The sequence below is a fragment of the Vibrio penaeicida genome (assembly GCF_030689305.1).
GTDB classification, from domain to species: Bacteria; Pseudomonadota; Gammaproteobacteria; order Enterobacterales; family Vibrionaceae; genus Vibrio; species Vibrio penaeicida_B.
The window spans coordinates 57,672-115,342 of the sequence record NZ_JAUYVM010000017.1; the positions used below are offsets into that span (position 1 = coordinate 57,672).

The 57,671-nt window shown below is 44.9% G+C and carries 51 protein-coding genes (2 of these 51 cut by a window edge); 21 read left to right on the top strand and 30 right to left on the bottom strand.

The features are described from left to right. Positions 1–908: the 5' portion of a DNA recombination protein RmuC gene (gene rmuC / locus Q8W40_RS22075; protein ID WP_126607814.1), read on the bottom strand. It extends 595 nt beyond the left edge of the window; the window shows 908 of its 1,503 coding nt (coding positions 1–908); it begins with the start codon at positions 906–908; its stop codon lies off the left edge, out of view. 117 nt (positions 909–1,025) lie between these two features. Between rmuC and Q8W40_RS22080 the strand changes: the two genes are divergently transcribed. Beyond that, complete coding sequence (locus Q8W40_RS22080; protein WP_305400288.1) at positions 1,026–1,928, top strand: DMT family transporter; 903 nt, start codon at positions 1,026–1,028, stop codon at positions 1,926–1,928. Positions 1,929–1,987: 59 nt separating this feature from the next. Here Q8W40_RS22080 and Q8W40_RS22085 read toward each other — a convergent pair whose 3' ends face one another. After that, on the bottom strand, positions 1,988–2,338 hold the full coding sequence (locus Q8W40_RS22085; protein ID WP_305400290.1) for a DUF413 domain-containing protein: 351 nt from the start codon (positions 2,336–2,338) through the stop codon (positions 1,988–1,990). A gap of 213 nt (positions 2,339–2,551) precedes the next feature. On the opposite strand from Q8W40_RS22085, the gene Q8W40_RS22090 reads away from it, so the two are divergent. After that, a complete protein-coding gene (locus Q8W40_RS22090) occupies positions 2,552–3,439 on the top strand; it encodes a LysR family transcriptional regulator (protein ID WP_101114563.1) in 888 nt (295 codons plus the stop codon). 118 nt (positions 3,440–3,557) lie between these two features. Here Q8W40_RS22090 and Q8W40_RS22095 read toward each other — a convergent pair whose 3' ends face one another. The 17 genes from Q8W40_RS22095 to Q8W40_RS22175 all read right to left on the bottom strand — a co-directional run bounded on the left by Q8W40_RS22095 (position 3,558) and on the right by Q8W40_RS22175 (position 19,034). Further along, entirely contained in the window at positions 3,558–4,787 is a 1,230-nt protein-coding gene (locus Q8W40_RS22095; protein WP_305400292.1) for a DegT/DnrJ/EryC1/StrS family aminotransferase, read from the bottom strand. Between the two features lie 9 nt (positions 4,788–4,796). Then, positions 4,797–6,167: an FAD-dependent oxidoreductase gene (locus tag Q8W40_RS22100; protein WP_305400294.1), complete on the bottom strand. Its 1,371-nt coding sequence runs from the start codon at positions 6,165–6,167 to the stop codon at positions 4,797–4,799. 20 nt (positions 6,168–6,187) lie between these two features. Then, complete coding sequence (locus Q8W40_RS22105) at positions 6,188–7,387, bottom strand: hypothetical protein (protein WP_305400295.1); 1,200 nt, start codon at positions 7,385–7,387, stop codon at positions 6,188–6,190. Positions 7,388–7,845: 458 nt separating this feature from the next. Then, the gene (locus tag Q8W40_RS22110; RefSeq protein WP_370693423.1) at positions 7,846–8,091 is read right to left on the bottom strand and encodes a substrate-binding domain-containing protein; all 246 of its coding nucleotides are present in this window, start codon (positions 8,089–8,091) and stop codon (positions 7,846–7,848) included. Between the two features lie 29 nt (positions 8,092–8,120). Continuing rightward, positions 8,121–9,509 (bottom strand): VWA domain-containing protein, encoded by a 1,389-nt coding sequence (locus Q8W40_RS22115; RefSeq protein ID WP_305400297.1) that lies wholly within the window; start codon positions 9,507–9,509, stop codon positions 8,121–8,123. A gap of 1 nt (position 9,510) precedes the next feature. Next, a complete protein-coding gene (locus Q8W40_RS22120) occupies positions 9,511–9,936 on the bottom strand; it encodes a hypothetical protein (protein ID WP_305400299.1) in 426 nt (141 codons plus the stop codon). A gap of 74 nt (positions 9,937–10,010) precedes the next feature. Beyond that, a complete protein-coding gene (locus Q8W40_RS22125; protein WP_305400300.1) occupies positions 10,011–10,481 on the bottom strand; it encodes a TadE/TadG family type IV pilus assembly protein in 471 nt (156 codons plus the stop codon). Then, the gene (locus Q8W40_RS22130; protein WP_305400302.1) at positions 10,478–11,248 is read right to left on the bottom strand and encodes a tetratricopeptide repeat protein; all 771 of its coding nucleotides are present in this window, start codon (positions 11,246–11,248) and stop codon (positions 10,478–10,480) included. Before Q8W40_RS22130 ends, Q8W40_RS22125 begins: the two co-directional genes overlap by 4 nt. Then, positions 11,245–12,165, bottom strand: coding sequence for a type II secretion system F family protein (locus tag Q8W40_RS22135; protein ID WP_305400303.1), 921 nt, complete (start codon positions 12,163–12,165; stop codon positions 11,245–11,247). The genes Q8W40_RS22130 and Q8W40_RS22135 overlap by 4 nt, the downstream gene beginning before the upstream one ends. 5 nt (positions 12,166–12,170) lie before the next feature. Beyond that, positions 12,171–13,070: a type II secretion system F family protein gene (locus Q8W40_RS22140; protein WP_305400304.1), complete on the bottom strand. Its 900-nt coding sequence runs from the start codon at positions 13,068–13,070 to the stop codon at positions 12,171–12,173. Further along, the gene (locus tag Q8W40_RS22145; RefSeq protein WP_305400306.1) at positions 13,070–14,368 is read right to left on the bottom strand and encodes a CpaF family protein; all 1,299 of its coding nucleotides are present in this window, start codon (positions 14,366–14,368) and stop codon (positions 13,070–13,072) included. Before Q8W40_RS22145 ends, Q8W40_RS22140 begins: the two co-directional genes overlap by 1 nt. 6 nt (positions 14,369–14,374) lie before the next feature. Then, positions 14,375–15,502: an AAA family ATPase gene (locus tag Q8W40_RS22150; RefSeq protein WP_305400308.1), complete on the bottom strand. Its 1,128-nt coding sequence runs from the start codon at positions 15,500–15,502 to the stop codon at positions 14,375–14,377. A 3-nt stretch (positions 15,503–15,505) separates the two neighbouring features. Continuing rightward, positions 15,506–16,066 carry a hypothetical protein gene (locus tag Q8W40_RS22155; protein ID WP_305400310.1) on the bottom strand — a complete coding sequence of 187 codons (561 nt, stop codon included), beginning with the start codon at positions 16,064–16,066 and terminating at the stop codon, positions 15,506–15,508. 8 nt (positions 16,067–16,074) lie between these two features. After that, positions 16,075–17,493, bottom strand: a complete 1,419-nt coding sequence (locus tag Q8W40_RS22160; protein WP_305400312.1) for a type II and III secretion system protein family protein — start codon at positions 17,491–17,493, stop codon at positions 16,075–16,077. 3 nt (positions 17,494–17,496) lie between these two features. Next, the gene (cpaB, locus tag Q8W40_RS22165; RefSeq protein ID WP_305400313.1) at positions 17,497–18,390 is read right to left on the bottom strand and encodes a Flp pilus assembly protein CpaB; all 894 of its coding nucleotides are present in this window, start codon (positions 18,388–18,390) and stop codon (positions 17,497–17,499) included. Between the two features lie 13 nt (positions 18,391–18,403). Continuing rightward, positions 18,404–18,850: an A24 family peptidase gene (locus Q8W40_RS22170; protein WP_370693420.1), complete on the bottom strand. Its 447-nt coding sequence runs from the start codon at positions 18,848–18,850 to the stop codon at positions 18,404–18,406. Beyond that, positions 18,834–19,034, bottom strand: a complete 201-nt coding sequence (locus Q8W40_RS22175; protein WP_022551875.1) for a Flp family type IVb pilin — start codon at positions 19,032–19,034, stop codon at positions 18,834–18,836. Before Q8W40_RS22175 ends, Q8W40_RS22170 begins: the two co-directional genes overlap by 17 nt. Positions 19,035–19,264: 230 nt before the next feature. Here Q8W40_RS22175 and Q8W40_RS22180 point away from each other — a divergent pair, with 230 nt between their 5' ends. Beyond that, entirely contained in the window at positions 19,265–22,852 is a 3,588-nt protein-coding gene (locus tag Q8W40_RS22180; protein WP_305400320.1) for a DUF1566 domain-containing protein, read from the top strand. Positions 22,853–22,865: 13 nt separating this feature from the next. Beyond that, positions 22,866–23,558, top strand: coding sequence for a hypothetical protein (locus Q8W40_RS22185; RefSeq protein WP_305400322.1), 693 nt, complete (start codon positions 22,866–22,868; stop codon positions 23,556–23,558). Positions 23,559–23,659: 101 nt separating this feature from the next. Here the strand turns inward: Q8W40_RS22185 and Q8W40_RS22190 are convergent, their stop codons facing one another. The 3 genes from Q8W40_RS22190 to ftnA form a co-directional block, all read right to left on the bottom strand. Beyond that, positions 23,660–24,847: an NAD(P)/FAD-dependent oxidoreductase gene (locus Q8W40_RS22190; protein ID WP_305400323.1), complete on the bottom strand. Its 1,188-nt coding sequence runs from the start codon at positions 24,845–24,847 to the stop codon at positions 23,660–23,662. Between the two features lie 150 nt (positions 24,848–24,997). Then, positions 24,998–25,321 (bottom strand): universal stress protein UspB, encoded by a 324-nt coding sequence (uspB, locus tag Q8W40_RS22195; protein WP_101114581.1) that lies wholly within the window; start codon positions 25,319–25,321, stop codon positions 24,998–25,000. 67 nt (positions 25,322–25,388) lie between these two features. After that, entirely contained in the window at positions 25,389–25,919 is a 531-nt protein-coding gene (ftnA, locus tag Q8W40_RS22200; RefSeq protein ID WP_101114582.1) for a non-heme ferritin, read from the bottom strand. A 264-nt stretch (positions 25,920–26,183) separates the two neighbouring features. Between ftnA and Q8W40_RS22205 the strand changes: the two genes are divergently transcribed. Beyond that, positions 26,184–26,612: a universal stress protein gene (locus tag Q8W40_RS22205; protein WP_126606721.1), complete on the top strand. Its 429-nt coding sequence runs from the start codon at positions 26,184–26,186 to the stop codon at positions 26,610–26,612. A 14-nt stretch (positions 26,613–26,626) separates the two neighbouring features. On the opposite strand, the gene Q8W40_RS22210 is transcribed toward Q8W40_RS22205, so the two are convergent. The 4 genes from Q8W40_RS22210 to Q8W40_RS22225 form a co-directional block, all read right to left on the bottom strand. Further along, positions 26,627–28,204 carry an amidase gene (locus tag Q8W40_RS22210; protein WP_305400324.1) on the bottom strand — a complete coding sequence of 526 codons (1,578 nt, stop codon included), beginning with the start codon at positions 28,202–28,204 and terminating at the stop codon, positions 26,627–26,629. A 688-nt stretch (positions 28,205–28,892) separates the two neighbouring features. Next, positions 28,893–29,411, bottom strand: coding sequence for a hypothetical protein (locus tag Q8W40_RS22215; RefSeq protein WP_305400325.1), 519 nt, complete (start codon positions 29,409–29,411; stop codon positions 28,893–28,895). 113 nt (positions 29,412–29,524) lie between these two features. Next, positions 29,525–30,304 (bottom strand): class I SAM-dependent methyltransferase, encoded by a 780-nt coding sequence (locus Q8W40_RS22220; RefSeq protein WP_305400326.1) that lies wholly within the window; start codon positions 30,302–30,304, stop codon positions 29,525–29,527. 100 nt (positions 30,305–30,404) lie between these two features. Beyond that, entirely contained in the window at positions 30,405–33,587 is a 3,183-nt protein-coding gene (locus Q8W40_RS22225; RefSeq protein ID WP_305400327.1) for an ABC transporter substrate binding protein, read from the bottom strand. A gap of 131 nt (positions 33,588–33,718) precedes the next feature. Here Q8W40_RS22225 and asnC point away from each other — a divergent pair, with 131 nt between their 5' ends. Further along, complete coding sequence (gene asnC, locus Q8W40_RS22230) at positions 33,719–34,183, top strand: transcriptional regulator AsnC (RefSeq protein ID WP_101114587.1); 465 nt, start codon at positions 33,719–33,721, stop codon at positions 34,181–34,183. Positions 34,184–34,231: 48 nt separating this feature from the next. Here asnC and prlC read toward each other — a convergent pair whose 3' ends face one another. Next, a complete protein-coding gene (prlC, locus tag Q8W40_RS22235) occupies positions 34,232–36,274 on the bottom strand; it encodes an oligopeptidase A (RefSeq protein ID WP_305400329.1) in 2,043 nt (680 codons plus the stop codon). A gap of 151 nt (positions 36,275–36,425) precedes the next feature. On the opposite strand from prlC, the gene Q8W40_RS22240 reads away from it, so the two are divergent. From Q8W40_RS22240 to Q8W40_RS22300, 13 genes are all read left to right on the top strand, one after another. Then, entirely contained in the window at positions 36,426–37,265 is an 840-nt protein-coding gene (locus Q8W40_RS22240) for a 23S rRNA (adenine(2030)-N(6))-methyltransferase RlmJ (RefSeq protein ID WP_305400331.1), read from the top strand. A 61-nt stretch (positions 37,266–37,326) separates the two neighbouring features. Continuing rightward, positions 37,327–38,682 carry a glutathione-disulfide reductase gene (gorA, locus tag Q8W40_RS22245; protein WP_126606716.1) on the top strand — a complete coding sequence of 452 codons (1,356 nt, stop codon included), beginning with the start codon at positions 37,327–37,329 and terminating at the stop codon, positions 38,680–38,682. A 241-nt stretch (positions 38,683–38,923) separates the two neighbouring features. After that, complete coding sequence (locus Q8W40_RS22250) at positions 38,924–39,958, top strand: FHA domain-containing protein (protein ID WP_305400332.1); 1,035 nt, start codon at positions 38,924–38,926, stop codon at positions 39,956–39,958. A gap of 42 nt (positions 39,959–40,000) precedes the next feature. Beyond that, positions 40,001–44,017 (top strand): TOMM system kinase/cyclase fusion protein, encoded by a 4,017-nt coding sequence (locus Q8W40_RS22255; protein ID WP_305400333.1) that lies wholly within the window; start codon positions 40,001–40,003, stop codon positions 44,015–44,017. An 18-nt stretch (positions 44,018–44,035) separates the two neighbouring features. Then, complete coding sequence (locus Q8W40_RS22260; protein ID WP_305400334.1) at positions 44,036–44,764, top strand: hypothetical protein; 729 nt, start codon at positions 44,036–44,038, stop codon at positions 44,762–44,764. Positions 44,765–44,779: 15 nt separating this feature from the next. Beyond that, complete coding sequence (locus Q8W40_RS22265) at positions 44,780–46,003, top strand: YcaO-like family protein (RefSeq protein ID WP_305400335.1); 1,224 nt, start codon at positions 44,780–44,782, stop codon at positions 46,001–46,003. Continuing rightward, on the top strand, positions 46,000–47,094 hold the full coding sequence (locus Q8W40_RS22270; RefSeq protein ID WP_305400337.1) for a TfuA-like protein: 1,095 nt from the start codon (positions 46,000–46,002) through the stop codon (positions 47,092–47,094). The genes Q8W40_RS22265 and Q8W40_RS22270 overlap by 4 nt, the downstream gene beginning before the upstream one ends. A gap of 187 nt (positions 47,095–47,281) precedes the next feature. After that, positions 47,282–47,581 (top strand): hypothetical protein, encoded by a 300-nt coding sequence (locus tag Q8W40_RS22275; protein WP_305400338.1) that lies wholly within the window; start codon positions 47,282–47,284, stop codon positions 47,579–47,581. A gap of 63 nt (positions 47,582–47,644) precedes the next feature. After that, positions 47,645–47,977, top strand: a complete 333-nt coding sequence (locus tag Q8W40_RS22280) for a protease inhibitor I42 family protein (RefSeq protein WP_305400340.1) — start codon at positions 47,645–47,647, stop codon at positions 47,975–47,977. Positions 47,978–48,132: 155 nt separating this feature from the next. Beyond that, positions 48,133–49,290 carry a linear amide C-N hydrolase gene (locus Q8W40_RS22285; protein WP_305400341.1) on the top strand — a complete coding sequence of 386 codons (1,158 nt, stop codon included), beginning with the start codon at positions 48,133–48,135 and terminating at the stop codon, positions 49,288–49,290. A 540-nt stretch (positions 49,291–49,830) separates the two neighbouring features. After that, positions 49,831–50,739 (top strand): glycosyltransferase, encoded by a 909-nt coding sequence (locus Q8W40_RS22290; RefSeq protein ID WP_305400342.1) that lies wholly within the window; start codon positions 49,831–49,833, stop codon positions 50,737–50,739. 151 nt (positions 50,740–50,890) lie between these two features. After that, complete coding sequence (locus Q8W40_RS22295; protein WP_305400343.1) at positions 50,891–51,598, top strand: acyltransferase; 708 nt, start codon at positions 50,891–50,893, stop codon at positions 51,596–51,598. Continuing rightward, entirely contained in the window at positions 51,561–52,901 is a 1,341-nt protein-coding gene (locus Q8W40_RS22300) for an MATE family efflux transporter (protein ID WP_305400344.1), read from the top strand. The genes Q8W40_RS22295 and Q8W40_RS22300 overlap by 38 nt, the downstream gene beginning before the upstream one ends. Positions 52,902–53,093: 192 nt before the next feature. On the opposite strand, the gene Q8W40_RS22305 is transcribed toward Q8W40_RS22300, so the two are convergent. After that, positions 53,094–53,945: an AraC family transcriptional regulator gene (locus Q8W40_RS22305; protein ID WP_104400255.1), complete on the bottom strand. Its 852-nt coding sequence runs from the start codon at positions 53,943–53,945 to the stop codon at positions 53,094–53,096. 142 nt (positions 53,946–54,087) lie between these two features. On the opposite strand from Q8W40_RS22305, the gene grxC reads away from it, so the two are divergent. Both grxC and Q8W40_RS22315 read left to right on the top strand, forming a co-directional pair. Further along, positions 54,088–54,366 (top strand): glutaredoxin 3, encoded by a 279-nt coding sequence (gene grxC, locus Q8W40_RS22310; protein WP_022561263.1) that lies wholly within the window; start codon positions 54,088–54,090, stop codon positions 54,364–54,366. A 27-nt stretch (positions 54,367–54,393) separates the two neighbouring features. After that, positions 54,394–54,879 carry a YkgB family protein gene (locus Q8W40_RS22315; RefSeq protein WP_305400345.1) on the top strand — a complete coding sequence of 162 codons (486 nt, stop codon included), beginning with the start codon at positions 54,394–54,396 and terminating at the stop codon, positions 54,877–54,879. Positions 54,880–55,215: 336 nt separating this feature from the next. Here the strand turns inward: Q8W40_RS22315 and Q8W40_RS22320 are convergent, their stop codons facing one another. Next, positions 55,216–56,427, bottom strand: a complete 1,212-nt coding sequence (locus Q8W40_RS22320; RefSeq protein ID WP_126608755.1) for a M20/M25/M40 family metallo-hydrolase — start codon at positions 56,425–56,427, stop codon at positions 55,216–55,218. Positions 56,428–56,757: 330 nt separating this feature from the next. Beyond that, positions 56,758–57,671 carry the final stretch of a M4 family metallopeptidase gene (locus Q8W40_RS22325; RefSeq protein WP_305400348.1) on the bottom strand. 997 nt of this gene lie beyond the right edge of the window, so the window shows 914 of its 1,911 coding nt (coding positions 998–1,911); its start codon lies beyond the right edge, outside the window; its stop codon occupies positions 56,758–56,760.

Here is a 57,671-nt window from a genome sequence, read left to right on the forward strand (position 1 = left end):
ACTAACGCCATTTTGGAATCCACAACCACTTGCTTGTCGTGGGGTAAGTGAACAATCACATCGGGCTGATAACGCTTGCCGGCTTCGTCTTGCAAACTGACTTGAGTTTGGTATTCGTGCCCTTCACGAAGACCAGATTCCGCCAACACACGAGCCAGCACAACTTCGCCCCAATTCCCTTGCTGCTTGTTGTCCCCTTTCAGCGCTTGGGTCAAATTCAGGGCTTCTTGTGCCATTTGCTCATTGAGCTTTTGTAAGTTACGAAGTTCGTGTACCAAAGTATGGCGCTCTTTAGCTTCATGCCCAAAGCTGTCCGACACTTGTTTTTTAAACCCTTCAATCTGATCTTTGAGTGGGTTGAGCAACCCTTCTAAACTTTGGCGATTTTGTTGGTCAACTTTAGCAGTTTTATTTTCAAACAGTTGATTGGCTAAGTGTTCAAATTGTTGTTTGAGGCGCTGCTCTGCGTTCTCCAGCAACGCTAACTTTTCCTCACTGGCTTGCTGGGCTTGATGATGGCGTGCATCCTGTTCACGCTGGCTGGCTTGCGCTTCTGCCAGTTCACGTCGGAGTTGGTCGACGGTTGTAGCCAGTGCTTGTTTCTCTTGGCGAAGTGAATCTAGTTGCCTCAGTTTTTCCATCGCGACCAACATTTTTCCATGAGTCTGTTTTAACTCAAAGGCAGATTGGTCTCGGGCATTATCAAGCTCATCAAGATCTTGCTGTGCAGAAGCAAGTTGCTCGGCGGTTTTTTGGTGGAGTTGTTTCTCTGTCTCCAGTTCTTGCTCTTGGCGCTGGAGTTCCAAGCGCATTTTTTGTTTCACCCACCAGCCTGAAATGATCATTCCAGTGACAAAAATGCCAAAAGCGCTTAAAAGAAGCTGCTGATTCTCCACTATCCACTGCATAATGTTTGCCTAAGTTTTTGACTTAACTCTTTGATAGTATTTTTACACTGGATAAATGTCCAGTTTTTGGCTTCAGTCCAATCCATTTTCGCGCCCAGAAGTAAGGAAAAATGAAGAATGAAAAATGAGCGACAGGCGTTGATTTATGGCATAAGTGCCGTGCTTTTATGGTCTACGGTTGCCACCGCATTCAAATTGACGCTGGCGGAATTTACCCCAATCCAGATGCTTACTGTGGCCAGTTTGGTTTCTGCGATGGCGTTGTTTGTGATTTGCGGTGTTCAGGGGAAACTCAGCCAATTAAAAAGTACATTTGCCGCTAACCCTTGGTTTTATTTGTTGCTTGGGCTCATCAACCCACTCTTCTACTATTTGATTCTTTTCAAAGCTTACGACTTGTTACCGGCTTCACAGGCTCAGCCCCTCAATTACAGCTGGGCAATCACACTGACATTAATGGCGGCGGTGTTTTTAGGGCAAAAGATTCGTAAGCAAGACTGGGCGGCATGCCTACTTGGTTATGCTGGCGTTGTCGTCATTGCAACCAAAGGTAATGTGCTAGCGCTGGAATTTGAAAACCCATTGGGCGTTGGATTAGCTCTGATTTCCACTGTTTTATGGGCAGGGTATTGGATATTAAACACCAAAAACAAAGCCGATCCTGTTTTAGGTGTATTACTTGGTTTTCTCGTCGCGTTGCCGTTTGCTTTTGCCATCAGTTTTTATGAAGGAGCCAGTTGGGAGCACATTAGCCTGAAAGGCTGGGTGGCCGTAACGTATGTCGGGCTCTTTGAGATGGGTGTAACATTTGTTTTATGGCTGAGCGCACTTAAGGCAACGGAAAATACCGCACGAATCAGCAACCTCATTTTCACGTCACCGTTTATTTCGCTTATGTTGCTCGCAACCATTATTGGCGAAGAGATTCACCCTTCTACCTTCATTGGATTGGTGATGATCGTCGTTGGCTTACTCATTCAGCAAATCAAGCGTAAACCTAAAGCGAGCACAGAAGCCTAAATATAAAACGGCACCTCATCGGTGCCGTCAGTTTTGGAATTAAACCTGCTTAACTCACTTTATTCGTCGTCGATTGCGATCAACTCTTCCGATTCTTCTTCACTCTGTTTACCTATCGTATGAAGCGTATGGAAAGTACGTCGACCATAAGAAATTTTGTGATATTTTAACCACACATTTTCAAGCTTTGTCTTGGCTTTGCCGGGGTTTTCCAGCACTTTAAGAAAGTGTTTTTCTTCGCTGTTTTCAGGTTCTAACTCACCATGTTGTAACGCATTTAGCGTATCACCGTAGGTGGTGAGAAGATCGCACTCCATAAGAGTGAAGTCGCCGGATTTTCCAAATCCACGTGGAAACTTCTTATTATCGAAAAAACGTTTTTGTCCAACACGAACTTCGATGTCTGACATAGTTGCCTCAAATATTGATACAAATAAAAAGGTGTCGTATGAGGTGAAAATTAGGACGTAAACTGAAAAAAGAAAAACAAATTATTTTTATCGTAAACACAAAAATCTATTATTGATTTGTGAGTCCCATAGATCTAAAAATGCATAAACAAAACGGCGATTCCAATGAGCGTTAATTGGGTATCAAAACGGCTAAGCCACTCTGGATAAATTATGGATGTAAAAGTATTCCGTACGTTTCTCGAAGTTGCCCGAGTTCGTCACTTTGGACGAGCTTCAGAAAACCTCTATATCACGCAAGCTGCAGTCAGTGCTCGGATCAAGCAGTTAGAAAGCTATTTCGATACCAGCTTATTCATTCGCGATCGGAACAGCATTAAGCTTACCAGTGCCGGAGAGAAGTTGATTTCCTACGCGGAAATCATGGTAAACACGCTTCAGCAGGCCAAAACAGAACTCTCTTTAGCAGAAGATAAATCAATCCAATTAACTTTGGCTGGCACGCCCAACATCTGGGATGCGTATTTGCAGAACTGTTTGAGTGTTATCGCAGACACGTTTAGCGGCTATGCCTTTCAAGCAGAAGCATTAGCAAGAGAAAACCTTAACCGGCGCTTATTGGAAAAAACGCTTGATATGGCGTTTGCCTTTGACCCCCTCAAATCAGACGAACTGGCTTGTAAGAAAGTGGCTGACTTGGTTCTGCTTTTGGTTTCGACGGAAAAAACCGATGCTCATGGCGCTTTAAACAACCGCTACGTGTACGTCGACTGGGGGACTCGATTTGCTTCGGAACACGCCGATCGGCACCGTAAGCTTGCTCCACCATTACTTAGAACGTCCACTGCTCGTATTGCTCTGGATTTTATCTTGGATAAAGGTGGCGCTGCCTATTTGCCTGCTTCGATTGTTGAACCCTTCGTAGCTTCTGGTCAGCTTCATCAAATCAAAGACATAGAGCCGTGGTATAGACCTATTTACCTGAGTTATCGCAAGGACACGTCGGCCATTGAAGCGGTGCAGCGTATCGAAGGCATGGTAAAAGACATCGACCCACTCACCGCATTCAGCCTGCAACAAGCAGGGGAAATGGGCGTTTAGCTTTTAGCTTTTAGCTTCCAGTCGTCCAGCAACCTTCAGCAATATGCCCTATCTAACATAAAAAAGGAGCGCCTCATTAGGCGCTCCTTTTAGACTCATTGCTCTTTAGCCAGACATTTTATTTTTTATAATGTTCGTACACCTTGTTAAAGGCGGCGTAGAAGGCTTCCATCAAATGTTCGTCGTACACTGGGTGCGTGTGAAATACCAACGTAGTTTCACCGAGCGTTTTTGCCATCGGGCAATCCGCTTGCCATTCTTCTAATGAAGGTGACCCCTCCATATTGGCAAACGCTTGCTCTTTATAGATCTCTGGCCAAGGAACAGGGTAAGCAGGTACCCCTTCAGCAGCCATCGCATTCGCAAACGTTTTGATGTCGCAATCCAGCAGAGACATATCCAAAATGTACGGTGCCCACCAGTAAGAGTTCACTCTTTTTTCATCGTCAATAGGCAGGTGTGACACTAAAGGATGCTCTTCCAACAAAGCAGTCAAACGCTTACCATTCTTGATGCGCTGTTCTAAATTGCCACTGTTAAACTTCGCTAATTCTTTGATACCAATCGCCGACTGAATCTCAGTCATTCTGAAGTTGAAACCCAATCTCACGTGAATGTAGGGTAGCTTCTGCTCCAATTCAAACAAGTGCAGTCGCTTTTCAACATCAAAGCCGTGATCTCGGAACGAACGACATTTCCACGCTAGATCTTCAGAACCGACAAAAATCGCACCGCCTTCACCACCAGTGGTAATGTGCTTGCTTTGACAGAAACTAAAACACCCTGCATCACTCACGGTACCCAATAACTGACCATCGTATTGCGACCCTAGTGCCTGCGCACAGTCTTCTATCACCAACAAGTTATGAGCTTTTGCAATGGCATTGATAGCGTCCATATCGCTGGGTACACCAAAAGTATGGACAACAAGAATGGCTTTGGTTTTTGGCGTAATATGACGCTCTAGCTTACTGGCATCCAATGTGTGGCTTTCGTCCACATCGGCAAAAACAGGTTTAGCACCGGCTTGCATGATGGAAAAAGCAGAGGCAATAAACGTGTATGGCTGACAGATAATTTCGTCACCGTCACTGATACCTAAAGAGGTGAATGCCGTTTGCAAAGCCGACGTGCCATTGGTGGTCGTAATCACATGACCATCACCAAGGTAAGACTCAAGATCGGCCTCAAACTGGCGACCTCGGTTTCCCGTCCAGTAGTTAATTTCTCCAGTTTCTAAAATGTTCTCAATATCTCCCAGTACCGATTTATCCAAACTCGGCCACGCTGGAAGCGGCTCAGAAACAATCGGCTCACCACCTAATAGTGCTAAGGTTTTATTACTCATTTTCTATTCCTAAATATGTGATGCTAGCCAACGGGACATAGCACAAATCGTCAGTGCAGGGTTTGCAATGCCTAGCCTTGGGAACGCACCAGGACCAATGGCATACAGCCCAGGCATCGCGGCTAACTCAAGTTCCTCGGTTAATGCGTTAACGCCTTTTCCTGCCAGCGGGTGGCAAGCACTTTCATGTTCGTAAGCGCCATAAGGAAAGGTGAACCGAGTAAAGACATTGGTTTGAGAAGTGGTATCTAAACTATTGAGCGCAATGTCGAATTCATCTTGAATGGATGAATCAGCAAAAGATTTGAAGTGTTTGCCTTGTTTTTCATCTTCAGTAGGGGATAAAGCACGCAGATCTACATTCAGCTTTTCGCGAGCAAATTCCACTAATCTATTAGCAACTTTGTTGTAGTTATCGATATCACACTCAGAATGGTGAGCGTCGATCGCAAGCTCTGCTTTGCCACCACTGACTTGACAGCGCAGCTGGCTCAACGGCGAATCTTCTGGATTTTGTTCTACTACCGCCATCAGCAATAACAACCTGTCGCCATCAGGCGTTCTAGGTCGCTCAACCACAAAAATATTGGCATTCAGGTCGTGGTGCTTACTGTAGCCATGCCACAGCATTTCGTGTCTGTAGGTACCTATTTCGGTTCCTTCTTTCACTTTGACCGCAATACCCAAACAGTAATGATCCGTCAGTTCAGACGTAAAGCTTTGCCCAAGCGAGCTAGCGATTATGGCGGTGTTCACCATCGCAGAAGCAGCCAGCACACACTTTGAGAACCCTGTCTGATTCACGGTTTTACCGCTGGTGTCTGTTAGGTAAAATTGACCATTTGATTTTGCCACCTTTGCAATTTTAGCCCGCTCGATGGTAATTACACCGTCTCGGATAAAGCTCTCTAGAGAGTGCATTGGGCTGTAGGAAGTGAATCGGCCATCTTCCATAAATCGTGCGGCCTGAGGCACATGTGTTAAGAAATCCGCAACTGGGTTGGAAGGTGTCATCTCAGGGAATTGAGAAGAAAAGCCTTGGGTTAACTCTGGATATAGGCCATTCTTTCCCGCCAAGATCTGTTGCCAGCTCTTAGGCCATGAGGCAAGTGCAGCCTCTTCAAGAGGTAACATAACTCCGTGGTAGCAAAGCGACCGTCCACCAAGCCGCTCACTGATTCCCCCTTGTCCCCAATGGTTGTTGGCCGTCCAAGGTCTTAATTTTTCATCACCCATTAGTACTCTGGTATCGAAATGCACGTGTTCTTGACGAAGGCTTGGACCCGCTTCATAAATATGTACACGCTTTCCACTTACTGCGGCATAGAGGGCAAACTCTAACCCCGATAAGCCACCACCTACTACACATAGGTTACTCATACTTTCTCCTTGTATTATTTTTATTGGTGTTTCTTTCTGTCAATGAAATACAGTACGAGCAAGCCAACCAGTCCAACGATGGACGATAACCAAATAGCCCCTTTGGTCTCGAAGTAATACATACCCACGAAATAGACCACAGAGGACACTGACGAAGAAATAAAGAAAGAGATGGAAAGTAACGATCCACCCACACCAGCACGACCTGTTGCCAGCGATTGCAAGAAACCAATAGGAATACTGATTAAACACGCAGCACCAAGTGCAAGCATAGGAATGAGTAAATATATATGCGTCATGGTTTGTGTGAAGGAAAGTAGCGCAATAGAAATAGCGAATATCACTGCACCGATAATAATGACACTGGATGGTTGCATTTTTGATGCTAAACGCGACCAATAAAAAATAAAGAACACTTCAAAAATAGCAATACTGGCTTCAAAAGCACCAATACCTGAATATCCCCCTTGAACTTGATTGACAATAATAAGTGGTACCGTGGCATCTAATGTGAAGAGCATATTGGTGACAAGAGAAACACTGATTAATTTAATGACATTTTCTTTATTAAACACTTTTAATAATGATTCAGATGCTTTATCTGATTTATATTCGACATTTTTTAAGGGTTCATTAGAAAATACCCCTAATATAAGTGCAGCAAAGATACCTGCGTACAGCCATACATAAATAAGTTGATTTTTTTCTAGTGCTAAAGAGCCAATCACACCTAGCGTTGCCACATAGCCCATTGAGTACACTGATCGCAACGCCGCATTTTCTTTATGTTGGTCGTTACCTTCAACATTTTGACGTTTTGCTGCCGCATAACCAAATATCAGTGAGTTGATAACAAAAAAGACAGGCAGCAGTAGGCAGTTAGCAACAAAATAGACTATTTCATTAGGCCAAAAATACAGGCTGAGGTTACCGACAATACCACAGAACGCACAAACATAAATGTACTTAACAAAGCTACCATTTATATCGGATCGCATCCCAAAGAAAATACTGAATATCGTTATGACTATTCCAGAGAATAACATCACCAAGCTATAAGAAAGCTCGGATACACCAACAACGTCAATACCAAATATATTTTTATAGGGATTAACTGCCGCACTTGCACTCGCAAGAAGAAAAATAGCCAGAACCTGTTTGTTCATAAATAAAGAAGATGAATTCTTATATAAACCAGGCAAATCAATATTTTTAAACAAAATAGTCCCTTAATGAAAAGTCAATTAACTACTTCCCCACAAATTACATAAATTTAATAGGGATAATTGGGCTTTTAACACGTCGATATGGCAGTGCTTACGCGGAATTGATGCTATACACAACAAAACTTACAACAACTTGTTTTATAAATGCATGCGGCAGAGCTCAACTTTTCGATATGAAACAACAGAGTGTTGTTTTTTAAGATTAAAACATTGAAAACACAGAGATATTAAGCTGTTAATACCAACTTAATGGTTACTTAAAGCGAATTAATTCCAAGAAGCACGAAAATTCAGTCAGGTGTCGAGAGTAACGGCTAAAATGAAGTTCAAAGCACTTTAACATTTTGATAATTATATATATTTCAAAATGTAAAATAACAAAAAACTCAATAGAAAGGGAAAAGACGCTGAATGTGTATAGAGCGATGTAAAAGGACCCTAGCGTCCTTCTGCTATACGTTGGACACCGATCCTCGAATCACTAAGCGGGGCTTAATTTTGATTTCGCACAGCGCATCTTTTTCTTCAAATTTATTTTGAATACCATCCAGCGCCTGCGTGGCAATGGTGTTTAGTGGGATGTCGACGGTTGTAAGCTTGGGATAACTCAATTCTGATTGATAAATATTGTCGTACCCAATAATGGAGAGATCTTGAGGAATGAAAGATTGTACCTTGTGTAGGAATAATAAAGTCAGCCCCTTAGTGAACTAAGAGGCTGTGTGGCTTATTTCACCAGTTCAATCTTGTTAAGCGTGGTGGCTACTTGTTGAAGAACTGTTCTTATGGTTCGGTTGTTGGCAGGGAAGTACCGACTCGGACTGGCGCACGACTTCATGGATTGAGAGCGATTATTGAAGTCAATGGCAATGATCTCAATGCCTTTCTTTTTCATCTCTCGACATAGGGAGACCTGCTTCCGGTCACGCATTTTAGGGTCGATTAAGTGGTCGCCATCGGTAAACAAGATCATCACTTTTTTATTGTTAGGCACACCATAATCTCTAGGCAACTCGGATTTTTTCTTGTCCCACTTTCCTCTCCATTCTGGAGAGAGCAAACGCCAAGCCCAAACAATTCCTTCAGCGTTATTGGTGTTCATCTCTGGGTACAGAGTTTTAAGCCCTCTGACGAGTTCTTTATGGTTGGATAGATAAGGGAGAACCTTACTGACACCACAGTCAGCATTGTCAAACAGAGCCAGTAAATGTTTCCAGTTAGGACGGTAGGGATCTTCATTGTCTTTTGGATAAAACTTTAACAGTGGCGTGCCATCTTGAAATTCCGGTACACCAGGTGGAAAAGCGGTTTGCAGAACAAACTTGAGATCCTGATGTTGTGGACCACGTTCTAAGTTTCTAATCCAAGCTGGCGTCATGGCGCTGGCGTTAGATAAACCACCCTGAACTTCCGCGAGTTGGGTACACATGGCTCCACGCCAACGATCTGGCATCTTATCGCTAAGCAGATCCCTCCAGCGCATTTCCTTAAATAAAGGCTTAAGACCTCTGGGAATCTTGATGGCGCTAGGCTTAAAAAACTCAGGTCTAAGGCCAATATTGACATAGCCAGTCGCTGGAACAATGCTAACGGTTTTACTTAAGTTACGTCTCTCTTGTGCATAGAGAATATCAGCAAAATCTCGTAAGCCTTTTAACGCTTGCTCCATAGGTTTGTCCATCATGGAACCGGACACATCCAGCATAACGGCAATTTCTAGGGTCAATTGATGAAGTTGGGATTTTGCATGATGTTTTATATCTACATTGCCGGTTTGAAGCTGGTCCGTGAATACCAGTTTATCTAGGTCCACCGTCCCTTTTACGCTAACCGAGGCATCGCTTTCTTGTTTATGCAGTGACGCCGTAGGATCTTTTAATCCAGAAGTATCTGACTCTATGTTCGCATCCAAAAGCTGTTGGGCATCCAGATCGGAAGTATGACTGTCTGAAGCTGAATACAAGATGGAGTCGGCCAGCATAGAGAGTCGGCTATCGGTGATACTTGAAATAATGACCACAAGAACAAAACTAAAAAATGTGAGCATGCCGGACAGAAACAGAGCGGTTGATACAGAGATAACGCCCCGTTGTTTTTGTCTTTGAGAGATACCCATCTTAGTTGACCTCTCGGATCATGTGTGAGGAAAAACGACCTTTCGGCCACAGGTTCCAAATAGGATTGGTCTCTTCAGGGTCAAAACATAGGGTGACTTCGACCAAACTCCCTAATGCAAAATCCGGCCAACGCCTGGTCAATGGGCAGCGACCATCAAGTAAAATAACGGTGGTTTCATCGGTTGCGGCGTTATAAGTTGCAATGGATAAGCCAGCTTGTCCTTTGGCTATAAACTCTAATTGGGTTTCTGCAAAATCACGGAAATAAGGAAGCTGAGCGATATTGTTCTCTCTTGTTAGTGTTCTCTGATTTCCGACCAGTGTCAGTATGTTGTAGTTTAAGTTGATGAGTCTCTGTTCAACACGCATGATGGTGAGTAGCTCCGACGAAGCCAGTATGATGGTCAGTAATATAGGAGCAATCATAGCCATCTCTAGACTTATGCTTCCTTTGGCTCGGGAAGGGAGAGCTGACTGACGTAGCTTTTTTATGCACATAGTTAGTTAAACAATAAGTCCTGAGAAATAATGACGGTGCTGGTTTGTTTGAGTTTTTCTGGCTCAAAAAAGCCCAGTGGGCTGAATTTCAACTCAGTAGTCAAGGTGGCCGTCACTCGGTAAACGGGATCAGAAGGACGATAAATAGGATCGACCTCTTCTTCTTCATCTTCCACTTGCAACAGTGCATCCATCGAATCAAACTTGATCAGTTCAACGGTGACCGCGTCGAGAAATCCAAAGCCGTGCTCTTCAACCATGCGTTTTACTTTCCCGCTGGTTAAAGGGTTGTTGTACCAATTTTCTGTAAGCAGTTCGCGAAGAGATTGGCGCATGGCATGTTCGAGTAATCCGTATTGAAGATGGAGCCGCGATACATCAAAAAACATCAAAGTGATTGCGAGAAAAACAGGCATCAAAAAAGCGGTTTCAAGGCTGATCACCCCTTTTTGCCGTTTTGACGAGCTTGTCATAGTAGGGTTCCCGAGCCAATCAAACGACCTTTGAGTATGGACAGATCTCTTTCCACTTCACTGGCGGGTAAATGACGAGTTAACAGAGCCCTGGCTTGATCTTCATCGCCTTCTGCCAGTAGCAATAGAGCAAAGTTAAGCTCGACCTGAATAGGCAACTGCTGATACGCCAACAAAGGCTCAAAAGTCTGTCGTGCCTTAGCCAACTGATTGTCCTGCAGATAGCTAAGCGCTAAATTGGAGCGATAATGAGGATTGTCGGGCGCAAGAGCGACGGCTTGAGTGAGCTCTGAACGAGCTCGTTCTAAATCAAACTCCAGTAAAGCAATGCCTAGCCCGTTATGAAGTTGAGCCTTAATACGACTATTATTCGCTTTACTGACCCCCAACTCATAAACGGCGATGGCTTCTGGCACTCTTGCAGCAGCCAGAAGATAGCGACCTAAGTACATACTTGCTTGGGCAGCCATAGGATCTTCAGCTAAGGTGACGTGCTTTAGTTTGGCGATAGCCGCTTCTTTTTTGTCTTGGTTATACTGGCTACGGGCAAGCATAAGCTGATATTCAAGTTTGTCTGGGGAAGCGCTAAGCAGCCTTAAGTACTGCTCTTCAGCCTTTGCAAACTGACCGTAGTTAAAGGAAGCTTCAGCCAGAACTTTTTCGTTATTTTCCGTCTGTTTTTTCACTTTTTGCGGCGTTGCGCAGCCTAGCAGCATAAGACAAAGGAAAATGGAGGTTAGGCCTTTAAAGGTAAAAAATGAACTCATCGTAAGCTCTCTAGTAATAGGTTCATTGTTGGAGTAATGATAAGAACAAGCAGAGGCAACATAATAAGTGCCATCTGAATCAAGGTAATGCGACTTGGCAGCTTACCGGCTTGTTCCTGAAGGGCCATTTTTCTCATTTGGCGTGCATCATCACTGATGGTTCTCATGGTTTCCGCAAGAGGAGAACCATATCGCTCGGCCATAGAAATGGTGCTTGCCAAACGCTCAAGTTCTTTTAATCCGGTTCTCCATGCCATTTTTTTCAGACACTCAGAAGATTCTCCCCGCACTTGAATCTCAGCGTGGGTACGCAAAAACTGGTTGGCCAACATGGGTTCCACATCAAGTAGGTATGTACCGACTTTTTCCAAAGCACGTTCAAGAGATAACCCGGCTTCTACGCTAATGACCATCAGATCGATGGCATCTGGAACAACTTGTTGTTGTTTTTGTATCGCTTGGCGGGCCAAACGTTTAAGCCAGTACTCCGGAAGGTTTGAACCAAGTACATAGCTAATTAAAATAAACATGACGGTCATGGCTTCAAGAAGCTCTTCTTGAGACCAACGCCAAAAAAGGGCGATAACGGCCGCCATCAAGCCAAGAAACAGCTTGGCACCACGTGTTGAGTTCAGTGCGGTTGGTGATTGTATCCCCGCTTGTTCTAACATTTGAACAAGGCGTTTTTTCTCTTTGTCTGATACAGGATACAGCACCCCTAACGAGCTCCAGAATGACGGAGTGTGTTGGGCAACACCGACGTCTTCATCGTCGTTGATTTTTGTGTATCGTGCACACTGTTCCTGCCAACGTGCAAGGGTTTGCTGAGACAAGAAAAAAGTCGCTAACACTAGGATGAAAATCATCACCAATGCCAATGAGGCAATCCAAAAGTTTGGGATAGCGGTCAGTTCCATGATACTTATCCTTTTAACTGTGTCATGCGTCGAATGAGAAACAGACCAAACAGAATGCTAGTGACAACATATGTCATAACGAGTTGTCCTCCCGTTGAAGCCATTAAAAAGTCAAAGTGTTCTTTCCCTGTGGTAAACAGCACTAAACTGACCAGAACAGGTAGAGCCGCCAGTACTTTAGCTGAGTTACGGGACTCCGATGTAATGCTGAGAATGCTGGCATTAAGTTCGGCTCGGGCTCTTAATGTATGACTGAGCCTTTCCAGTACGCCAGTCAGGCGACCACCGGTTTCTTGTTGCAGACTCAGTACTATGGTTAAGAATCGAAACTCAGCAATGGGCATTCTTTTCGCAGCATGTTTCATTACGTCAGGTAAAGTCTGGCCGACACTGAGCTCATCGTGCATTCGTTCAAACAAACGTCGAGTGATGCCATCGTGCTGGTGAGATATTTCAAGAAAGGTATCCGCCATTGGAGCGCCAACACGTAACGCTCTTAATAGACCATCGATGATGTCTGGCAGCTCATTACGAAAATGGTCCATGGCTTTTTGTTGTTGCTGAAGATAGAAAAAGTAGACGGCCAAGCCAATACTGACGGAACTCAATGGGATTGAAACGTACCAGTCCATGCCGTTGATGATCAGCAGAGTCGAAAAAGCCACCAGTGCTATTATGCCACCCGCCGCCCATTGACGAAGCTTCTCATACCCCAGAAAGGTCACCAAGTTTTGGAACCATTGCCAACGCTCCCAGAAAGGAGCGACGCTCTCCTGCTCTTGGGATAGCGCCACTAGGGTGTATCGGCTGAGCTGTTTTTTCCAACCGTCCTTCTTTTCTATATGATGCCAAGCAAAGGCACCAGCAATTAGCCACACCAAGGTGATTCCAAACAGCAAAGCCACTATGATTTCTCCACGCTGGTTTGCATCTCTTCTTCCAGAGCAAAGTGAGAGGCTTTTTCTAGCAGGGCTTCAGAGACATTGAATACGTTGTAGTCACCGTGGATCTGATGTTTATCCGCGCGTTTGAGATCGAAACGGAAAATCGGCTTGAGCTCAATGTGTTCGCCCTGACTCCCCACGACTTCACTGATGGCGGTAATACGACGATGCCCGTCTCTCATTCTTTCCAGTTGCACAACGACATCGATAGCGCTGACAATTTGACTGCGTATGATTTGATCAGACAGTCGCTCACCACCCATTTGCAACATGTTTGTCAAACGAACAATGGCATCTTGGGGGTTGTTAGCGTGAAGGGTACAAAGCGAGCCGTCATGTCCCGTATTCATCGCCTGCAACATATCAAAGGCTTCCGCCCCACGAACTTCACCTAAAACAATTCTATCTGGACGCATACGAAGTGCGTTTTTGACCAAATCACGAACATTCACCTCTCCGTTCCCTTCCGTACTCGCGTTGCGAGTTTCCAAAGGAACCCAGTGCGGCTGTGCTAAAGAAAGCTCTGCTGCGTCTTCTATGGTAATGATGCGTTCGTCTTCACTGATATGTCGACTTAACGCATTCAACAGGGTTGTTTTACCTGAGCCCGTTCCTCCTGAAATAAGGATATTGCAGCGGCAGTGTGTTGCGATGGCCAAAAAGTCAGCCATTTGGGAAGATAAACTCTGTTTGCTCACTAGGCTATCCAGCATCATTTTGCTAGCTGGAAATTTACGGATAGAGATGCAGGTACCGTGCAATGCAAGTGGCGGAGCGATGACGTTTACTCGGCTGCCATCTTTAAGTCTTGCATCAACCATAGGGTTTGACTCATCCACTCTTCGTCCTATTGCATTCACAATACGCTGAGCGACGTTCAAAACATGCTTACTGTCCCTAAAACGAATGTCGGTTTTTTGGAGAATACCCTGACGCTCCACATACACAGTATCAGGGCCATTCACTAAAATATCTGAAACACTTGGATCTTCTAACAAAGGTTGAATCGGGCCAATGCCCACCATTTCATCAACCAGTTGAAGCGCAAGAACAGCCAACTCCTGATTGTTGTATGGCAGCATTTTTTTTGAAGCAATATTAGCTAAAGCTTCTCGGACTCTCGGTAGCAACTCATCTCTGCTTAGGTTAGCGGCGACCGATGGATCAACCAGTTCATAAAAGGCACTTTTCGCCTCATCCGACATGGTTAACAGTTGATGAGTTCTCTGCTTGGGTGCAAGGCTGCTTTGTCTAAACATGAGCAATTACCTTTTTGCTGCCGATGATGCAGAGCTGACCATTTGGCCTAGCTGAGCAAGCTTTTTACTGAATCGAGTACTTTGAGACATAATAGGTTTGCCTACCAGTTCTGACTTTTCGAACGCTTTGGCATCAAAAGGGAGCTCAAGGGACAAATCTAAGCCTAGAGACTTACTCAGTTCAGTCTTAGGCACTCGCCCTTTACTTTTTCTGCACAAATTACCCACCAAAATCTGTCTTTGATGTGTCGATTGAACGCGCGCTCTAAGTTTGGCTAAGAAGCGGTAACTATTGAGGCTGTAATCGGTGACGTAAATACAGTTATCGGCTTTTTCAATGACGTCTAACATGGCTGGGTTATGGAGGTTGGGTACATCAATAATCACCGTACCATAGTGCTCTGCCAGAGCCTGAATGGTCTCAGTTATCGAGCCATGGTTGTCGGAGGGTAACTGGCTATCTTGACCATAAAACAGGTGCAGTGTTTTTGAAAACTGATGGCTACTGTGAGCGAGCAGAGTTTCGTCAATACGATCCGCATCTTTTAGAATATTTTCTAAATTGGGTTCATAGTCAGTGCCAAGTAAAATAGGGTGCTGACTATGGAAGACATCAAGGTCGACAAGCGCAACGTGCTGACTTTGCTTTTCTGCAAGATAGTAGCCTAAGTTGCTGGCAATAGTACTGACACCACAGCCGCCAGAGCTACCAAGAACACAGATAATTTTGCCCGTACGTAGGGATTTTTTCACCTGATAACCTTGAAGATGAAGCAAACTCAATCTTAATGCATCGGCATCAAGGGGAGTTGTGTGGTAGTCGTTCACTCCGGCAAACATTAAGTGGCGATAAAGGGTCACTTCTTGCTTCTTCCCCAGAACGATCAACTTCATCTGAGGCGGGCAATGATGTGATAGCTCACTAAGGGCGCTATCTAAGTTTACACAGTCACCTCCATCAACCAACAAAAGGTCGGGGGCGCCATGTTTTGTACACCACTCTCTCGCCTTGTTAATGTCGCCTTTTTGTACCTGAATATTCTGGTTATCAATGTCGGCAGCCAGTTGAGTGATGATTTGTTGACTGTGGTCGTCTAATACAAAAGCAACGACGTTAAACGTACTGTCTGACACGGGTTAATCCTCTCCGGTTACTGACTGCTTTTCCGCAGATTTGATTTTGTTGTTGTAAAGCCTTTGAACAGCACCGGCAGATAGTGCAGTGTTATGCTCTTGGTAGGTATTCCCCTGATGCCATGCCACTTTATTGCTGGTACTGAAGTACTGATTGCGAAAGTGCTGACAGGCTTGACGAGTCACAGGAACAGCGGATTTATTGTATCGACACGTATCCGGCGCAAAAATCACTTCGATATCTCCCTGCATGGTTTCCTCCACGCCAGGGGTATGATCCAGCTCGACTTGCATTAAGAGTTTGTTTGAAAGATGGCTTTCAATCTCTTGTTTTGCTGATTGACTAAGCAAGCCGCCTTGCAGAGTAATATTTATCACTCCCACCTCTTCTCGATGAATAAGGGGCGCGGTTAACTGATCTAATACAACAGGCAGTGTTTCCAAGTTAGCGTTAAATTCAGCCGTGTCGGTGTAACTACGATGCGGAAGTACTTGATTTGGTGCTACACAAGCGACCAATGCGGGCAACAACAAAGCCACTGAACAAAGTTTTAATTGTTTCATCATTATTCCTAATAGTTGTATCCGTAGTTGCCGAACAATCTGTTGTTTTGATCGTGTGTTTCCCCTGTTTTATGCAGGAATACGCGCTCAAAACGACTCGCTGGTCTGTAACGATCCAGAGGTGTGGTAAGAAGAGAGGGATCACTTGTGGGTTCGACTAAGCGGGCAGTGGCAATAATAACCAACTCACTTTCTGAGTTTTTGAAGCTGTTGTTACTAAAAAAAGGGGCCAGTACAGGGATTTCGCCAAGGAAAGGCAAAGCTTCCACTTTATGATCTTGATAGGTGCGAACTAAACCGGCTAGCGCAAAGCTTTGTCCATCTGCCAGTTCTATGGTAGTGGTGGCTCGACGGGTTTCGATTCCCGGCACTTCAACACCGGCAATGGAGACGCTGTTTTCACGGCTTAACGTCGATACTTCAGGCGCAACCGTTAAGCTGATCTGGTTGTTGCTCAGTACGGTTGGCGTCAACTCCAAAGCGATACCAAACTTTTTAAACTCAATGCTGACACCGTCGTCGCCATTGTCGACAGGGAAGGGAAATTCTCCTCCAGACATAAAGGTGGCAGCTTCTCCGGACTTGGCCGTTAGATTAGGCTCAGCAAGGACATTCACTAGACTGTTTTCGACTAAGGCATCAATGATCACATTTAAACCATGCTGATCGGGTCCACTAGGCAAGTTGTTAGTAGGAAACTTATTACCCGGCGATACCCCAAGAGCAGTTTGCAAACTGTCCCAAGTGCCCCAACGCATGTTACCAACAGAGCTCCATCTAAGGCCCAGTTGTTCGCTGGTGGTCCGTTCCATCTCGACGATACGTACGGAGATATTAACCTGAGTGCTTCCTGCGGTTTTTAGTTGATTAACCACTAATGGGTAAGTACCCATACCACCGCCAGGCTTCGCTGCTCCGTTTGCCCTAGCACTGTTCCCGTCCTGTGAAGAAGGCGCCCCCATGGTTTGTGTATCTTCTTCTTGAAGAGATTTCGCATAACCAGAAGCCATGCTGAGAATTTCATGAGCTTGCAGTGGTGTCGACACTTCTCCCATCGCGATAATGGCCCCGCCACTGTAGGCGAAGGAAACGCTAGCATCTGGGAAAGCATGTCGGACATTTTGCTCAAGATCAGAGAGATCAGCGCTGATCACGATTTTATAATGGGCCAATGTAGAAGCGTTAGCACCAAGGACAAGTAAGTCTGTATCCCCTAGCTTTTTACCCGCAATCATAACGTGTTGACTGGAGGGGGCATGTACAACAAGTAAGTCAGGATCAGACACAAAGACGTCTTGCACCTCACCGGAAACAGCAATTAAACGATTTTCGTTAACGGAGATTTCTAGCGTGTTAACCTTTGCATAGGCCTGAGCAGAGCAAAGCAGTGTCAGCACACATATACAGAGTGTTTTGAAAGTGTTCATGGGTTATCTCGCTGTCGGTTTTTCTTGTTTACGGACATCCTGACCGTCAAAAATTCGGATAGAGTGCTGTGGTCGCATGCGCGGATTATGGTTATCAGAAATTTCCTCATCCCATAGCGTGACTTTGTCTGATTGAGCTAGGCTAGCGTCTTGATAGGCACTACGAAGTAAAAGAGACAAAGCACCAAGCTTACGAGCCAGCAGCAAGCGTTGCGCCTGATCGGCCGTTACTTCAAAAGTGACCGGGATGGTGCGCTCCCCGTTTTGATTGAGTGAGCTTGATGGATCTTGTTTCTCTGAAGCACTAAGAATGTCCGTCAAAACATTGTCTACTGCTAGCAAGCGAACATTTTCTAAAACTAAGTTGTTAGCGTGTTTAGTGACTTCCCCAAACCCTTCATCATCTTGATGTTTTTTGGTAGTGGTTAAGAGAATATCGACATAGTTACCAGCTCGAATTAATCCGTAGTTGCTGCCAGCAAAGGTGATATCTAAGGTGACACCTTTCATCCCAGGAGCAAGCATAGAAGAAAGATAATGACTTTGTTCCGGACGGATAATGACAGAAGAGGTTAAAGGCTGACCAGTGACAAGAGATTGAGTGATCAAGCTGCCTTCTAATGATTTAAGTTCGACAAAATCTTTTAAAAACAGATCAATCAATTGATGTTCAGAATCATCGAACGGTGCCCAGATAAAATCCTGAGAGCGAAGTAAAGAACCAACCTGAATAGGGTATTTGGCAACCAAAATCCTTGGAGCAATCGCTTTAGGTTCTTCTACTTTGACCTGTTCTTCTGTTTTTGATACTGGCGATGCCGCCGTATTTGACCAGACAAACATTAGCGTAACGAGTAGTAAACCTATGCTAATGAGCACAAAAAGTAACTTTTTCATGGTGTTTGCTTTTTTAAATGTAGTGAATGGTTGTTATGGCACTGCCAGCAATAGCAACGGCATAAGGCACCGTTTTTATAGGGGAGTATTTTATCAAACCCAAACCAACTAAATAGTTGTATACGAGGATGGCTATACTTAATCCTCCACCTACCAAAGCGGTTTGCAGTAACAACCACTGCCAATTTTCGATGGAGCCATAGGCGCATATTGCCAGCAACTTACTGTCACCGGCCCCTAGCCAGCGATAGTGGAAAGCAACAATGCCTAGGAACAAAATGATCAAACTAATGATGGCGTGATAAACACTAAGCGGGACGGCAGTGAACACCACAATCGCCAGCATCAATAACGCCCAGTTTGGGACTGTTCGATTTTTTATGTCAGTCAGTGAAACTATGCATAACAGAGCAAAAGTGGTGGCTTTAAGTAATAAAAGGAAATTACTCTCCACTTGCACCCATGTTCATACCGTCAATAATGGCCTGAAATTTATCTTTTAGTGCAGTGATGAATAGACCGTCAGAACCAAAAATCGCCAAGATCCCCGCTGCTAAACCTGCCGCAAGAATCCCGTATTCAATAGCTGTAGCCCCACTTTCATCTTTAAAGTAGCGTTTTAGAAGGTTGGTGAAACCATTCATTGAAATATCCCTTTAATTGTATTCGGTAGTCAAATGATTATGAGAATTATTATTAATATCATTGAGAAAATCAATAACAATATTATAATAAACACTAAATAATCATTAATATACAGAATAATGACCTGTAATTATACAGAATGACAGTCATATATAATCATTTATGAGACACACTTGCAGAACGATACACCGTTTTAATTTGGCTGGAATAGTGTTTTTAAGGAATAATCATGCTCTTTAAACGTATAGTTGTTACCAGTTTGCTTGGTTTGGCTACCTTAGGTTGTAGCGAAAGGCCAACAGATGGAGTAGCGTCGACCCCCGGAGGAGGGGGTAGTGGAACCACTACACCGGGAAATCCGGGAACCCCGACCCCCGGAAACCCAGGAACAACGCCCGGTAACCCAGGGGGAGTGGTCACTCCTCCTCAACCACCTACTCAGCTTCGGGATATTACTATCTCAGGACCTGTGCCTCTGGCGACGGCTACCGATATTTTTGAGTTCAAAGTGTGTGCAGGAAACACTTGTGACACATGGCAGAGTGCTGTATCGGAAGGCAGTTATGAATACACCTTTGAAGTCTCACAATGGCCTGACAATCAACCTATTTCTGTGGAAGGCTGGATCGCAAGCCAATCAACGGTGAGTACTAGAGCCAGTAATGCAGGCGCAGCCACCACCACAGCGCAAAGTAAGTACTTTAAGACGAAGTTAGACACCTTAGCGAGCATCATTCAAATGGATAGTTCTGGTGATGGTGTGATTGATGAAACCGAGTTAGTGACTCTGTCGTTAGATCCCATTACTCAAGCATTTAATACCGTCGCTAAGCATCTGCTTTCTACCAGTTTAACCCAGTATGCCAATCTGCCCGTTATGCAAAAAAATGAAGCAGTTAGGCGTTACCTGTCAGAGCAAAGTAGCAACACTTGGGTACATTTAACACAAGATCAAAGAACGGCTATCAATGACCATATGAAGACCACGGGCAGCAGTAGCTGGCGTCCTTCTTATTATGGCAGTTACACCCTAAGCCTCACGCCCGAACAATGGTTACTGATTAAAGGTAATCCCGATACACCAGTAGACGAGCAGGTGGTTGAGATAAATACCGCTCAGCTAAAAGTCATTAACCCATCTAACCATGACAGGGCAATGTTAAATTGGCTGTTTAGATTGACGACTCAGCAACTTGCCAAGGCTCGTGGAGAGCTGGTTTATACCCAACAGCTAGTGATTGAACTGGCTGCGGTTTATGAGCAGATGGCGGACCAAGGAGAACGTGATCTGATTATTGGTTGGAGTCAGGACAGGAAACTCAAAGAACATGTCGCCATAGCGAACCCGGGGGACGGCGAACCTACGGTGTTTGATGCACCATTTGACCTAGTTCTTAGCGATTCATGGCGTGGTAATCAGTATGATTTGCTTGGGCTTTATGATGTTCTCGACATCGAAACCGGTAAAGGCGCTGCCATTACTTGGACATTGAGTCCGGCTGATATTGAACGTATTTATGAACAATATAAGCAGGATGTTGCTGCCGACCCAGACAATAATCCTAGCAAGTACTTTACTCTGCTCAATACCACTTGGCCAGGCAGTGGTACGGGATTACAAGCATTGGGTAAAAAAATACTGGTTGCTCTCGCTGCTGGCCCTAAAGAGCCGATCTGGAAACATTATAAAGCGCAAGTTGGCAAAACGGTGCCTACTTATCCTCAGATGAACATTACCGCTGATGAGCAGATAGAAAGGCGTCATTTAAGATCTTGGGGTAAATTAGAGTATGCCAATTACCACCATCCGCTTAAAAAACAGATAATGGGGTTGGCGCCTGAACAGCATCTTCGTATCAGTGGCCGTTTCCCAGTCGAGTTAGAAGAAGCGTCAGTAGAAGTGGTATTGGGTACTCGTCTAAACAAGCCAAAAAGCGACGACATCAAAGGTCGTCAACCTGTTGGACGCCATGAACCGATTGCTCTGATTGAACTTGATGGTCAACGCAGAAAAAGCATTGATTATGCAGGCAAAAATGGCTTCGTTTTTACCATTCCATTACGCAATGTCGATAATAATTTAGAAAGGTGTCAGCCAGGCAAACCGCCAGTTCCGAACAGAAAGTTTGAACACAACTACGAGTACACGGAAGATGAAATGCACGACACGTTGACTATTCATATCCGCGATAACAAAACTGGCGTCCAGCTAAGGTCGGTATTGGGATCATTCTGTGAATTAGTGAAACGTGATACCAATGGCAATGGCACTTTAGAAATCAGCGAACTAGAGCGATTAAGCGTCGGCTATATCTCGAGTGCGCAAGCGGCGTTAATGTACAAAACCTCGTTATCAAAGCATGGATACGCGGGTTACCTCTACCCGCTTACCCTTGATGAGATCGCCGCTCGATATAGTGCTTTACCCCGTCAGCAAGTTGAATTTTTGGCCGCAATATTTGCACTGCAAGTGGAAGGCAAGTTGTTTGGTCGAGCGATCGATCTGGTTGAAAGCGCGGACATTTATATGGATGTTCTGGATATTCTTGGTATCGACATGTTAGGAGACTACGGCGTGGTATCCAGTAATAACCTGCTGCCAGATATGGAGACCTTGCAAGACAGATTTGCGGCTAAGTATGCCATTGGTGAAGTGCTCATTGATAACCTTGATGTCAATGTGTCTCACATTACTCAAAATATGACTCAGCTATTAGCCAACTCAGAGGAAGACAAATACTACTTCGAGTTTTCAAGGCCAGGAAGTTGGGTAACGGTTTACCCGGTTAGCGTGTTGGATCCTACCTGTCAGGTGGTTCTTAATCACGATCAAGTGCTAGGTGTTCGTATTGATGGTAAAGGCAAAAATGAAGATGGCCACTGGGTGACCATTGGATGGGATAAACAAGCTGGCGCCACTCGATACACATTAGGTTGGGGCAGCAATCAATTTGAAAATGTTGTCGATGCAGAACATCAAAAACCGACAAATAAGTTAAGGGCAACCATCACAGGGCTGACATATGAGCAGGCTTATCATATCCGTGTTCAGAGTAATATTGGAACGCCAAGTGCTCTATTAACCTATTCCCCTCAACATATCCATATTGCTGACTCACGTGTAACTGCGGGTATTGAGTCTGATGATAGCCACCGTGGTAGAGACAGCGACACCGCATGTGATCCACTAAGTGGTAAAGCCAGAAATAGCAATAAAGATGGCATGTTGGGTGCTCGCTACGTCAAGTTGAACAATGATGGCGTACCATTGATTCGACAAGACCTGACGTATAAACAAAGTCCATTTTCTTGTGTCCTTGATGCCCATACTGGACTGGTTTGGGAAACCAAACATGGACGTCAAGATGATGAACCTTACACCATTTTTGATGGTGACAATATGTTTGTTAAAGATGCAACCAACGCTGGCGAAGTGTTTGATGGCACCTGTGCGTTACCTAACTTGAACGTCGTTTCTACGGATCCAAAGCAATGTACGGTTGAGAACCAGATTACTTGGATAAACAGCAAAAAACGTTGTGGATTAAACAACTGGCGTATTCCTACGCTGGAAGAGGGTTACGCCTTGTTCGACTTTGGTAGAAGCCGTGCGTCCAACCTAGATACTCGTTATTTCCCTAATTTGTACTTCCCAAGAATGAACGACAGCACATTCCATGGATTTTGGTTAGATACACCAAGTATGGATGGTCTAAAACATCGAGCACTGACGGCGTTCTGGCTAGAAGCTAAGTACTTTAATAATTCGGATCATAACCCGCTGGTACTAATCAGTGATGGTTACTATGCAGAGTAAAAGGAACAAACGAGTGAAATATTTAACAGCATGTTTATCTCTGATGGTCACGTCTGCATGGGCTAACGAAGACTTACGCGTATGTTTAGCCGATACGGAAATGAACCCAAGCAACCGCTTTACTCATGAAGTGATCACCACCGATGCAGGAGATTACAAAGTGGTGAATGATGCAGCGACGGGTCTGCAGTGGAGTTACTGCTTTATAGGGCAAACACTGAGTAGCGATCAAATGAGTTGCGAGGGTGTACCTACCGTGGCTATGGATCTGTTCCCAGAGCGTAAGTTCTATCCGAATGTGAGAGAAAAAACCCTAGAAATCGTTGAAGCAGAAAATCAGCGATTAGGGGAATCTAACCATTTATGGCATTTGCCAAATATGAAAGATCTGCTCACTATTTATAATGATCGATGTGTTCCAGCAACATATCCCATGTTTAGCTATAAGATCGGTCTCACAACGGAAGAGATCGTTGCGTTAAAAGATACGGATTTTGAATGGGATTGGCCAGAGAATGAAAGAGCAATCGCGTCTGAAAAAATATATAGAGGGCAGGCTTATCATTCACTTCAAGTAAGTACGGACTCGAATCTACCGGGTGAATACTTATTCTTTTATACGGTTCCATTTAATGGTCACAGTTCACCACTGAGAGCCCATTCACAAAATTACAGTATGATGCGTTTGGTAAGGAAAAAGCCATAACGGTAGTAAAATAAAAAGCCAGTCAGCAATAGCTGACTGGCTTTTTAGATAGAATTGTCTCGCCTGAACCTTGAATCAAGGTTTATAGCTAGTAACTTGTCCTACACCCACTGCCCAGCAACAAAACCGCTCGACCATGCCCATTGGAAATTGTAGCCACCGAGCCAACCAGTCACATCCATCACTTCTCCAACGAAGTACAGCCCTTGGATATCCTTGCACTCCATGGTTTTAGAAGATAGATGATCGGTATTCACGCCACCCAAAGTCACCTCTGCGGTGCGATACCCTTCGGTACCATTAGGTAGGATTTGCCAGTTTCCTAAGTAAGCTTCAATTGCTTGCAGTTCTTTGTCGTTGAATTGCTTGAGGGGTTTATCCACCAGCTCTTTGCGCTCTATTAGCGTCTCAACCAAACGCTTAGGAAGTACTTTGGAAAGCGTATTCTTTAAGCTTTGATTTGGGTGTTTTTCGCGAGAAGCGGTCAGCAGATCCAATACATCTGCTTCAGGGACTAAGTTAATCGTCACCTTCTGACCAGCTTGCCAAAATGAAGATATCTGTAATACCGCAGGACCAGATAAACCACGATGGGTAAACAGCAGTGCTTCTTTGAAAACGGTGCCGTCTTCGGCGGTGATTTCAGAAGGAATAGCAATGCCAGATAGCGGCTCAAATGCTTCCTTATCTTCTTTATGCAGTGTGAAAGGCACCAAACCAGCGGTAGTCGAAATCACTTCTATCCCAAATTGCTCGGCGACTTGATAACCAAATGGTGTGGCACCCAATTTAGGCATGGATAAGCCGCCCGTTGCTATCACCAAAGACTCACAGGTGATTTCGTCGGTGTCTATATGAAGTGAGAAACCGCTGTCTGTTTTGTGAATGTTGTGGATATCAGCGCGATAGCGTTGGGTAATACTCGGTTGGTCGCACTCTTTTAGCAAAACGTTCACAATGTCTTTCGCTGAATCGAGACAAAACAGCTGCCCATGATCGCGTTCTTCAAAGTCGACACCATATTTCGAAACCAGCGAGATGAAGTCCCAATTGGTGTATTGCGACAAGGCGGATTTCACGAAATGGGGGTTCTGACACAAGAAGTTGTTTGCCGTCACATCGTAGTTAGTGAAGTTACACCGACCACCACCCGAGATCAGAATTTTTCGCCCCGGTTTTTTGGCATGATCCACCACCAATACTCGGCGACCACGCTTACCCGCTTCGGCTGCACACATTAAGCCTGCCGCTCCGGCACCAACGACTACGACATCAAATTCTGAACTCATTACTTCTTCCACAACGACTTGAGCTTTTGGATTTACTGCTCTCAATCAAAAATAAAAAGGATGCGCGAGTTATCGCGCATCCTTGCAAATCTGATGGGTATTTTACCCAGAGTTACGCTGGGTTTCTACCTCGTCTTGTTGAGCCTTCAATTACAGCATGATGGCAGCAAATAAAGTCACACCAAGTAATGTTGTCGTGAGTACAAACAACTCTCTGACTTTATTGCATTTCCCGGTAAAAATAGGATCGTGATGATGCAGATACTCGCGGCTTTTCAAGTAATGAAAAAGTCGGACTTGTTTGGTGACGTTACCGTGCGTAGTGAAAAAACCACCACCATCTACCTGCTGATACAGTAATGGATGGGCTTCGCGCATGATATAAATGAGTGCGCGTAGCGCGGTAAGGTATCTCGCCATATTAACGCAGCTGACGAGCATAAGCGTGAATAGAATAGTATCGACACTGATCATCTTTTCCTCCCTACATCTTCTTAGACGCCAAAAGGAAAAGACAATCAAATTGACTTTAACTCGCTACTTAGACTGCAGCGGAAGCGTCCATGATAGAAGACGAACCTTCTTTTGCCATGGCTGCTAGATCTTTGTCGATAAAGAACAGCGCTTTACCGTCTTCACCTACAAGTTCCAGCTTATCTAAAATCCCTTTAAACAATTTCTCTTCTTCATGTTGCTCTGCAACGTACCACTGAAGAAAATTAAAGGTTGAGTAGTCTTGGCTAGTAAATGCACCGTGCGCCAGTTTGTTGATTTTTTGAGTGATCATTTGCTCATGTTCAAACGTTTCACGGAAAACATCACCAAGGCTACCAAATTCGTGCTTTGGCGCTTCTATAGCACCTAAGATAGGCATTGCCCCTGTTTCACTCACGTAAGTAAAGAGACGTTGCATATGCTCCATTTCTTCTACTGCGTGAGCACGCAAAAACTCGGCCGCACCTTCGAATCCTTTATCTTCACACCAAGCACTCATTTGTAAGTATAGATTGGATGAAAAGAATTCGAGATTTATTTGCTCATTCAGTTGTTCGACCATTGTCTGAGACAGCATGAAATGCTCCTGTTAACTACTTGTAATTGTTGTCACTATAACACGATATACGGGAGCGTCGATGCTTCAATTTTCTCATTGAGAATAAGAACAATTAGCCCCAAAAAACCCTATCGTGAACCAAAAATCTACCTTAATTTAATATGAGTAGGTACGTATAAGATAGCAATGGGATCTCTTTGGCAAAATATTGATAGATGAAATGCTAGTCTTAAATCAGAACTGTTGAAGGGAATTGTCCTAGTACGGGCAGGAGGATAGATTATGAGCTATCAACATATATTGGTCACTGTCGACCTATCAGACGACAGTAAAATTCTGATTGAGAAAGCCGTCAAACTTGCTTCCCCTCTTGAAGCCGCTGTCTCCTTTATTCATATCGATGTGAATTATGCCGAGCTCTATACCGGGCTTATCGATATAAACCTAGCCGATACTCAACACCACAATATGGAAGCCTCCCAAAAACAGCTGCAAATATTGGCCGACCACGCTAACTATCCGATTAAGCACACCTTAGTTGGAACAGGGGATTTGAGCGGCGAGCTATGCGAAGCCATTAATGACCTTAAAATAGATTTGGTGGTATGTGGGCACCATCAAGATTTTTGGAGCAAGTTGCTTTCTTCCACTAGGCAGCTTATCAATTGCACTCCGGTCGATATGTTGGTGGTGCCACTGCAAGACAGCTGACACCACCCGAATAACTAGCTCACAAGCTTAGGTAGGAATGCGTCTTTACCTGAAAAGGCGCTTTCATAACCATGGGCTAGCTGCAACAAAGCAAAATCTTGTCGATTCTTGCCGATCATCTGAACCCCCATTGGCAACTCTTTCTCGTTAAAACCAGCTGGTACATTCACAACTGGGCATCCGGATAATGTGCCGCCAATCACCACCTCCATCCAGCGGTGATAAGTGTCCATCTCTTTTCCGTCAATGTGTTTTGGCCAATGGATGGACTTATCAAATGGGAAGACCTGCGCCGACGGCAGCACTAAGGCATCAAATTCGGTAAGAAGCTTGTCTACGACCTGGTACCATTGTGAACGCGCCTTTGATGCCTTAAACACATCTAATGCAGAAAGCTTATGGCCACCTTCAATTTCCCATATCAATTCGGGTTTCAACTGAGCACGTTTCGCTGGGTCTTGGTAAAGATCATCCATCAAACCCGACATCAGCCAATGCCGATGCGTGAGCCAAGTTTGCCACAGTGTTTCCATTGGAAAATCTACCTTGATGGCTTCAACGGTAACCCCTAATGCATCGAATGTTTTTAACGCCTTCTCACACACATCAATCACACCCGGTTCCATCGCAAGATAGCCATTAAAATCGCCTAACCAAGCGACTCGCTTCCCTTTCAATTCCGTATCCAATGAACCCGCAAATTGAGCTGGGTCATCCGACAACGACAATGGCGCACCAGAGTCATAACCAGCCATTGTAGAAAGCAACATTGCCGTATCTCGCACATTACGTCCCATTGGACCTTCATACCCTAACTGCTGAACAAATACATCTTGGTTTGGCAACGCCGGTATCCGACCTGAAGTAGGGCGAAATCCCACGACGTTATTGAATGCAGCTGGGTTTCTGAGCGATCCCATCATGTCACTACCATCAGCTACGGGTACAAAGTTCGCCGCCAATGCCGCCGCAGCCCCTCCACTACTGCCACCTGCCGTTTTATCGGGTGCATAAGCGCTAGCGGTGACGCCATAAACGGGATTGTAAGATTGGGAGCCCAAGGCAAATTCTGGGATGTTGGTTTTCCCAATAATAATGGCGCCAGCTTTTTTAATGCGCTCCACAAACAGGGCATCACTATCGGGCACCCAGTTTTTCAGTATGGGAGAACCTACTGACGTCACAATGCCTTTGGTCGCCGCTAAGTCTTTCACGGCATGCGGAAAGCCATGCATCCAACCATGGTAAATGCCTTTGGCTAACTCTGAATCTTTGGTTTTGGCTTGTGCTATCAGCTGGTCTCTATCCTGTAATGCGACAATAGCATTCAGAGCTGGATTGTACGTTTCGATATGGTTTAGATATGCGTTCATGACCTCTACGCAGGATACTTCTTTGTGCTTGATGGCATGGGAAAGCCTCAGGGCACTTTGGTTGTTGGTGATGTCATCTGCTGACAAAAATGGAAAGGCATTCGAGGGCGTTCGGCTAGAAGACGCTGCCCTTAAGGAAGGCGATGCAATGAGCGCTCCTGTTGTCATTAAACCCTTCACGACATTTCTGCGCGATATTCCATAGCTTTGTTTATCCATATTGACCTCATGTTGTCATTAGCCGGAATCAAAGGACAGCTCATTACTCTTTGAACAACGTTTCCGAATCAAGAAGAGAGCGCCCATCACATCAGACAACATAATTTTATAAAATCATCCTTCGGGATGAGATATGCTTTCCATATACGTCAATAAAATCAAACTGTAGAGCGCCATTGAGCTTTTCGTTAGAACACGGTCTCCATCCTCTGGGTGTTTTTTAGCTCTAGGGTTGTATTGGTAGGTGAAATAAACGCGGGGCTTTCTGCCAAGATGCGGATTGAATTGGAGGCACTGACCTTTCTGCCACCCCTGAATTTTAAATCTGTACTAAACCCATTGTTTGACGAATAGCTTGCCAAGCTTTTGGTAACTGGCGTACTAAGAGTGAAAAATACGTGAGTAACCTGAAATCGGGATAAGAGGTTAGCTAACCCATTAAAATAAACATTTTCTATTGAGACATTCTAATGAGAAATTTTCACTTAAGACAAGGCGAAGCCACGAACCAATAACAGGTTATTGGGAGAGGATTCAACGCAGTAATAAGTGAAAAGAGCCATTAGAAAGCAAGTTGTTATCCCGAGTTCAGGTTGAGTAAGTAAAGAGTCGAAAGCTAATGAACAGAGAATCAAAAATGGCGAGCATTGAGCTCGCCATTTTTATGTATTTTTCACGCTGCGTTGAATCAATGAATGTGCTGGTGTTGAGGTAAGCTCCCCTGTGCCGCAAGAACACCCTGATTAATTCGACTGAAGCGACGTTCTAATTTCTTGTGTTTCTTGAGTAATTTCTTTTGCTTTTTAAGTATTTTCTTCTGTTTTTTCAATATGCCTTTCAGCTTTTTCTGACCTTTCTTTTGTTTTTTCAATGCTTTTTTCGACAACGTCAATTCATTGCTTGTGGTCAGTATAGGCTGAGTTGGTTCAATCGAGATTTCAACACCATCGGCAGAAGAGGTGGCTTGATCCAAAACGCGATCAGCAGCCAGAGATTCGGCAACCAAACCACATTTGACTTGTTTCACTGAGGCATTTTCCATGCAAGATGCTGGCGGGATAGCGGCAGGTTTACACAGATTCTTTTTGTCAGAAGATGAACGCGCACAAGAACGGCAAAGATACTTAGGGGAAGACACCAAAGCATGGATTTCACCCAAACTGGCACTGATGTCACGACGATTTAGTTTGCAAAAACGCTCTGCCATTTTACTGCTCCGGCTCTAGGGTTAACTACAGAAGCAATTAACTATAAGAATCATTCTTACTTAGATATACAGATCGGAATGCGCCGAAGCAAGCGGTAATTTGCGTCGAATTGTTATGTCATTGATGCCTTTACATATACATCAAATCGATTTTTTTTGGTCTCTATTGCCATGGACGGTTTTTCGCCATCTAACCAGTCAGCGTAGTCAGGGCGTTTAACCACAACGCGTTTTGTTGCCAGTTCAAAAGCAGGCGTTAATAACCCATCAGCATCATGGTCTGCGCCGACTAACGATTGAAAGACGCGCATCTCTTTTTTCACTAACGCTGATTTCTTTTTGTTCTCTGGGTGAGGGTACATTGGGTCGAGGTAAACCACATCAGGGGCTTCAAACTCTGCGTTATTACGCAATTCATTTAACGCGTCGAGACTCGATGCATGAAGAAGAGACATTCTTTCACTCACCCAGCCACCAATTTCTGCGTCGATTTTGGCTCTTGATAAACCATCATCTAACAGTGCCGCTACCACTGGGTTTCGCTCCACCATTTGAACTTTACACCCCAGAGAAGCCAATACAAATGCATCTCGCCCTAACCCTGCGGTGCCATCCAGAATCGTCGGTGTCGCTCCTTTATTTAAACCCGCAGCTTTGGCGATTGCCTGCCCTTTACCACCACCGAATTTGCGCCTGTGACCGACGGCTCCACCCACTAAGTCGACGTAGATCGCCCCAAGCTTTATTTCATCTAACTTACGTAGCTCTAAGCGTTCATGAGTAAGCACCAAACCAAATTCAGATTTAGGATCATGAGTCAGCCCCCATTGCTCAGCAATGGCGTTGAGTTCAGATTGCCGATGAGGGGCTTCGCAGATAAGGTTCAGCTGCACGGTTGGCTCCAAGGGGAAATTTTTGCGTCAGTTTACCTGAATAACCTCAGATTCACACAATAATCACGAATGGCAATCTCAAACCGATTGGTGAATAGCGCTATTCATTTTCCGTAAGTAACGTGCGCTTTTCCTGAACGAGCTCGTCCACCAGTTCTGACAGAGGTTTGGGCATACCAATATGATAGCCCTGACCGTAATTCACACCTAATTTGCTCAAGCAAGCCATCACAGCAGACGACTCCACAAATTCAGCAACGGTGACCTTGCCCATTTGCTGAGCGAGATCGTTAATGGAGCGAACCATGACATAATCGCTCTCATTTTGGTCTATCTCTCGCACAAAAATGCCATCAATCTTCACGATATCGACAGGGAGGGTTTTTAGGTAACCAAATGAAGACAGTCCAGAACCAAAATCATCCAACGCCACCAAACAACCTAAAGATTTCAATTCGGTAAATGCTTGGCTCGCTTGCTTGATGCTATGAATCGCCGCGGTTTCGGTTATCTCTAGGCAGATTTTGTGATTAGGAAAATTGCTCTGCTGCAACGCGTCTTTCAACGTTGTCATAAAGTCTTGGTTGCCCACTGATTGACCCGAAACATTAATCGATACTCGATCGAGATGCGCGGCTTGCTCTGGGTGTTCATCCAGCCAGCTCAACGTCCTAGTGACGACAAACTTATCAACCAAATGCGCAATATTGTAACGCTCAGTCGCAGGCATGAAGACACCTGGGGAAATGTAGTCTCCATTGGAGTCCACCAGCCGAACCAATATTTCAAAGTAGCATTGGTGAGCATTCTCTTTGTCTAAACCCTGAATTTGCTGGGCAAACAACTGTAAACGCTCATTTGCAATCGCTTCATGCACTAAGTTCACGCTTTCCATCTCGCGTTCACGCTGTTTGAGCTCTTCATCGTGAAGTAAGTAAAGCTGATAGCGGTTTCTGCCTTCTTCCTTGGCGGCGTGGCACGCCGTATCTGCGTGGGCGTGCACCATCTGAGGCGAGTCCGCTGTATGGTCGATAAGACGAATGCCGATGGAACAGCTGATGTTCAACGTCAGATCATCACGAACAAATGGGTGCTGGTTCAATTGGTCAATGATCGACTGAGCAATATCGGTCGCTTCACTTTTGGTGCAATCTCGCAATAACACAGCAAACTCATCACCTCCCATGCGCGATAAAATGGCGCTATTGGGCAATATCTGTTGAATCAGTAATGCACAAAATGCAATGGCTTCGTCACCTGCTTCATGCCCTACCGTATCGTTAATCACCTTGAGCTGATCGAGATCGAGAAACAGCATGGCGTGAGTGCGAACATGCCCTTCCACTTCCACCATGGCTTTTTGCAATTGCTGCTCAAAGAAATTTCGGTTGTAAGTGCCAGTCAGTAAATCGTGTTGGGCCTGATACGCCAATTGCTGTGATAAATCGTGGGTTTCACTGATGTCTTCACCCACAATCAGTAATTGGTGAGTTTCGGTTAATGGGCGGATATTTTCTCGGACCCATATGGTGAAGCCGCTCGCAGTCGTGTATTCAATTTCGCGCCGCCAAACAGAAAGATGGTGGGGTTTGGGCTGAAGCAACACTTGTCGCGCATTCAGTTCTACCGAACCGGCATAGAAATCTTCCAATTTCCGACCCAGCATTTGCTGCGCGGAATAGCTCAACAGCTCTTGTGCGAATCGATTCACCGCTTGAATTCGGTTGTTTTCATCCAGTGTCATCATCATCACGGGTTGCTTTTCGTAGTAATGACGAAAATCGGCTTCACTGGCGAGCAATTTTTGCTCGGTCGCTTTACGCGCCGTTATGTCTTGCGCTTCCAAAAGGAAATGGCATTGCTCACCAAACTCATGAGGTAATGGCTTAATCGCAACATCCAGAACGCTTAACCCGTAATGTTGGCGAACCAGCTCTGCTTCAAATCGAACAAAGTCTTCTTGTCCTATCTGCTCAAGGTATTCTTTGAAGATTTTCTTTGACTCTTCACACCACCCGCGATATTGCCAAATGGGGCGACCATACTGCGCCCCTTTTACGTACAACAAATCTTGGAGTTTATTGTTGCTCGACACCAATTTACCAAACTGATCCACAATGCCGATGTATTGATAGCTTTGATCGAAAATCGACTCCAGCAAAACTTGGCTTTGCTTGGCTTGCTTTTCACTCTGCTTAAGGCGCTTCATGTAATAAAGCAGCGATCCAATAACCACAAGTAGAATAAAGATAGCCATCGAGAGCACTTTTATCTCGCGGGCGTACTGCACAAAATACGGTTCAGGTTTGTTCAGTATGGTATCCGCGAGCACTGCCGAATCTTTCATTCCCCACTTTTGCAAAGCCTGATAATCCAATTTTAACTGAGTGCGAATAGGACGAGGGGCAGGCATTGGCTCCCCTTCTTTCTGGTTCAAGACTTTAACAAGCAGCTCTCCGACCGCAGAGCCATTGGCAAACCCATCTTGCATAAAACCGCCGACGCTGCCCAACCCAAGACCCGCGTTGTAAGCCATATATACAGGAGCATTCGCTCGCTCATTGAGGGTTTTCCAGGACACGTCCTCAATCACGTTGCCCTGTTTATCACGAAAATAAATCCAGAATAGGATGCTGTTTTCTGCATTCAAGCCAGAGGCAACATCCAGCAGTTTATCAAATGACTCTGGAACAACACTTTCCACCAGTGATCGGTCTTCTGGGTTCTCATTCAGGTATTTGGCGATCTGAGCTCTGGCCGCCTCCCCTGTTACTGAATAATCAGTGAGTACGACAACGCGCTCCACATTCGGCTGTAACTTCTTGATCAAACGAATGTTGTTGTGAAGGTCAATATTTTCGGAAATGCCCGTGGCATTCAGGTCTTTATGAAGTTTAGGTGAATAATTGTTGATACCGCCAAAGACAACGGGCGTGTCGCCGACGTATTCATGCAGATTTTGCATCATATTGAGCGCGTTATTGTCGCTCACGATGATGGCTTTAAAAGACTCTTGTTCTAATTTGGTTTTGAACAAGTTTTCTAATTGGGCAAAATATTCTGGCGTTTGTAAGCGCTTAGAATCGAGATAGAACACGCGATTTGGAATTTGGTGTGCGTCGAGACGCTGAGCCAGACCTTCTTGAAAATTGTCCGTCCAGAAGAAGCCTTGATGGTATGAATGCACCACCAATACATTCTCGCTCGCCTGTAAGGCAAAGCTCAACATGAGCGTTAATATTACCCCAACAATCCGCACTCGGTACGCTCTCTCTATATCCATTCAATTTCAGTGAGTATATCAGATGATGACCTCAAGAGCTGTTGTGAAGCATGAGTTTGCAAGATAGGATGTAGCCAATGAATCAGAGGCTTATACCCTCCACCTATCGGGATTGCTCAAAGGAAACAAGTATGCAAACCGCCACAGCACGTCTTGATGATCTGGACCGCGAAATTCTTAAAGCGCTAATGGAAGACGCCAGAACCCCTTATGCAGAAATGGCAAAGCAGTTCAACGTCAGCCCAGCCACCATTCACGTGCGCATCGAAAAAATGAAAGCGGCGGATGTGATTGAAGGTACGGAAGTGATCGTCAATACCAAAAAACTGGGGTACGACGTCTGCTGTTTTATCGGAATCAACCTCAATGCGGCGCGCGATTACCATTCTGCTCTAGAAAAACTGAATGCTTTAGATGAAGTGGTCGAAGCCTATTACACCACGGGAGCGTACAACATTTTTGTAAAGCTGATGTGTAAATCGATCGAAGAGCTGCAATTTGTACTGATAGACAAACTTCAAGCCATCGATGAAGTTCAGTCCACAGAGACTCTGATTTCTCTACAAAACCCCATCAATAGAAACGTGAACCCATAAAAAAACCACCCGAAGGTGGTTTTTGCAAATCTAAGTCAAGCTGGGCAATTACGCCGTAATACCAGAGTGACGTAGCAAGGCATCGATTTCAGGCTCGCGACCACGGAAACGCTTAAACAATTCCATTGGCTCTTCACTGCCACCCATTTCCAGAATGTTATTCAGGAATGAACGTCCAGTATCTTCATTGAAAATACCCTCATCTTCGAAACGTGAGTACGCATCTGAAGACAACACTTCCGCCCATAAGTAGCTGTAGTAACCTGCACTGTAGCCACCCGCGAAAATATGGCTGAAGCTATGAGAGAAACGGTTCCACTCAACGCTTGGCAATACCGCGACTTTCTCTTTCACTTGCGCCAACGTTTCTAATACACGAGCACCAATGTCTGGATCGTATTCGGTGTGAAGCGTGAAATCGAACAGACCAAGCTCTAATTGGCGAAGAATAAACATCGCGGATTGGAAGTTTTTCGCTGCCAGCATTTTATCCAACATGGCTTTTGGAAGCGGTTCGCCCGTTTCGTAATGACCCGAGATAAACGCCAGCGCTTCTTCTTCCCAACACCAGTTTTCTAGGAACTGGCTTGGCAGTTCGACGGCATCCCAAGGTACACCGTTGATGCCCGATACCGCCGATACATCGATTTGCGTCAGCATGTGGTGAATACCGTGACCTGTTTCGTGGAACAAGGTAACAACTTCATCGTGAGTGAATAGTGCTGGCTTATCGCCTACTGGCTTGTTGAAGTTACACACCAAGTAAGCCACTGGGGTTTGCAATTCACCATCAGCGTTAGTACGACGCACACGACATTCGTCCATCCACGCGCCACCACGCTTGTGCTCACGAGCGTACAAGTCTAGGTAGAAACTGCCACGCAGTGTGCCATTGCTGTCGAAGATGTCGTAAAACTTCACCGACTCATGCCATACGTCTACCCCTTCACGCTCGGTCACTTTCATGCCAAACACACGATCCAATACTTCAAATAGACCAGATACCGCTTTGTCTTCAGGGAAATACGGGCGCAGCTCTTCGTCAGAGATCTGGAATAGGTGCTGCTTTTGTTTCTCGCTGTAGTAAGCGATGTCCCAAAGATTCAGCTCAGAAACGCCAAACTCTTGCTCTGCAAAATCACGCAGTTCTTGAACTTCACGCTCACCTTGTGGCTTGGCTTTCACCGCCAACTCGTTCAAAAAGCCCAGTACTTGCTGCGGGTTTTCCGCCATTTTTGTCGCCAGTGATTTTTCACTGAACGCACTAAAGCCGAGTAAACGGGCAATTTCATGACGCAGTTTCAACTGCTCTGTGATCAGTTCAGTGTTATCCCACTTGCCCGCATTGGGACCGCGATCAGAAGCGCGAGTCACGTAGGCTTCGTACAGCTCTTTACGCAGAGCTTGGTTATCACAGTAAGTCAGAACTGGCAGGTAAGAAGGGATATCCAGTGTCAGCAACCAACCATCCAGCTCTTTGGCTTCTGCTGCAGCTTTTGCTGCCGCCAATGCCGATTCGGGCATGCCAGCCAGATCTTTTTCATCAGTAACCTGCTTCGACCACCCCATGGTAGCGTCCAGCACATTGTTCGAAAACTGAGAGCTCAATTCCGACATGCGCTTGCTGATTTCACCGTAGCGATGCTGCTCGTCTGCTGGTAAGCCAATACCCGACAAATCAAAGTCACGTAGCGCATCAATGATGCTTTTCTTCTGCGCCTGAGACAAAGTACCAAATTCATCTGAAGCTTTTATTGCTTTGTACGCGTCGTACAAGCCTTTGTGTTGTCCAACCCAAGTGCCGTACTCAGACAGCAATGGAAGGCAGCTTTCATACGCTTCGCGCAACTCGTTGCTGTTCTTTACCGAGTTCAAGTGACTCACTGGAGACCAAATCTGGTTTAGTTTATCGTCCACTTCCGCTAATGGTGCACATACGCTGTTCCAGCTTGGTGCCGCATTGTTTGCGACCACTTCATCCACTTTGGCACGACACACATCAATCACTTGCTCAACGGCAGGTTTTACGTGCTCTGGCTTAATGTCGGAAAACGGGGGAAGATCAGTAAACGTCAGTAATGGGTTAGACATTTTTCATTCCTTTTATCATTTTGTCCTTTACTAAATGTAGGTCGGGACGGGATTTTTCAATAGCCAACGTCAGCAAGGCTCACACAGTGAACCCTGCCTTTGATATAATGAGCCTCTTGCGCTCGCCAATTCAAACTTGTAAGAGACTATTTTGTTAAGTTACCGTCACAGCTTCCATGCAGGCAACCATGCCGATGTACTGAAACATATTGTTCAGTCTTTAATACTGAACGCATTGAATCAAAAAGAAAAACCTTACGTGTATCACGATACGCATTCTGGTGTGGGTCGCTACGACTTAACGCACGAATGGTCCGAAAAAACGGGCGAATACAAACAAGGTATCGCTCGCTTATGGCAAGCAAACAACCTGCCGGAAGAAATACAAACTTACCTTGAAGCCGTCCAGTCTTTGAATCAGGATAGCAGTTTACGTTACTACCCTGGTTCACCTCGTGTCGCGCGTGCTCATATTCGCAAGCAAGACAGAATGGTGTTAACCGAGCTTCATCCGAGCGATCACCCTCTTTTGGAACAAGAGTTTCATCGTGATCGCCAAGTCAGCATTTACAAAGAAGACGGGTTTCAACGTTTAAAAGCAAGCTTGCCACCGAAAGAGCGACGCGGCCTTGTTTTGATTGATCCGCCTTATGAATTAGCACACGAATACCGCGATGTTGTGAATGCCGTTGCCCAATCTCATAAACGTTGGGCGACTGGTGTTTATGCGATCTGGTACCCAGTGGTGAATCGTCACGATATCGATGACATGCTCTCAGGGCTTGAAAAACTCGGAATTAGAAAGATATTACAAATAGAACTGGGCGTCTCTGCCGATACGAATGAGCGCGGCATGACCGCTTCTGGGATGATTGTGATCAACCCGCCATGGAAGCTAGAAAGCCAAATGAAAGAAATTCTTCCATATTTAAAGGAAGTAATTGCGCCAGTAACGGGTCACTTTAAGGTGGAATGGATCGTTCCAGAATAAGCTTGAACGAATCATTCAGAGCGCAACCCAATAATAAATGAAACAATAATCGGAGAAAGTCATGGCAACACATTTTGATTATATTTGCATCGGCGGCGGCAGCGGCGGCATTGCCTCTGCAAACCGTGCATCGATGTATGGTGCCAAAGTCGCGCTCATTGAAGCTCAAGATCTTGGCGGTACGTGCGTAAACGTAGGTTGCGTTCCAAAGAAAGTGATGTGGCATGGCGCTCAAGTCGCAGAAGCAATGAATCTGTATGCCGAAGACTATGGCTTCGATGTTGATGTAAAAGGGTTTAATTGGAGTAAGCTGGTTGAAAACCGTCAAGCTTACATTGGTCGAATTCATCAGTCTTACGACCGCGTATTGGGCAACAACAAAGTCAATGTGATTAAAGGCTTTGCTAAGTTTGTTGATGCGAAAACAGTAGAAGTGAACGGCGAGCATTACACCGCAGACCACATTCTGATTGCAGTAGGCGGCCGCCCGACTATCCCTAACATTCCTGGTGCTGAATACGGCATCGACTCCAATGGCTTTTTCGACCTTGAAGAGCAGCCAAAACGCGTAGCGGTTGTGGGTGCAGGCTACATTGCCGTTGAAATCGCAGGCGTACTGAACGCACTGGGCACGGAAACGCATCTGTTTGTGCGTAAAGAATCACCACTTCGCAGCTTTGACCCACTTATCGTTGAAACGCTAATGGAAGTGATGGAAGCAGAAGGTCCAACACTTCATACGAATTCAGTTCCAAAAGAAGTGGTAAAAGAAGACGATGGCAGCCTAACGCTGCATTTCGAAAGCGGTCGTAGCCAAAATGTCGATACCCTAATCTGGGCGATCGGTCGTCACCCTGCTACTGATGCTATCAACCTTGCTTCAACAGGTGTTGAAACCACCGATTACGGCTACATCAAAGTAGACGAATACCAGCAAACCAACGTTGATGGTATTTACTGTGTAGGCGACATCATGGAAGGCGGTATCGAGCTAACACCTGTAGCGGTTAAAGCGGGTCGCCAGTTGTCTGAGCGTTTGTTCAACAACAAGCCAAACGCAAAAATGGATTACAACCTCGTGCCTACCGTTGTATTCAGCCATCCACCAATTGGCACCATTGGCTTAACCGAGCAAGAAGCCATTGATCAATACGGCGAAGAGAACGTTAAAGTGTACACTTCGGGCTTCACGGCTATGTACACCGCGGTTACTCAGCATCGTCAACCTTGCAAAATGAAGCTGGTTTGTGCAGGCGATGATGAAAAAGTGGTTGGCCTACACGGTATTGGTTTCGCAGTAGACGAAATGATTCAAGGCTTCGGCGTCGCCATGAAGATGGGCGCAACCAAAGAAGACTTCGACAGCGTGGTGGCTATCCACCCAACGGGCTCGGAAGAGTTTGTTACCATGAGATAAGCTTCTTAGCTTCTGCGTTAAAGAACATTATTCATAAGGTCAGTATTTTTATACTGGCCTTATTTTTTATTCCTGATCTCTCGTTCGTGTTGATCTGTAATACCGTGAAACGGCACTCATTATTTTTGCAAATGGTTACACTACGTACTAATAACCGTTGTCATTAATAAAACTATATGCGTATTATCCTTATAAAACTGAATCGATATAAATTCATAAGATACTGTCTGGATACATACTCATGTCGATCAATCATAAAGCTCAATCATTCGATCAGAAACCATCTACATCCGATAGTGCATCAGCCTCTCCATTATCAGAAAGCGTCTATTTTCATGGGGGGATACTGAATTCATCTTCGGGTGACAGTATCTATTTAAGGCAGTATCACACGATTGGTCGTTCAAAAGATTGCCATACGCCATTATCACGAAACGATATATCTCGAATACATGCCGTCATGTTTTGGCAAGAAAACGGTTGGTACATTCAAGATAAAAGCACAAATGGTGTTTGGGTAAACCGTAAAAGAATCACGAAAGACCAAACCGTCGCTCTACAGAAAAACGATCAGATCGCTTTATCTTCAAAGGCTGGTGATACTTTCACATTGGTATCGAGCGATGAACCAAGTGATATGCTGATTAATTCCAAGTCTCTTCCTTCCATTTGCTTGAATAAGCCGTTCACCAAGCTCTCCAAACAGTTTTCCCTCTACTTTGAAAATGGGATTTGGTATCTAGAAACATTGGTTGACGACAACTGGGAAAGCACCAAAGTTTATGATGGCGACACCATTCACATTGATGGTGGAGAATACACACTTCAAACCAACCGCATAGAAGAAAAAACCTGCCAGAACCGTCCGGTGGTGCGAACCATTGAAGATTTGACGTTCCACATAAATGTTTCCAGTGATGAAGAAGAAATCCAGTTATCCATTAATGATTCTGAACACACGGCAACCATTGGCGGGCACCGTCTATACAACCAACTCTATTTGTTCCTTTGTTTGGCTAGACAATCTAATTCTGATCGCGCACTAGGGTATGAACCTGCTCATTGCGGATGGGTGAATTTGAATGAGCTCTCCAATTCACTCGGTATCGAGCCTGAAAATACCCGCATACGCCTTCATCGATTGCGTACTCGCTTAAGAGATACAGCCAGCTTTAGCGGCATAGATGCTTGCCAAATCTTACAGCTTCAAGGAGGCGAAGTTCGTTTAAATACCGCCAATATTGAGATCGTTAAAGGCGGAAAGAATGAAAGCTAACCCACAATCGCAAACTCGAAAGCCAAGCCGATATGCCCCGCTATGTTACCTAATCTAGAAATCCGGCAGGCGTTGTCTGCAAAAGGGTACGAATTAGAAAATAAAATTGGCGAAGGCGGTTTTGGCTCTGTCTATAAAGCCAAATATTTGAATACCGAACAAAGCGTTGCGATAAAGTTTCTGCAACTAGACACGGGTATCGACGAACAAAAAAGACAACGAGAAATCGCGCGCTTTGATCGCGAGAGCCAGTTTGTTAGCCAATTTAGCCACCCCAATATTGTGCGGCTTTTGGATAAGGGAAGCGTCGCGACAAGTTGTATCTATAGTGTGTTTGAATATGTGGAAGGCACACCGCTGAACGAGCACCTTCATACCTACGGTGCACTTGATGTCGAAAGCACTCGCTCCATCATGCTTCAGGTTTTAGATGCCCTTGTTCATGCACATCAATGTGGCGTTATCCATCGCGACATCAAGCCTTCAAACATCATGCTGTCTCACAATGGCGCCAAGCTTCATGCCAAATTGCTCGATTTTGGTATCAGTACGCAAGCGTTTGAAAATAGAGCATCCGGTTACCAAACGCTCACGTTAGACCAAGAAACACTGGGCACACCAACCTATTGTGCGCCGGAACAATTACGGGGAGAAGCCGTTACCTTTAGTTCGGATCTCTATATGTGGGGTTTGGTCTTCATTGAATGCCTGACGGGCTCGCCAGCCGTAAAAGGGGGAGGCATTGCCGAGACTTACCACCAACACCTAAGCGATACGCCTATTCCTGTGCCCAAGGAATTGTTGTCTCACCCTCTTGGGAGTTTGTTGCGGCAAGTTTTACAAAAACGAGTCAATGAACGAACCGTAAGCGCTGAAGAAACTTACAGCCAACTCGATAGTATGATAGTCAGCAATTTGGTCGGTCGAATTCACACCAATCTCATTCAAAGCAGCCCCATTCAAAATAGCGAGCCAAGTGAAGAGATAACCGTTGCGCTAAGGCAAGATGACTCGACACACTTGCCAGCGGTCCATGTCGATTCTTCGCACAAAAAACAGATAGCGTCACTCGCATTGCGTATTAGCGCTGTAAGCATAGAGGATAAATCGGAACACGCCGACATCATTGAGGCTGTATTCCAATCGACGCGCAATAAATGCATTGATATTGCCAAGCGATACGGTGGGTTTCACGTTGGCAACTTAAGCGATTTGTCCCTTTTCTATTTTGGCTACCCTGTTGCCAGCGACAATGACACGCGATTTGCGGCGCGTACCGCACTGGAGATCATCAGCCTAGCCAATCAGCAAGATTCTTATATTCGGCAGCAATACGGGTATCGATTCCAGTTTCACCTAGCCATTCATAGCGATCAATATTTGGTTAGAAATAATCAAGTGCCTGATGGACTCTCGAATCATATCGTCACTGACTTGGCGCGATTAGCAGAAGACAGAAGTATTCTCTGTTCTAGCGATAGCGAAACCTTACTGCAATCTTTTTATCATTTTGAAGAGACGGCCACAGCATCTGAAAACATAGCGTATGTCGCACTGAAATCTGAACGGATTCTCGAGGCATTTGGGTTCCTTCGGGGTACGCGCAACCAACGTTCCATGGTTGGTCGATCACTGGAAGTGAGCCAGCTAAACGCACTCACCACAAACCAAACAACACCTGCTATTCACCTTCAAGGAGAGGCGGGAATCGGGAAATCAAGGTTAGTTCATGAGTTTCACCAAAATCGACCCCACTTGATTTTTCAGTGCTTGCCGGAACACCAATCCAATGCTCTGTTTCCCATTTTGGCTTTTCTCAAGCACACATTGTTCAGGCATAACCGAGATAGTGGTGAGCGACTGACCGAGTTGATTAAGAAAGGGAAAGTAACAGGACAAAAAGACGAAATTGCTACGCTGCTTTTTGCTTGGTTAAGCATAGAGTCTTCTCAAAAAAAGACGCTCTCAAACATCGATCCATCCGTACACAAAGCGCTGCTATTTGAAGGTCTCAACTGTCTTCTGCAACAGTCAAATCCAGAGGCCACCCTTTATGTAGTTGAGGACACGCATTGGGCAGATCCAATGACGTTAGAGTTTATCCATTACCTCATCGCACAAAATGCTGGCACAGATAAAACATTGCTCATGACATCGCGTTCTCCACTTCAAGAATGTCTAGAGGAAGGCGACATCACTTCGATGCAATTAGCACCTCTGCAATCATCGGATACTCACCAATTCATATCTACCCTCTTTGATGGCGCGCTGGTATCTGAAGAGGTAAACCAAGTTCTTCTCACTCGGACGGATGGCGTTCCGCTTTTTATCGAAGAGCTGGTACAAATGCTAAAGAAACACGAATTAACTCACGTCATTGATGGAAAAGTCTCTTTTAAAGACACAGAAAAAACGCACCAAATCCCGCTGACACTGCGAGAGTCGATTCAAAACAAAATTGATGGGCTGACCTACGCTAAAGACACACTGCAACTCGCCGCAACACTGGGGCGAGAGTTTGATTATCAGATACTCACAGAGGTGTCTTTATTAAGTCGCCTTCAAGTCCAAAACGATCTTGAAGCGCTTCTCGAAAATCAAATCATTATTCAACAAAGGAATGTAGAAGGTGATCGATACCTTTTTAAACACGCCTTAATTCAAGAAGTGAGTTACGACACCATACCAGCACAAACCCGTCCCGATATGCACTTACAAGTTGCACGCGGCATGGCTTCATTATTCGAAAAACCAGACAGATTGGTCAGCCACCAAATTGCCCTGCACTTTAATCGAGCCGAAAAACACTTTGAGGCAAGCTGGTGGTACGAAAAAGCGGCTGAGGGCGCCTCCGCCATTTACGCCGTTGAAGATGCCATCACGTTGTACCAAGCAGCGCTGCCTCTCTGTCTCTCATGCGACGAAACTCAGGAGCAAGCTCAGCTTAAAGTCAGGATATTGGAAGGTTATGCATCCAACTTAGTGCTCGATGGGCAGCACACAGAGTCACGTGAGATTTTTGACGATTTATCCGTTATCTATCAGATCAATCGTCACCATTTAGCGCTAGCCAAAACTCAGCTAGCGCAAGGGAAAACCCACGAAGTCGTCAACGAACACCAGCAAGCATTGGACTACTACCAGAAAGCAAAGATCACACTCCAGCAACTCGAACATTCTCCAGAACCAACTCAATCGGAATGGTGGCAAACCTGGCTGGATCTGAAAAATGCCGAATTATATGTTCAGTATTGGCTAGGAAACACCGAGAACATGCACACTATCCACTCAGAGGTCGAGCCTATCGTGTTGGCGTTGTCGGACCATGAGCAGATATCGGCGCACTACAACAACTTACTTCTCTTTTACCTACGCACACAGCGATACGTTCTCGATAACAACCAATTGGAGGTAGCACAAAAAGGATTAGAAGCCGCCAAGCTGAGTGGGCATGAACCCCTTATTGCCAATGCTCTATTTAACCGTGGTTTTTGTTTGTGCCACCTTCAAGACATTGAGCCTGCTTTGGTCTATCTGGAAGAGGCATTAAAGTACGCAGAGCGCCTGCACGATAAAGTTCTTCAAACTCGGTGTTACACCTATTTAGCCGTTGCTTATCGGTTGATGGGAAATACTCAGAAAACACGCAAGTTCGCTGCCCATTCGCTGAGCTTATCCGAGAGCGCATCAATGCACGACTACGTCGCCGCGGCTCTCGCAAACCTATCATGGTGCAGCTATAGAGAAGGAGATATTAGCCTTTCCAAGACCTATATCGGTCAGTGTTTAAATATATGGAACACCCCCTCAACTCAATTCCCGTTCCTTTGGCTTTCTCACCTTCATGCAATGGCTATTTGTCTAGTCGACGACAGTGTTGCTAATGAATGCTCACCAGATATATCAATGCTAGCAACCTGCTTGTTAAACCAGCACCAAGCACAATTACCAAGAGACATTGAAAGCTGCCTCGAAGATCTCGCTCATTCCAGTAGAGATAATCGACGCACATACCTTATGGAGCTGTCCGTTCTGTCTAAATCACATCAATTTATTTAAGTAGTAAAAGGAAACACTATGTCAGATACACCAGAAAAAACCGCCATCGAGTCCATGAATGATATTTTCATATTGCGCGCTAATGGAAAAATTGCGCACCTTGAATACGAGGATTACGCCAATGAAAGCGTGATCATTGAGTCAATCACTCGAAATGCAGACAAAAGAAAGTACTTCTTTGCAAATAAAGACGGCAGCTTTCCACTCAATTTAGCTGGTCCTACCGTGACCAAAGTCATTGATTGGAATTTAGAAAATCAACCTAACTCGCACCCACAAAAAAGACCTGGGTACTTTATTGACCTCCGCCGTATCACACTGAATCGTCTAGATTTGTTAAACTTAAAGCCCGATAGCAAATTAAAGCGAGACAAGCCGCTAACAAGTGACGCGCGTGACGGTTTACAAGAAGTACCAGAAAACAGACTGTATCAATTAGGGCAAAACCCTGATGAAGACAACCTTTACATCGCATTTTATAAACACCCTGCCAAGGTGCGCTCACCTAATAATGCCTACGGCTATTGCATCAGTTACATTCCAGCAAGTGTCTTAGATGAATATGAAATTTCTGACAACAAAATTGCCAGCTTAGAAGACACTAAGTCGCTCTTAGAATTTTATTATGGGCAAACTTGTGTCCAGTCTGGCGCAATGAACCCTGACGATTTTGAAAGTAGTCAGCACCTGCAAGGTGGTTCCGCTGCGGCTTGCTATGTTGCAAACCTTAGAACATTCAAGTCCTGATTGAGTGGCTGATTCATGAAAACATATCGGATTGGCACCCACCGTACCGTCAGTCCCGAGCAAACATTGGAGCGGATTCGTCCGCTCTTTTCTGCTATGGGCATTACCCGACTTGCGAATGTCACCGGGCTGGATGACATCGGTATTCCTGTTGTCACCGCTTGTCGACCCAATGCAAAAGCCGTCGCCGTATCTCAAGGCAAAGGCGTTTCACTAGCAGCCGCAAAAGCGTCTGCAGCGATGGAAGCGATAGAGACTTACCACGCTGAAAACATAAATCTTCCCGTTCATTTTACCAGCTATAACGAATTGGCTAAGAACAATGAAGTGGTGGACATCCGCACTCTACCCAAAATGGACGTGAGTTCGTTTAGCCCAGATTCTAGGCGGGTTTGGATTCAAGGTAGACAGATTCAATCAAAGCGAGCTCAATTTGTGCCCTACGATCTGGTGCACTGCGATTTTACTCTCCCATTACCGCAAGGAAGTGGCTGTTTTCAGCTCAGTACTAATGGGCTGGCATCTGGAAATACCATTGAAGAAGCCACCTGCCACGCGCTTTGTGAAGTGATTGAGCGTGATGCCCTCGCCTTATGGTCTCTGTTACCCAAAACGCATCAAGCAAAGAAGAAAGTCGATACCTCGACCATTAATGACCCAACCATTCGAGCGCTTTTAGAGCAAGTCGATCAAGCAGGTGTCATGATCGGTGTTTGGGACGTGACGTCCAACATTGGCACACCCACCTTCTTTTGTATGATCATCAACGAACATGAAAATCAGTATCGTCCCCTTTACGCCATATCAGGCTCAGGAACACACCCTGACAAACACGTCGCCATCATGCGAGCCATAACCGAAGCCATTCAATCTCGTTTAACCCTAATTTCAGGGTCACGCGATGACATCAGCTTGAACAAATACGAGTCTCGACAACAACTCGAAAAACAGCGCTATATTCGCGACGAAATAATGAGTGCGCCTTCATATATCAACTTTGACACCATTGATAGCTGGGACAACGATACGCTCGAAGAGGATTTGGTTTTACTCTGTGCTCAGTTGGAGCAACAAGCCCTCCCTAATCCCATTACTGTCGAACTCACCAAACCAGAATTTGAAATCCCAGTGGTTCGCGTTATTGCCCCCGGTCTTGAAGGGCTGCACGAGGTACCAGGGTATGTATTTGGTCTGCGGGGGCAACGCGTTATGCAAGAATTCAAAGGGCAAACACCATGAGCATCATTGTATTTGCAGGACCTTCCATCTCTATAGATGACATCAAACATCACCTTCCAGATGCCGATATTAGACCGCCAGCAAAACAAGGGGATATTTATATCGCCGTTCAGGAAGAACCTAAGATTATCGCTTTGATCGATGGTTTTTTTGAGCGTGTACCTGCGGTGTGGCACAAAGAAATTTTATATGCGATGTCTCGAGGTATTCACGTTTATGGCAGCTCAAGTATGGGAGCATTAAGGGCAGCAGAATTGGATTCTTTCGGCATGATAGGTGTCGGTGAAATCTATCAGCAGTTTACTTCCGGTCAGCTAGAAGACGACGATGAAGTCGCGCTCATCCACGCACCGGCTCATTTGGGGTATCAACCAATATCCAGAGCCATGGTCGACTTACGACAAGATTTACAACGCGCCCATAAGCACGATTTGCTCTCACAAGAGCACGCTCAAGCGATCGAAAAGCAACTGAAATCGCTCTGGTACCCCCATCGAACACCAGAGGCACTTTACCAATTTGCTCAACCTCTACTCACTGAAAAACAACTCGAAGCTCTCAAGCACTTTTTAGGAAATAACGTTATTTCGCTGAAACAGCAAGATGCGCTCAGTCTCGTTAAAAAGCTGGAAGCCATAGACACAACGACACTTCCAGCCAAGCAGGTTGAATACACATTTAATGAAAACGATGCATGGCAAACCCTGATCAACGATGTGGAAAATGAGCAACAAGCCAAAGCGGCAATTCAGTTTGATGTTCAAGCGCACCTAGAAAAGGAGGTGGAAACAGGCTGTAAACTAAAAGCCGCCGCACTAGCACAAGCCAAACAATTTGGGCTTAGTAGCCAACCATGGATTCAACCCGCATTTAAAAAAATAGCCACCGAATGGCAATGTATTGATGAGCAAGGAGCACCCAACTTTGAACAAGTTAGTCGAATTCTTCACTCGTTAGGAACAACGGTAACCCAATTCAACCAATGGGTGGAAAGAGAAGCTCTTTTGCTGGCGTATTGCGAGTATATAGGGTTCAGCGACGAAGTATTGGTAGACCATAGCTTCAGGCAATTTAAGCCACTTCAAAACTGACGCTAATACTAAAAAGGTTGATACACCCTAAGTCATCAACCTTTCAAGTTATCACCTCTACACCATTGCTATAAGGCAAGCAAATCAGTCATGAGCCTGTGTAATACCGTGTAATCGCCATTTACTGCCCAGTAGATAAACTGGCTTTGACTACGTCAGTCATGGTGATTATAAAAAGGAGATACACATGTCATTCGAAGATACTCTTGTAGGTGGCTACGGCCCTCTTATTTTGGCGCAAGATTTTGATGAGCAAACAATCAATGCTGCCGAAGCTTTGCATTCCATCTTAGGTGTTGAATACACCCCACTTGCGGTACAAGTGCAAGTGGTCGCGGGGTTAAACTATGCTTTCTTCTGTAAGGCTCAGCCAGTCTACCCAGAAGCAGAGGCATTTTTAGCACGAGCAACTGTCTTTGCATCCCTTCCTGATTCAGAAGGAAAAATACATTACTCCATTACCCAAATTGAGCGTATTGCACCTTAATTTGAGCGCTGGCACTGATAGCAGTGCCAGCTCTATTATCTTAACTGGATCTAGGGGAAAGAAATGGTTATTGAGAAAAACGAAACACTGCTCGTTGCCGATGCGGTCAACACAGTCGATTTAGGTCAGTCCGCTAGATTTATTGTCGAGACCAATCCTTCTACGGGATACTACTGGTCAGTAATACCTGACAATTCTGGTACTTATGAGTTAGTCGAGATACTAAACTTAGAGACTAGGATTGGCTTGCTGGGCACCCCCGGAAAAGCAATTTATGAATTTAAAACACTTCGCGAAGGCACTGGAGCCATACTCTTTCAACACTGCCCTCCAGGTAGCCAAGAACCAGAAGAAATTCGTGAAGTAAGGATCAACATAGTCAGCAATCCTCAATAACTTTCACCCAGAACTAAGAGTAGGCATATACCTTGTCTGCTCTTTGAGTTCTTGCTTCAACCAACCTTCGTGTAACCCCGTGTAATCGCCATTTTCTCTTACCTTTTCTAAAGTGAGTAGAGAACTTTTCACTTAGGCAAACACAGGAAACCGTCATGTGCACACGGATCAGCCATATCACCGAAAATGGGGTATTTTCTGGCAGAACACTGGATTGGTATGAGTCTCTAAAGCCTGACCTATGGGTGTTTCCTAATGAACTGAAAAGAAACAATTCCTGCCCTAACCACACGTGGGGTTGGACATCGAAGTATCGTTCGGCTGTGACTTCTGCCTATGTTGGTGAAATAGATTCTGTCCTTATGGGAACAGTAAATGATGGCATTAATGAAAAAGGGTTAGTCGCTAATTTGCTTTGGTTTACCGACGCTCAATACCCAACACTTGAAACCCAACCTATAAACAAAAAGCCAATTTGCGTGAGCATTTGGGCTCAGTTCATTTTGGATATCTGTGATTCGGTTGAAAGTGCCATTGAAGCGATGCAGCACATTTATGTTCAGGGTGGCGTGTTGCCCTCTTCCAACAAAGAAGCTCTATGCCACCTAGCTGTTGCAGACAAAGGCGGTAAAGTGGCCATTTTTGAGTATATAGACGGCAAACTGCATATCAGTTCTAATGCCGTTCCTGACGGTGATATTCCAAATTTTCACTACTACGATACTCGCGAAATTTGTGTGATGACGAATGAGCCCGATTTTTCAAAGCAAATTGAAATCAACAGCTATTGGCGACTCACCAATGAATACAAATCTGTGCAAAAGTGGCCGATAAATCTACCGGGTACAAGCAACTCAATCGATCGGTTTGTTAGAGCGTCCTACTACACTCGCCATTTACAGCGAGACTGCGACAATGACACCGCAATTGCTGGGGTTGCTAGCGTAATGCACAACGTATCTCGACCAATTGGTCTTAATACAGACTCAACGTCAGATAAACCAAACGAGAGCAGGACTTGGTTCATCAATATGGCAAACCAAATCTCCAACACTTATTTTTATCAGTCGATTTATAGCCCCTATATGATTTGGCTAGATTTAAACGACATCGAATTTGCTGAAAGTGGGAAGGATGAATTGGCATTGAAACTGCCATTAGATGATGCTGGAGTAGCAAAAGATGAAACCGGTTTCCTTCATGGCAACGTGACTCAACGTTTGAATGAAAGTGCACCTGAAAAAGTGTTCTCATTTTTCCCAAGTAAAGTTACTCAGAAAAGTATGCCCGAAACCACTTATGAGGTTGTTTAGTGCTTCAATGTGACAAGGCTGCTATTTATTTTCCAAGTATCTTAATATGAAAAATATGATAGTAGATAATAGGTATGTTGAATTTTATTAATATTAAGAAAATAACATCTCTACTAAAAACAGCATCATACACAGCCTATAATCCGCTCAAAAAAATAACCTCCTCGCCTTTACTGAAAATAAAATCTCATCAAAAAACAACACCAAAAATATAAATACACCTCACAAACCCATCATTATTTAAATTAAATGGAAATCTATAAAATAAATATTGAGTATTTTCCAACCCGATATAATGATTTATATCATTAAAATAATATAAATTATTGATTATAAATTTCTTTTTTGTGTAAAAAATCCATAATTACATTAATTTTTTGGAATAAAAATCACCTTATTCAAGTGATTGTTTTTCAAACAAAAAAATAGCAATTAAGTTGCTTTCAATGAAAAAACATTAAATATGAGACCTTGCACATATTTTATTGTAACGATATAAACACGTTATCAAACAGAACGTTAAATATTGAAGGGAATAAAATGAAAAAGATCAGCGTGGTTATCCCGACTTATAATCGAGAAGATTTATTGGCTTATACACTTGACTCATTAGTTTCACAAACACTAGATAAAGATCAATTTGAAGTCATTGTTGTTAATGATGGTGGCCAAGATAATACCGAGAGCGTTATTGAGAAATATAAATCAGAATTGGATTTACAATATTTTTGGCAACCCGATAAAGGTTTCCGAGCCGGTAAAGCACGTAATGTTGGCACTATGATTGCCGATGGAAAATACATTATTTATATCGATACGGGCGTATTACTTTCAAGCATCACGCTAGAAGAACACTTAAAAGCCCATGAAAAGGCAGATACACCCATTACTATTGTCGGCTACGTGTATGGCTTTGACGTAGGTGCCGAAGAACTTGAAGCACTTGAACCCCACCTCAATAGCAAAGATGTAGATAAAACGCTGATGCATCTAAAGAAAAATGGTGCTTACGATATTCGCCACGACCAATACAAGATTATGGGTGAAGACTTGAGTAAATGGCCAGCACCGTTCGATCTATTTTGGACCTGTCATGTGTCTGCAGAAAGAGATGAGTTACTAAAAGCAGGCTTGTTTGATGAGTCATTCAACACTTGGGGTGGAGAAGATGTCGACTTAGGTATCCGTTTATTCCTCAATAAAAATAAATATGTGATGAATAAGGCAATCTGCTCATTGCATTGGCCACACCCTAAAGAAGTCGCAGACAGCGATGAACATTCCAACAACGCAGCACAACGTATTCACGAGAAATACAACATCTGGCAGACCAGCTTCTACAACATTGATCACCGCGAAGGTGGTGTCCCACTCAATCGCATCATTAAGTTGCATCGTCCACAAGAAAGCCCAGCCTTCAAAGCATTCCAATTTATGGACGTTGGTTAATTTCAACGACCACCGAATCAAATTCAATTTCTAGGTGCTTGCTCACGTAATGAACAAACAAGCAATGGCACCTAATGCCCAATTCTATTTCACATTCGTTAACGATTTTCCAATCCGCTAGGGTCTGTCGTTACTATCAAAGAGAAGATACATGACCACCTTTTATGAAAACCTTTACCCTATGGATCAAGATTCCGCGACACCACAGGTTCTACCCCAATATCAGCCGCACCTCACCATAGGAAAAACGAGCTCACTGGTCGGCCAACCACACGTAGGGTTCACCTTCGTTCGCGATGAAAGTTATGGCGCATTACCTCAAGAAACTGGGTTGATCAACAGTGATGATTTTATTGGTCGCATCTCGATTGGCGAGCACAACCTTATCTACTCGCAAAATGATATTGCCTTTGAAAATACCCCTGTCCGCTTAACACTGGTCAAAGCCAACCACCGTCCGGCAGGAAAAATAGAGATTGGCAACCATGTGATCATGCAGGGAACCAATATCGTCAGTTACGAAAAAGTGACCATTGAAGACCATGTCAGCTTTGGCCCGCGCGTCACCATAATGGATTGCAGTGGTCACCCAGTGACAGGCAGAGGTGAAGCGGATGAAGTAGAACGCACTCGCACAGCCCCGGTAATCATTCGCTCTGGCGCATGGATTGGCGTAGGTGCCACCATTTTGAAGGGCGTGACCATTGGCCGCAATGCTGTCATTGGTGCCAACAGTGTGGTGTACAAAGACATTCCAGATAACGCCATTGCCATCGGCAACCCAGCCGTAGTCGTGAAATACCTTGAACAAGGAAGCAACAATGAAGACGCAAAAGCACTGGCTGCTTGCACTGCTTAGCCTTGCGCTGCCTATCGCCTTTCAAACCGCGCTTTTTTCCAGTAAGAGCATGATTGATACAGTAATGCTCGGCAATCTCAACCCGCTGGATATGGCCGCAATGGGATTGGCAACCAAAGCACACATGGTGTTGAGCTTTTGCATTATTGGTGTCGCGATTGGCGGTGGGCAAGTTGCGGCGCAATGTTACGGTGATAAGGTCAACGACAAATTTGTTCGCGTTTGCTTAATTATGCTCGTGTTAGCCGTGATCATTGCACTTGGTTGTGCTGGATTCGTTTTAATGGGCAGTGATGCGATTATGGCTTTTGGTACCAGTGACAGCACCATCATTGAGCAAGGTAGCCTGTATCTGAAAATCATCGCGCCGACCTTTGTGTTATTCGCCATTACCCTCTCATTGGCAACGGTGCTGCGTACCATGTTTAAACCGATGACTGCGACAGTGGTCAGCTTGGTTGGTGTAGCACTTAACATTGCTCTCAACATCAGCTTCATTCCTAAATGGGGTATTGCTGGTGTCGCGATTGGTTCTTTGATCGCAGCCTGTGTTGAAACCTTACTCCTGATTGGATTTGTGATGTTCAAGCGCTGGTTCTCGCTCACACAAATCAAGCAGGTTTTGGCTTCCACTCATCTAAGCGATGCGGTAGTGGTTATTCAGCTTTCGGCTGTTGCCGCTCTTAACAGTGTTATCTGGTCGCTGGGTTTGTATGTTTTCCATTCATTGATTGGGAAACAAAGTAATGATTTACTCATCACGCTGGGCGCGTTAGCACCGATAGAATCCATTGCAGCAGCTCTCCTAATTGGCTTTGCAAGCGCCGCCTCCGTTGTTATTGGTAACCACTCAGGGCAAAAAGCGACCGATGAAATTCAATACTTACTACCGCGTTATCTGGGGCTGAGTTTAATCTCTGGTTTGATGCTCTCTTTGCTACTTTACGCATGTCAGCCGTTGGTACTTGATTTTATCGCGAGTGACAATTCAACGTTGCATGACACCGCTCAATTTGCTTATCAAGTATTGATAGCCGCAATGGCGCTAAAAGGCTTGTCGCTCATGTTTATGATCGGCATTTTACGTGCAGGTGGAGACGCAAAATACTGTCTGGGCGTGGATGTTTTCTGCCAGTGGATCGTTTTACTGCCTCTTACCTATTACTTCATCACGACAGGTATTGAACCAAAGCAAATCCTACTGTTAATGATCGTTGAAGAGGTCATAAAAATTGGCTTGTGTATTCAGCGTTTGATGTCAGGTCGCTGGGTTAAAGTGCATGCTGACAAAGTGCGAGCGTAGCGATGCTCAGTAGATACCCCAAGTGCATGCACGGGTAAACCCTGTTTATTCTGTATCCACAGAATAAACAGGGTCCACCGGATTTTCACATATTGGTAGGACCATTCAATTGATCTACCGATTAACATTTTAACTGAATCAGTATTAGAGCTTTGGCTCTTTTTTGTTATCTGTATATCAAGCAATATCGAGTTATTGCTGTGCTCTAAAGCGCTTGGGGGTTGTGCCTATATGCTTTTTAAACGTGAGCGTAAAAGCGCGCTCCGATTCATAGCCAACTTGCTCAGCTACATCATCAATCGACAACAACGATTCACGCAATAGCTCCTGCGCCCTTCCCATCCTGAGATTGGTTAAGTATTCAAACATCGGTTGTCCAACCAAGGCAGAAAAGCGGCTAGCAAACGCTGCGCGCGACATACCAATCTCGCCTGCAACCAACTCCAACGTCCAACTCTTGTCAGGATGGTCATGCAACAGTTGCAGAGCGCGAGAAATACGTTTGTCGTTCAGCGCTTCTAAAAACGGGCTTTTTTGCTCTCGCCCAAAGTTAATTCGGATCAGTTCGACCAAGATAATTTCGGTCAGCTTATTGACGATCAGCTCCGAGCCTGGTCCTTGAGATAGGTATTCTGAACTCAATTGGTCAAAAGTGCTTCGCAACCAAGGATATTGCGCTAAGTCTTTATCACGTACTATCGTCACCCGAGGAAAGATCTCCAGTATTGGCGTCGTCACTGTTCGCGTATAGCTAAAAGAACCACAAAGTAACAGCGTTGGTTCTTCTAGGTCTGGCTGGCCTCTGTCCGGAGATTGACTCGACAATACGTGGTCTTGTCCTGGACCTAAGAAGATCAAATCTCCCGCTTCCAATCGTTCCACTTGATCATCAATAATCGCCCAGCAACCACCGCGTCTAATCAAATGAAAACTGGCGTGCTCTAGGTCGTTAAAGGTTTTACTCCACGGCGCTTCCACCTGACTGCAAAAGTAGACGCTGCCGACGACACGAATAGTGCGCAGCATGTCGCTCATCACTTCCATATTTAGCCTCTCCCTTAACTAACCTGAACTCGGGATAAGAGGTTAGCTAGACGATCTGTGTATTAAATCAAGATTATCATGCATAGATAGTATTTACCGCAACAGCTAAATTAACCCTACAGACAACAAGCGGAGAGCCACCATGGCAAAAATCGAAATTTATACCAAACACTACTGCCCTCATTGCAAAGCCGCAAAGCACACTTTAAAGCGTTTAGGTTTAACGTATCGAGAAATTGAAGTCAGTGATAACCCAACGCGACTAAACGAGATGAAGAACCGTAGCCAACGCCGAACTGTTCCACAGATTTTTGTCGGTGATCACCATGTTGGCGGAAACGATGATTTAGTCGCCAGCATCAGAAGTGGCAATTTTGAACAGATATTAGAGCGCCAAGGCATCACACATAACGCCAAATAGATCAAAGAAATGATAAGGAACAAGACCATGACAACTTTCAATAACACCGTCAATCATCGAGTAGCAGGTACACAGTCACTGACCAGCATTTCTGACCAAGCGGTACGTTTTTCTATCATCATCGTCCTGGTATGGATTGGGGCAATGAAGTTTACTAGCTACGAAGCAAATGCAATCCAAGGTCTTGTGGCATCAAGCCCACTGACCAGTTGGTTATACAGTATCTTCAGCTTACAAGGTGCTTCTAACCTCATCGGTTTGGTTGAAGTGGCAACCGCGGTTGCTTTGTTGCTCGCGCCAGTACATCGCGTGTTTGCACTCGTCGGTGCTGCTAGTGCAACGGTTATCTTTGCCGTTACAACAAGCTTTCTGTTTACCGCGCCAATCGCCGAAGCAAGCTTAGGTGGCTTTCCAGCAATCTCTGTCGTACCGGGTCAATTCCTCTTAAAAGACATTGTATTGCTTGCGGCGGCGCTATCCTTACTGGCAAAAGTTCTACGACAAGAAGATTAATCACGGTCGTTAAACCGATGTAAGCAACCCAACACTAAAGAGAGATCCTGCTCTAATGCCGTTCACTTAGTTGAGCGGCATTATTTTTCTAGAAGAATTGATTTTCTAGGAGAATTGTATGTCTAGGAGATCAGCGAGTGTCTCAACTTGGTTTGTAACGATTAATGATGTCGAGAGCTTGGAAACGTGTATAAAAAAATCCGATAAACAAGGTTCATCGGATTTTTTACATACTGGTAGGATCATTCAATTGACCTGCCGATTAACATCTTAACTAACCGGCATTAGCCACTCGGCTTCCCTTTTGATGTAAGTGTTACTTACTCTAGGTAGAACTTAGTCCAAACGGATATGGCTGTTTAGTAGGTCATCACGCGTGATGCCTTTGCCATCGTTTAGGCTGTTGAAGTGGCGAAGCAATTCAGTCAAACCATGGATAGAAGCTAATAGGTCGCCAGTATGTGCTGATTCAGATGCTGTATGCATGTTACGAATAGGGTAACCTACCGTGATTGCTGCACTATCAACACCCGCCAATACTGCCGCCATGCCGTCAGTACCCATATCACGACCACTGAAGTCTAGCTGGTATGGGATGTCGTTGTCTTTACATACTTTCTCTAGTGATTGCACTAGGAACTCAGATACAACAGAACCACGACCAATGGTAAAGCCATTACCCATTTTCAGCGGGTTCATCTTTCTTGCGCCAATACCAGGTGCAGCTTCGTAATCGTGGTTTACGTCTGTCGCGATAAGCACGTCTGGTCTTAGTTCACCAACTACAGCAGTTGAACCGAAACGACCAATTTCTTCGTGCGTTGCAATCGTGTAAAGAACGCGAACGTTGTCCAAACCTTCTTTCGCCAATAGACGTGCGATTTCAGTTACAGAGAAACAACCCAAACCGTTATCTAGGTATGCACCATAGAACGTGTCTGAAGACACGCCGCGCTTGATGCGGCGATCAAGCAGGATTGGGTCACCTGGGCGTAGACCTAGTGCTTCAACTTGTGCTTTACGATCTTCACCGTGCGTGTGAAGTTCTAGGTAGATAGATTCCGGCTTGATGCCTTGATCGCCTGAACGTTGACCCGGCGTTGAGAAGTGGATAGCGCCCAAGGCTTCTACCGTACAGCCTTCGATTGTCTTGAACTCGCCTGCTTTTTCAGGGTTCTGACAGAAGACTTTCACTTCGTGACCAATCAGCGTGGTTGGTAAGAAAGAATCAGTGTTGATCCAAACTTTGCCATCGCTATCGATTTTACGTACTTGCATACGAATTTTGTCCGCGTGACCAACGATCATTACGCTGACCAAATCATCACGTCCAGGGTGTGAATCGAAGACTAATCCTGCATTGCCTTTGAATTGGTGAATACCCCAGTCTTTCGGCATGAAAGATTCAAATTCAGGCTTGATTACGCCGTAGCTCATCGCTGCTTCAAATCCAATTGGAGATGGAGCGTCTAAGATATCAGCCATAAATTCAAACTGGGAAGCTGGCATAGGTGCTTGCCATGCGTTGGTATTTTTATCGGAACTCATTGAAAACTCGTCGAAATGAAATAAGTGAAAACCGGATTTACTTGGCTTCCTGCCAAGCAGACTCAACTGAGAGTCGATTCGAACAGGTCGAAATTAACTCTTCAAGTTAAGAACTTTCCACTATCTTATCAAGTGTCGTTACGAATAATTACGATTCAACCAACAATATTTTGAATATATTGATTCAATTTGTTTCAAAAATGTAGCAAAAGTCTCTATCAGAACTCGGTATCTAATCTCAATGATGGATTTGTATTACTTTTAAACAGAAACCTAAAATAGCTAAAGGGAGCGTTGAAGCTCCCTTGTTAACGCTTTGGTCCTCTTATTCTATTGGCAAGCTCCTAACTCTCGCCAAACTCCCCATGTACCAGTTTGAGTAGGATCTTCACCTTGAGTCCACCATTTGGCTTCGTAGTTTTTACCTGCTTGGGAAACTTTGTCGCCCTTCAGGTAAATGGTGCCAGCATCCCACAACGGTGTTGTACAATTCCCGTTATCAACAATGGTTATGGACTGGCTCGATGAATTGGTTTGCCCAGTGGTATCAGTGACCGTTAGGGTGACCGTATAGCTACCCGCAGCATTGTAAGTATGCGCGGTATTAGGTTGAGTGGACATCGCCCCATCACCGAACGACCACTGGTGACCAACGATTCCTTTGTCATCGGATGAACGATCCGTGACCGTAACTTGCTTACCCGATACAGAGGCGTCAAAAGCCGCTAAAGGAGGACGATCTGTAGGAATATCCTTACACCCTTGCCCTGTCAGTGCACCAGCATTCACTCCCACTTTGTTAAAGGCGTAAACGATATCATCGACACAGTACCCTAAATCTACTGCCGCTTTCACAACACCCACGGCACCTTGGTCGTAGGTCGAGCGAGGTGTCCAATACATCTGGTTCGCTAACACAAATGCATCAAAGGCTTTGCGAATATCCCAACCTTGGGTATTAGCCAACAGATAAAATGAACGGTTATATACGCCAGAGCTGTAGTGCACATTCAGCCCCTGGCGGTAATCCTTGGCATGATCAATGGATTTACCATCACGTGATGGCGTATCCATGTAGCGCATGGAACCTGAGCCTTTGAATATCTGATCGCCAATTTTCCAGTTAAAGCTTCCCGTATGGTAATAAACAGCGGCAGCAGCAGAAATGTCAGAAAACGCTTCATTCATCCCGCCTGACTGGTTTTTATATTCAAGATTGGAATTTTGCTGAGTAAAACCATGGC

Bases quoted from the DNA above. Each gene is read 5' to 3' on its own strand.
- Q8W40_RS22080 (WP_305400288.1), top strand. From the start codon at position 1,026: ATGAAAAATGAGCGACAGGCGTTGATTTATGGCATAAGTGCCGTGCTT.
- Q8W40_RS22085 (WP_305400290.1), bottom strand. From the start codon at position 2,338: ATGTCAGACATCGAAGTTCGTGTTGGACAAAAACGTTTTTTCGATAAT.
- Q8W40_RS22090 (WP_101114563.1), top strand. From the start codon at position 2,552: ATGGATGTAAAAGTATTCCGTACGTTTCTCGAAGTTGCCCGAGTTCGT.
- Q8W40_RS22095 (WP_305400292.1), bottom strand. From the start codon at position 4,787: ATGAGTAATAAAACCTTAGCACTATTAGGTGGTGAGCCGATTGTTTCT.
- Q8W40_RS22100 (WP_305400294.1), bottom strand. From the start codon at position 6,167: ATGAGTAACCTATGTGTAGTAGGTGGTGGCTTATCGGGGTTAGAGTTT.
- Q8W40_RS22115 (WP_305400297.1), bottom strand. From the start codon at position 9,509: ATGGGTATCTCTCAAAGACAAAAACAACGGGGCGTTATCTCTGTATCA.
- Q8W40_RS22120 (WP_305400299.1), bottom strand. From the start codon at position 9,936: ATGATTGCTCCTATATTACTGACCATCATACTGGCTTCGTCGGAGCTA.
- Q8W40_RS22125 (WP_305400300.1), bottom strand. From the start codon at position 10,481: ATGACAAGCTCGTCAAAACGGCAAAAAGGGGTGATCAGCCTTGAAACC.
- Q8W40_RS22130 (WP_305400302.1), bottom strand. From the start codon at position 11,248: ATGAGTTCATTTTTTACCTTTAAAGGCCTAACCTCCATTTTCCTTTGT.
- Q8W40_RS22135 (WP_305400303.1), bottom strand. From the start codon at position 12,165: ATGGAACTGACCGCTATCCCAAACTTTTGGATTGCCTCATTGGCATTG.
- Q8W40_RS22145 (WP_305400306.1), bottom strand. From the start codon at position 14,368: ATGTTTAGACAAAGCAGCCTTGCACCCAAGCAGAGAACTCATCAACTG.
- Q8W40_RS22155 (WP_305400310.1), bottom strand. From the start codon at position 16,066: ATGAAACAATTAAAACTTTGTTCAGTGGCTTTGTTGTTGCCCGCATTG.
- Q8W40_RS22160 (WP_305400312.1), bottom strand. From the start codon at position 17,493: ATGAACACTTTCAAAACACTCTGTATATGTGTGCTGACACTGCTTTGC.
- cpaB (WP_305400313.1), bottom strand. From the start codon at position 18,390: ATGAAAAAGTTACTTTTTGTGCTCATTAGCATAGGTTTACTACTCGTT.
- Q8W40_RS22175 (WP_022551875.1), bottom strand. From the start codon at position 19,034: ATGAATGGTTTCACCAACCTTCTAAAACGCTACTTTAAAGATGAAAGT.
- Q8W40_RS22180 (WP_305400320.1), top strand. From the start codon at position 19,265: ATGCTCTTTAAACGTATAGTTGTTACCAGTTTGCTTGGTTTGGCTACC.
- Q8W40_RS22190 (WP_305400323.1), bottom strand. From the start codon at position 24,847: ATGAGTTCAGAATTTGATGTCGTAGTCGTTGGTGCCGGAGCGGCAGGC.
- uspB (WP_101114581.1), bottom strand. From the start codon at position 25,321: ATGATCAGTGTCGATACTATTCTATTCACGCTTATGCTCGTCAGCTGC.
- ftnA (WP_101114582.1), bottom strand. From the start codon at position 25,919: ATGCTGTCTCAGACAATGGTCGAACAACTGAATGAGCAAATAAATCTC.
- Q8W40_RS22205 (WP_126606721.1), top strand. From the start codon at position 26,184: ATGAGCTATCAACATATATTGGTCACTGTCGACCTATCAGACGACAGT.
- Q8W40_RS22210 (WP_305400324.1), bottom strand. From the start codon at position 28,204: ATGGATAAACAAAGCTATGGAATATCGCGCAGAAATGTCGTGAAGGGT.
- Q8W40_RS22215 (WP_305400325.1), bottom strand. From the start codon at position 29,411: ATGGCAGAGCGTTTTTGCAAACTAAATCGTCGTGACATCAGTGCCAGT.
- Q8W40_RS22225 (WP_305400327.1), bottom strand. From the start codon at position 33,587: ATGGATATAGAGAGAGCGTACCGAGTGCGGATTGTTGGGGTAATATTA.
- asnC (WP_101114587.1), top strand. From the start codon at position 33,719: ATGCAAACCGCCACAGCACGTCTTGATGATCTGGACCGCGAAATTCTT.
- prlC (WP_305400329.1), bottom strand. From the start codon at position 36,274: ATGTCTAACCCATTACTGACGTTTACTGATCTTCCCCCGTTTTCCGAC.
- gorA (WP_126606716.1), top strand. From the start codon at position 37,327: ATGGCAACACATTTTGATTATATTTGCATCGGCGGCGGCAGCGGCGGC.
- Q8W40_RS22250 (WP_305400332.1), top strand. From the start codon at position 38,924: ATGTCGATCAATCATAAAGCTCAATCATTCGATCAGAAACCATCTACA.
- Q8W40_RS22255 (WP_305400333.1), top strand. From the start codon at position 40,001: ATGTTACCTAATCTAGAAATCCGGCAGGCGTTGTCTGCAAAAGGGTAC.
- Q8W40_RS22260 (WP_305400334.1), top strand. From the start codon at position 44,036: ATGTCAGATACACCAGAAAAAACCGCCATCGAGTCCATGAATGATATT.
- Q8W40_RS22265 (WP_305400335.1), top strand. From the start codon at position 44,780: ATGAAAACATATCGGATTGGCACCCACCGTACCGTCAGTCCCGAGCAA.
- Q8W40_RS22270 (WP_305400337.1), top strand. From the start codon at position 46,000: ATGAGCATCATTGTATTTGCAGGACCTTCCATCTCTATAGATGACATC.
- Q8W40_RS22275 (WP_305400338.1), top strand. From the start codon at position 47,282: ATGTCATTCGAAGATACTCTTGTAGGTGGCTACGGCCCTCTTATTTTG.
- Q8W40_RS22280 (WP_305400340.1), top strand. From the start codon at position 47,645: ATGGTTATTGAGAAAAACGAAACACTGCTCGTTGCCGATGCGGTCAAC.
- Q8W40_RS22285 (WP_305400341.1), top strand. From the start codon at position 48,133: ATGTGCACACGGATCAGCCATATCACCGAAAATGGGGTATTTTCTGGC.
- Q8W40_RS22290 (WP_305400342.1), top strand. From the start codon at position 49,831: ATGAAAAAGATCAGCGTGGTTATCCCGACTTATAATCGAGAAGATTTA.
- Q8W40_RS22295 (WP_305400343.1), top strand. From the start codon at position 50,891: ATGACCACCTTTTATGAAAACCTTTACCCTATGGATCAAGATTCCGCG.
- Q8W40_RS22300 (WP_305400344.1), top strand. From the start codon at position 51,561: ATGAAGACGCAAAAGCACTGGCTGCTTGCACTGCTTAGCCTTGCGCTG.
- Q8W40_RS22305 (WP_104400255.1), bottom strand. From the start codon at position 53,945: ATGGAAGTGATGAGCGACATGCTGCGCACTATTCGTGTCGTCGGCAGC.
- grxC (WP_022561263.1), top strand. From the start codon at position 54,088: ATGGCAAAAATCGAAATTTATACCAAACACTACTGCCCTCATTGCAAA.
- Q8W40_RS22315 (WP_305400345.1), top strand. From the start codon at position 54,394: ATGACAACTTTCAATAACACCGTCAATCATCGAGTAGCAGGTACACAG.
- Q8W40_RS22320 (WP_126608755.1), bottom strand. From the start codon at position 56,427: ATGAGTTCCGATAAAAATACCAACGCATGGCAAGCACCTATGCCAGCT.